The organism is Streptomyces sp. NPDC002467 (genome assembly GCF_042889825.1).
GTDB lineage: Bacteria > Actinomycetota > Actinomycetes > Streptomycetales > Streptomycetaceae > Streptomyces.
Genome location: NZ_JBIARJ010000006.1, coordinates 1 through 56,365, shown reverse-complemented (window position 1 = coordinate 56,365; position 56,365 = coordinate 1). Strand labels below are relative to the sequence as shown.

Annotated in this window: 47 protein-coding genes, 1 pseudogene and 1 riboswitch (1 of these 49 cut by a window edge); of the genes and pseudogenes, 26 read left to right on the top strand and 22 right to left on the bottom strand. The window is 72.9% G+C overall.

The features are described from left to right. The 3 genes in view from ACFYYJ_RS14640 to ACFYYJ_RS14630 are tightly spaced (at most 52 nt apart) and all read left to right on the top strand, a layout consistent with a single transcriptional unit that may run on beyond the window. A protein-coding gene (locus ACFYYJ_RS14640; protein ID WP_389132212.1) for a DEAD/DEAH box helicase crosses the window boundary here: on the top strand, nt 1–1,116 show its 3' portion. The gene continues 1,407 nt to the left of window position 1, outside the view; 1,116 of the gene's 2,523 nt are visible here — the last part of the coding sequence; its start codon lies off the left edge, out of view; its stop codon occupies nt 1,114–1,116. Nucleotides 1,117–1,168: 52 nt separating this feature from the next. Further along, a complete protein-coding gene (locus ACFYYJ_RS14635; RefSeq protein WP_384584231.1) occupies nt 1,169–2,059 on the top strand; it encodes an acyl-CoA thioesterase in 891 nt (296 codons plus the stop codon). Nucleotides 2,060–2,068: 9 nt separating this feature from the next. Further along, nucleotides 2,069–2,470, top strand: a complete 402-nt coding sequence (locus ACFYYJ_RS14630) for a YchJ family protein (protein WP_389132209.1) — start codon at nt 2,069–2,071, stop codon at nt 2,468–2,470. Here ACFYYJ_RS14630 and ACFYYJ_RS14625 read toward each other — a convergent pair. Next, nucleotides 2,434–3,240 (bottom strand): DUF6397 family protein, encoded by an 807-nt coding sequence (locus ACFYYJ_RS14625; protein ID WP_389132207.1) that lies wholly within the window; start codon nt 3,238–3,240, stop codon nt 2,434–2,436. The two genes, ACFYYJ_RS14630 and ACFYYJ_RS14625, sit on opposite strands and share 37 nt — an antisense overlap. Before the next feature lie 125 nt (nt 3,241–3,365). Then, on the bottom strand, nt 3,366–3,764 hold the full coding sequence (locus ACFYYJ_RS14620) for a roadblock/LC7 domain-containing protein (protein WP_384584221.1): 399 nt from the start codon (nt 3,762–3,764) through the stop codon (nt 3,366–3,368). Nucleotides 3,765–3,870: 106 nt separating this feature from the next. Between ACFYYJ_RS14620 and ACFYYJ_RS14615 the strand changes: the two genes are divergently transcribed. Then, nucleotides 3,871–4,308, top strand: a complete 438-nt coding sequence (locus ACFYYJ_RS14615; RefSeq protein ID WP_385133374.1) for a PPOX class F420-dependent oxidoreductase — start codon at nt 3,871–3,873, stop codon at nt 4,306–4,308. 32 nt (nt 4,309–4,340) lie between these two features. On the opposite strand, the gene ACFYYJ_RS14610 is transcribed toward ACFYYJ_RS14615, so the two are convergent. The 5 genes from ACFYYJ_RS14610 to ACFYYJ_RS14590 form a co-directional block, all read right to left on the bottom strand. Continuing rightward, a complete protein-coding gene (locus tag ACFYYJ_RS14610) occupies nt 4,341–5,000 on the bottom strand; it encodes an ATP/GTP-binding protein (protein ID WP_389132204.1) in 660 nt (219 codons plus the stop codon). Beyond that, the gene (locus ACFYYJ_RS14605; RefSeq protein WP_385357347.1) at nt 5,000–5,389 is read right to left on the bottom strand and encodes a DUF742 domain-containing protein; all 390 of its coding nucleotides are present in this window, start codon (nt 5,387–5,389) and stop codon (nt 5,000–5,002) included. Before ACFYYJ_RS14605 ends, ACFYYJ_RS14610 begins: the two co-directional genes overlap by 1 nt. A gap of 17 nt (nt 5,390–5,406) precedes the next feature. Beyond that, nucleotides 5,407–5,850, bottom strand: coding sequence for a roadblock/LC7 domain-containing protein (locus ACFYYJ_RS14600; protein ID WP_385357344.1), 444 nt, complete (start codon nt 5,848–5,850; stop codon nt 5,407–5,409). Next, a complete protein-coding gene (locus ACFYYJ_RS14595; protein ID WP_389132199.1) occupies nt 5,850–8,444 on the bottom strand; it encodes a nitrate- and nitrite sensing domain-containing protein in 2,595 nt (864 codons plus the stop codon). The genes ACFYYJ_RS14600 and ACFYYJ_RS14595 overlap by 1 nt, the downstream gene beginning before the upstream one ends. Nucleotides 8,445–8,526: 82 nt before the next feature. After that, complete coding sequence (locus tag ACFYYJ_RS14590) at nt 8,527–9,312, bottom strand: MHYT domain-containing protein (protein ID WP_389132196.1); 786 nt, start codon at nt 9,310–9,312, stop codon at nt 8,527–8,529. A 159-nt stretch (nt 9,313–9,471) separates the two neighbouring features. On the opposite strand from ACFYYJ_RS14590, the gene ACFYYJ_RS14585 reads away from it, so the two are divergent. Then, nucleotides 9,472–10,080: a class I SAM-dependent methyltransferase gene (locus ACFYYJ_RS14585; protein ID WP_389132193.1), complete on the top strand. Its 609-nt coding sequence runs from the start codon at nt 9,472–9,474 to the stop codon at nt 10,078–10,080. Here the strand turns inward: ACFYYJ_RS14585 and ACFYYJ_RS14580 are convergent. Beyond that, entirely contained in the window at nt 10,065–10,979 is a 915-nt protein-coding gene (locus ACFYYJ_RS14580; RefSeq protein ID WP_389132191.1) for an oxygenase MpaB family protein, read from the bottom strand. The genes ACFYYJ_RS14585 and ACFYYJ_RS14580 overlap by 16 nt on opposite strands. Before the next feature lie 135 nt (nt 10,980–11,114). On the opposite strand from ACFYYJ_RS14580, the gene ACFYYJ_RS14575 reads away from it, so the two are divergent. The 3 genes from ACFYYJ_RS14575 (at nt 11,115) to ACFYYJ_RS14565 (ending at nt 13,731) form a co-directional block, all read left to right on the top strand. After that, complete coding sequence (locus tag ACFYYJ_RS14575) at nt 11,115–11,909, top strand: hypothetical protein (protein ID WP_389132188.1); 795 nt, start codon at nt 11,115–11,117, stop codon at nt 11,907–11,909. Between the two features lie 60 nt (nt 11,910–11,969). After that, entirely contained in the window at nt 11,970–12,428 is a 459-nt protein-coding gene (locus ACFYYJ_RS14570) for an SAM-dependent methyltransferase (protein WP_389132186.1), read from the top strand. A 67-nt stretch (nt 12,429–12,495) separates the two neighbouring features. After that, the gene (locus ACFYYJ_RS14565) at nt 12,496–13,731 is read left to right on the top strand and encodes a polyprenyl synthetase family protein (RefSeq protein WP_389132183.1); all 1,236 of its coding nucleotides are present in this window, start codon (nt 12,496–12,498) and stop codon (nt 13,729–13,731) included. A 129-nt stretch (nt 13,732–13,860) separates the two neighbouring features. On the opposite strand, the gene ACFYYJ_RS14560 is transcribed toward ACFYYJ_RS14565, so the two are convergent. Continuing rightward, entirely contained in the window at nt 13,861–14,043 is a 183-nt protein-coding gene (locus tag ACFYYJ_RS14560) for a hypothetical protein (protein ID WP_384583151.1), read from the bottom strand. Between the two features lie 169 nt (nt 14,044–14,212). Between ACFYYJ_RS14560 and ACFYYJ_RS14555 the strand changes: the two genes are divergently transcribed. The 4 genes from ACFYYJ_RS14555 to ACFYYJ_RS14540 all read left to right on the top strand — a co-directional run bounded on the left by ACFYYJ_RS14555 (nt 14,213) and on the right by ACFYYJ_RS14540 (nt 21,593). Beyond that, nucleotides 14,213–17,176 (top strand): DEAD/DEAH box helicase, encoded by a 2,964-nt coding sequence (locus ACFYYJ_RS14555; RefSeq protein ID WP_389132181.1) that lies wholly within the window; start codon nt 14,213–14,215, stop codon nt 17,174–17,176. Further along, entirely contained in the window at nt 17,173–18,504 is a 1,332-nt protein-coding gene (locus ACFYYJ_RS14550; RefSeq protein WP_389132178.1) for an SWF or SNF family helicase, read from the top strand. Before ACFYYJ_RS14555 ends, ACFYYJ_RS14550 begins: the two co-directional genes overlap by 4 nt. Nucleotides 18,505–18,693: 189 nt before the next feature. After that, nucleotides 18,694–20,016 (top strand): GAF domain-containing protein, encoded by a 1,323-nt coding sequence (locus tag ACFYYJ_RS14545; RefSeq protein ID WP_389132175.1) that lies wholly within the window; start codon nt 18,694–18,696, stop codon nt 20,014–20,016. A 53-nt stretch (nt 20,017–20,069) separates the two neighbouring features. Continuing rightward, complete coding sequence (locus ACFYYJ_RS14540; protein ID WP_389132172.1) at nt 20,070–21,593, top strand: aldehyde dehydrogenase family protein; 1,524 nt, start codon at nt 20,070–20,072, stop codon at nt 21,591–21,593. Between the two features lie 308 nt (nt 21,594–21,901). Here the strand turns inward: ACFYYJ_RS14540 and ACFYYJ_RS14535 are convergent, their stop codons facing one another. Further along, entirely contained in the window at nt 21,902–22,120 is a 219-nt protein-coding gene (locus ACFYYJ_RS14535; protein ID WP_385357364.1) for a hypothetical protein, read from the bottom strand. On the opposite strand from ACFYYJ_RS14535, the gene ACFYYJ_RS14530 reads away from it, so the two are divergent. From ACFYYJ_RS14530 to lanKC, 3 genes are all read left to right on the top strand, one after another. Continuing rightward, on the top strand, nt 22,017–23,138 hold the full coding sequence (locus tag ACFYYJ_RS14530) for an MFS transporter (protein WP_389132758.1): 1,122 nt from the start codon (nt 22,017–22,019) through the stop codon (nt 23,136–23,138). The two genes, ACFYYJ_RS14535 and ACFYYJ_RS14530, sit on opposite strands and share 104 nt — an antisense overlap. Nucleotides 23,139–23,548: 410 nt before the next feature. Further along, entirely contained in the window at nt 23,549–25,048 is a 1,500-nt protein-coding gene (locus ACFYYJ_RS14525) for a DUF4246 domain-containing protein (protein ID WP_385120752.1), read from the top strand. A 110-nt stretch (nt 25,049–25,158) separates the two neighbouring features. Beyond that, nucleotides 25,159–27,756 carry a class III lanthionine synthetase LanKC gene (gene lanKC, locus ACFYYJ_RS14520; protein ID WP_389132168.1) on the top strand — a complete coding sequence of 866 codons (2,598 nt, stop codon included), beginning with the start codon at nt 25,159–25,161 and terminating at the stop codon, nt 27,754–27,756. 263 nt (nt 27,757–28,019) lie between these two features. Here lanKC and ACFYYJ_RS14515 read toward each other — a convergent pair whose 3' ends face one another. Then, the gene (locus ACFYYJ_RS14515; RefSeq protein WP_389132166.1) at nt 28,020–28,430 is read right to left on the bottom strand and encodes a sulfatase-like hydrolase/transferase; all 411 of its coding nucleotides are present in this window, start codon (nt 28,428–28,430) and stop codon (nt 28,020–28,022) included. Nucleotides 28,431–28,482: 52 nt separating this feature from the next. On the opposite strand from ACFYYJ_RS14515, the gene ACFYYJ_RS14510 reads away from it, so the two are divergent. Further along, a complete protein-coding gene (locus ACFYYJ_RS14510; RefSeq protein WP_389132164.1) occupies nt 28,483–29,097 on the top strand; it encodes an LLM class flavin-dependent oxidoreductase in 615 nt (204 codons plus the stop codon). On the opposite strand, the gene ACFYYJ_RS14505 is transcribed toward ACFYYJ_RS14510, so the two are convergent. From ACFYYJ_RS14505 to ACFYYJ_RS14490, 4 genes are all read right to left on the bottom strand, one after another. Further along, nucleotides 29,033–31,471 (bottom strand): SpoIIE family protein phosphatase, encoded by a 2,439-nt coding sequence (locus ACFYYJ_RS14505; RefSeq protein ID WP_389132161.1) that lies wholly within the window; start codon nt 31,469–31,471, stop codon nt 29,033–29,035. The genes ACFYYJ_RS14510 and ACFYYJ_RS14505 overlap by 65 nt on opposite strands. A gap of 97 nt (nt 31,472–31,568) precedes the next feature. Beyond that, entirely contained in the window at nt 31,569–32,054 is a 486-nt protein-coding gene (locus ACFYYJ_RS14500) for a DUF6328 family protein (protein WP_385120725.1), read from the bottom strand. Between the two features lie 24 nt (nt 32,055–32,078). Continuing rightward, nucleotides 32,079–33,167 carry a tRNA (adenosine(37)-N6)-threonylcarbamoyltransferase complex transferase subunit TsaD gene (gene tsaD / locus ACFYYJ_RS14495; RefSeq protein ID WP_389132755.1) on the bottom strand — a complete coding sequence of 363 codons (1,089 nt, stop codon included), beginning with the start codon at nt 33,165–33,167 and terminating at the stop codon, nt 32,079–32,081. Nucleotides 33,168–33,254: 87 nt separating this feature from the next. Continuing rightward, a complete protein-coding gene (locus tag ACFYYJ_RS14490; RefSeq protein ID WP_385357177.1) occupies nt 33,255–35,087 on the bottom strand; it encodes a glycoside hydrolase family 15 protein in 1,833 nt (610 codons plus the stop codon). 152 nt (nt 35,088–35,239) lie between these two features. On the opposite strand from ACFYYJ_RS14490, the gene ACFYYJ_RS14485 reads away from it, so the two are divergent. From ACFYYJ_RS14485 to ACFYYJ_RS14470, 4 genes are all read left to right on the top strand, one after another. Further along, nucleotides 35,240–35,632 carry a three-helix bundle dimerization domain-containing protein gene (locus tag ACFYYJ_RS14485; protein WP_389132752.1) on the top strand — a complete coding sequence of 131 codons (393 nt, stop codon included), beginning with the start codon at nt 35,240–35,242 and terminating at the stop codon, nt 35,630–35,632. Further along, nucleotides 35,632–36,615 (top strand): polyphosphate kinase 2 family protein, encoded by a 984-nt coding sequence (locus tag ACFYYJ_RS14480; RefSeq protein WP_385357172.1) that lies wholly within the window; start codon nt 35,632–35,634, stop codon nt 36,613–36,615. The genes ACFYYJ_RS14485 and ACFYYJ_RS14480 overlap by 1 nt, the downstream gene beginning before the upstream one ends. Nucleotides 36,616–36,680: 65 nt before the next feature. Continuing rightward, nucleotides 36,681–39,401: a cation-translocating P-type ATPase gene (locus ACFYYJ_RS14475; RefSeq protein WP_389132158.1), complete on the top strand. Its 2,721-nt coding sequence runs from the start codon at nt 36,681–36,683 to the stop codon at nt 39,399–39,401. Nucleotides 39,402–39,418: 17 nt separating this feature from the next. Then, nucleotides 39,419–41,203: a SulP family inorganic anion transporter gene (locus tag ACFYYJ_RS14470; RefSeq protein ID WP_389132155.1), complete on the top strand. Its 1,785-nt coding sequence runs from the start codon at nt 39,419–39,421 to the stop codon at nt 41,201–41,203. A gap of 21 nt (nt 41,204–41,224) precedes the next feature. Here ACFYYJ_RS14470 and ACFYYJ_RS14465 read toward each other — a convergent pair whose 3' ends face one another. Beyond that, nucleotides 41,225–42,568 (bottom strand): diacylglycerol/lipid kinase family protein, encoded by a 1,344-nt coding sequence (locus ACFYYJ_RS14465; RefSeq protein WP_385120712.1) that lies wholly within the window; start codon nt 42,566–42,568, stop codon nt 41,225–41,227. A 159-nt stretch (nt 42,569–42,727) separates the two neighbouring features. On the opposite strand from ACFYYJ_RS14465, the gene ACFYYJ_RS14460 reads away from it, so the two are divergent. Continuing rightward, entirely contained in the window at nt 42,728–44,506 is a 1,779-nt protein-coding gene (locus ACFYYJ_RS14460; protein WP_389132151.1) for an alpha/beta hydrolase, read from the top strand. A gap of 36 nt (nt 44,507–44,542) precedes the next feature. On the opposite strand, the gene ACFYYJ_RS14455 is transcribed toward ACFYYJ_RS14460, so the two are convergent. Together ACFYYJ_RS14455 and ACFYYJ_RS14450 are read right to left on the bottom strand one after the other, a co-directional pair. Beyond that, nucleotides 44,543–45,259, bottom strand: coding sequence for a CPBP family intramembrane glutamic endopeptidase (locus tag ACFYYJ_RS14455; RefSeq protein WP_389132148.1), 717 nt, complete (start codon nt 45,257–45,259; stop codon nt 44,543–44,545). A 129-nt stretch (nt 45,260–45,388) separates the two neighbouring features. After that, a complete protein-coding gene (locus ACFYYJ_RS14450; RefSeq protein ID WP_385357162.1) occupies nt 45,389–45,751 on the bottom strand; it encodes a transglycosylase family protein in 363 nt (120 codons plus the stop codon). 246 nt (nt 45,752–45,997) lie between these two features. Here ACFYYJ_RS14450 and ACFYYJ_RS14445 point away from each other — a divergent pair, with 246 nt between their 5' ends. Beyond that, nucleotides 45,998–46,981 carry a MerR family transcriptional regulator gene (locus ACFYYJ_RS14445; RefSeq protein WP_389132146.1) on the top strand — a complete coding sequence of 328 codons (984 nt, stop codon included), beginning with the start codon at nt 45,998–46,000 and terminating at the stop codon, nt 46,979–46,981. Here ACFYYJ_RS14445 and ACFYYJ_RS14440 read toward each other — a convergent pair. The 4 genes from ACFYYJ_RS14440 to metE all read right to left on the bottom strand — a co-directional run bounded on the left by ACFYYJ_RS14440 (nt 46,953) and on the right by metE (nt 53,233). Next, a complete protein-coding gene (locus ACFYYJ_RS14440) occupies nt 46,953–47,612 on the bottom strand; it encodes a sigma-70 family RNA polymerase sigma factor (protein WP_389132143.1) in 660 nt (219 codons plus the stop codon). The two genes, ACFYYJ_RS14445 and ACFYYJ_RS14440, sit on opposite strands and share 29 nt — an antisense overlap. A 111-nt stretch (nt 47,613–47,723) precedes the next feature. After that, nucleotides 47,724–49,097, bottom strand: coding sequence for a cryptochrome/photolyase family protein (locus tag ACFYYJ_RS14435; RefSeq protein ID WP_389132140.1), 1,374 nt, complete (start codon nt 49,095–49,097; stop codon nt 47,724–47,726). A gap of 123 nt (nt 49,098–49,220) precedes the next feature. Further along, nucleotides 49,221–50,765: an SDR family oxidoreductase gene (locus ACFYYJ_RS14430; RefSeq protein ID WP_389132137.1), complete on the bottom strand. Its 1,545-nt coding sequence runs from the start codon at nt 50,763–50,765 to the stop codon at nt 49,221–49,223. A 143-nt stretch (nt 50,766–50,908) separates the two neighbouring features. Continuing rightward, nucleotides 50,909–53,233 (bottom strand): 5-methyltetrahydropteroyltriglutamate--homocysteine S-methyltransferase, encoded by a 2,325-nt coding sequence (metE, locus tag ACFYYJ_RS14425; protein ID WP_389132134.1) that lies wholly within the window; start codon nt 53,231–53,233, stop codon nt 50,909–50,911. A gap of 192 nt (nt 53,234–53,425) precedes the next feature. Then, nucleotides 53,426–53,580: riboswitch (cobalamin riboswitch) on the bottom strand. Nucleotides 53,581–53,865: 285 nt separating this feature from the next. On the opposite strand from metE, the gene ACFYYJ_RS14420 reads away from it, so the two are divergent. The 4 genes and pseudogenes from ACFYYJ_RS14420 to ACFYYJ_RS14405 form a co-directional block, all read left to right on the top strand. After that, nucleotides 53,866–55,053, top strand: coding sequence for an acyl-CoA dehydrogenase (locus ACFYYJ_RS14420; protein WP_389132131.1), 1,188 nt, complete (start codon nt 53,866–53,868; stop codon nt 55,051–55,053). Between the two features lie 68 nt (nt 55,054–55,121). Further along, nucleotides 55,122–55,580: an RrF2 family transcriptional regulator gene (locus tag ACFYYJ_RS14415; protein ID WP_385120686.1), complete on the top strand. Its 459-nt coding sequence runs from the start codon at nt 55,122–55,124 to the stop codon at nt 55,578–55,580. A 153-nt stretch (nt 55,581–55,733) separates the two neighbouring features. Next, entirely contained in the window at nt 55,734–55,826 is a 93-nt protein-coding gene (locus ACFYYJ_RS14410; protein WP_384583264.1) for a putative leader peptide, read from the top strand. Nucleotides 55,827–56,133: 307 nt separating this feature from the next. Next, nucleotides 56,134–56,365: pseudogene (locus ACFYYJ_RS14405) on the top strand (sulfate ABC transporter substrate-binding protein); the annotation flags it as partial.

The following is a 56,365-nucleotide window of genomic DNA, read 5'->3' as shown; positions in this document are numbered from 1 at the left end:
CGTCGGGCCATCGCGATCTACCGCTCGCTGCTGGACGGCGGTGTGGTCGAGAAGCTCGACACCCCGGACGCGGAGGGCCGCACGATCCGGCTGACCGTCGACCTCCAGCAGGACTTCGCGCTGAACCAGCCGCTGTCCACCTTCGCGCTGGCCGCCTTCGACCTGCTGGACCAGGAGTCCCCCTCCTACGCCCTGGACATGGTGTCGGTCGTGGAGTCCACGCTGGACGACCCGCGCCAGATCCTGGCCGCCCAGCAGAACAAGGAACGCGGCATGGCCGTGGGCGCGATGAAGGCCGACGGGATCGAGTACGAGGAGCGGATGGAGCGCCTCCAGGAGGTCACCTATCCCAAGCCGCTCGAAGAGCTGCTGGTCCACGCCTACGACGTGTACTCCAAGAGCCACCCGTGGGTGCGCGACCACCCGGTCTCCCCGAAGTCGATCATCCGCGACATGTACGAACGCGCGATGACCTTCACGGAGTTCACCTCCTACTACGAGCTGGCCCGCACCGAGGGCATCGTGCTGCGCTACCTGGCGAGCGCCTTCAAGGCGCTCGACCACACCATCCCGGACGACCTCAAGTCCGAGGACCTCCAGGACCTGATCGAGTGGCTCGGCGAGCTGGTGCGCCAGGTCGACTCCAGCCTGCTGGACGAGTGGGAGCAGCTGGCGAACCCGGAGGTGGAGACGGCGGAGGAGGCCCAGGAGAGGGCCGACCAGGTCAAGCCGGTCACCTCCAACGCGCGCGCCTTCCGCGTCCTGGTCCGCAACGCCATGTTCCGCCGGGTGGAGCTGGCCGCCCTGGACCACGTCAACGTGCTGGGCGAACTGGACTCCGACTCCGGTTGGGACGCCGACGCCTGGGCCGACGCCATGGACGGGTACTGGGACGAGTACGACGACCTGAGCACCGGTCCCGACGCGCGCGGCCCGAAGCTGCTGCAGATCGAGGAGGACCCGGCGCACGGCCTGTGGCGCGTCCGGCAGACCTTCGCCGACCCCAACGGCGACCATGGCTGGGGCATCAGCGCCGAGGTCGACCTCGCGGCTTCCGACGAGGAGGGCCGGGCCGTCATCCGGGTCACCTCGGTGGGCGAGCTCGGCGCACTCTGACCACCGCCCGCGTCCCCCAGTAGTCCCCGCCGACGACCGTGGAGATCCCCTGATGACGAACCCCGCCGAGAGACTGGTCGACCTGCTCGATCTGGAGCAGATCGAGGTCAACATCTTCCGCGGCGCCAGCCCCCAGGAGTCGCTCCAGCGCGTCTTCGGCGGGCAGGTCGCCGGCCAGGCTCTGGTGGCCGCGGGCCGCACCGTCGAAAGCGGACGGCCCGTCCACTCGCTGCACTCGTACTTCCTGCGCCCGGGCATCCCCGGGGTGCCGATCGTGTACCAGGTGGAGCGGGTGCGCGACGGGCGGTCCTTCACCACGCGCCGGGTCACCGCGGTCCAACAGGGCAAGACGATCTTCAATCTCACCGCCTCCTTCCATCACCCGGAGGAGGGCGGCATCGAGCACCAGCTCCCTCCTCACCACTACCCCCACCCGGACACGCTCCCCAAGGTCGCGGACGAGATCCGCGAGCACCTCGGGGAGCTGCCGGAGGCGCTGGAGCGGATGGCCCGCCGCCAGCCCTTCGACATCCGCTACGTCAACCGGCTCCGCTGGACCCCCGAGGAGCTCAAGGGAGCCGACCCGCGCAGCGCGGTGTGGATGCGCGCGGTCGGCCCGCTGGGCGACGACCCGCTCGTACACACCTGCGCCCTCACCTACGCCAGCGACATGACCCTCCTCGACGCCGTGCGCATCCCGGTGGAACCGCTGTGGGGGATGCGCGGGTTCGACATGGCGAGCCTCGACCACGCCATGTGGTTCCACCGGCCGTTCCGTACGGACGAGTGGTTCCTGTACGACCAGGAGTCGCCCATCGCGCACGGCGGCCGGGGCCTGGCCCGCGGCCGCATCTACGACCTGGAGGGCAGGCTGCTGGTCTCCGTGGTCCAGGAAGGCCTCTTCCGCCCCTATCCCGCCCCGAGTCCCTCCCCGAAGAACTGAGCACACCCCATGCCCACCCCGGCCCTCCCCTGCCCCTGCGGGCTGCCCGCCGCCTACCCGGACTGCTGTGGCCGCTTCCATTCCGGAGCGCAGCAGGCCCCCACCGCCGAGCGGCTGATGCGTTCCCGCTTCAGCGCCTTCGCGGTCGGTGACACCGCCTACCTGCTGCGCTCCTGGCACAGCACGACCCGCCCGTCCGACCTCGATCTGGATCCCGGGCAGCGCTGGGAGCGGCTGGAGATCCTGGGGACCGAGCGCGGCGGGATGTTCGAGACGGAGGGCTCGGTGGAGTTCCGCGCCCACTACCGCGAGGGCCGGCACACCGGCTCACTGCACGAGCACAGTGCCTTCACCCGCGAGGAGGGGGCCTGGGTCTACGTCGGCCCCCTCTCCCCCGTCGCGTTCGACTGATCGCGCGCCCCGGTGAGGGCGAAGTCCAGGCTGGTCCGGTACCAGTGGATCTCCTCCGGCTGATCCGCCTTCAGCAGCGCCGACGCCACCGTCGCGGCCTCCGGGACCTGCGGGTGCCCGTAGGGCGCCGGCGGGGCGAGGGCGGCCAGGACGAGCCGCTCCGCCTTCTCGGGCACGGCCGCCCTCAGCTCGCCCTCCGGGAGGACGGCCGCCAGGACCGCGGCGCGCGCCCACGGGTCGGCCGTCCGTCTCAGCAGCAGCCCGACGTGCCGCCCGCGCCACTTCCGCGGGCGCAGGTCCGCCTTGGCCGCCATCAGCTCCCGGTCCCCCGGCGGTGCGCTCCCGCGCAGCATGACCGGCTCCCGGGCCGCGAACTCCCTCAGCTCCGCCGCCAGATAGAGCCACACGACGGCCCGGTAGCGGTTGACCCGGTAGCCGACGGGCGTGAGGTGCCCACAGCGCGCGAGCCGGGTGAACCGGCTCGGCCCGACGCCCAGCGCCCGCGCCGCGGACGCCGCTCCGGCCACGGTCTCGACGCGCTCCCGCAACGCATCCGCCCCGCCGGCGCCCGGCGGGCACTCCGCGGACCTGACGCGGTCCAGTTCGGCCCGCGCGAAGCGCGCGGCGCCGCTGCGCGCCGGCGGCCCGGCGCGCACGATCCCCAATTGCACGGCCCTGGCGAACTCGGTGCGGCTCAGCCCCAGTTCACCGGCGGCCCGCGCACTCCCCACCAGTACGTCCCTGGCCGCCACGGTCTCCATCTGCATCATCACGGTCTCCCCCACGAGCAGCGATCACTCTGTGTGAAGACCGTAACTCAGCGCGACGACAACGTGCCGGGCCTGTGGACAACCCGGCGGGACGACGCGGACCGAGACGGCGCGACGCGGCGGGCTCAGCCGCCCGTGATGCGCCGCTCCGCGACCCCCAGGTGCTCTCCCACCCGGTTGACCAGCAGCGTCATCTCGTAGGCGACCTGGCCGATGTCGGCCTCGGCCGCGCTCAGCACGCACAGGCAGCTGCCCGCTCCGGCCGCCATCACGAACAGGACGCCCTCGTCGTACTCGACCATCGTCTGACGGACCTCACCGGCCCGGAAGTGCCGTCCGGATCCCTTCGCCAGGCTCTGCAGCCCGGCCGCCACGGCGGCGAGGTGTTCCCCGTCCTCCCGTGCCAGCCCGGCGCTCGCGCCCGTGACCAGGCCGTCGTTGGACAGCACCACCGCATGCCGTACCTGCTGAACCCGGCGCGTCAGGTCGTCCAACAGCCAGTCGAGCTGCTTGTCCAGTGCCATTCCCAACCCCTCCCCGTCGACGCGGCCGACATGGCCGCGCCCCACCCCGCATGGTCGTCCCGCAAGCCTTCCCCACCAGCGCCTTTCCGGCAAGGAGGATGTGCTCATGGCGAAGAAGATGACTCAAGAGGAATGGCGTGCGTTCGTCAGCCACTCCACTCGCACCGGCAAGCTCTCCACCGTCCGCGAAGACGGAAGTCCGCACGTCGCTCCCATCTGGTTCGTACTCGACGGCGACTCCTTCGTCTTCAACACCGGCAGGGACACCGTCAAGGGGCGCAACCTCGCCCGTGACGGCCGGGTCGCGCTCTGCGTGGACGACGACCGGCCTCCGTTCTCCTACGTCGTGCTCCAGGGCCGCGCGGAGATCAGCGAGTACGACGACGACGCGGACTCCATGCTCACCTGGGCGACCAGGATCGGCGCACGCTACATGGGCGAGGAACGCGCCGCCGACTTCGGGCGCCGCAACGCCGTCCCGAGCGAGCTCCTCGTCCGCGTCCCGATCGACAAGGTGATCGCCACGGCCGGCGTCGCCGACTGAGAGGTCCCCCGCGGGCCCGCGGGCCGACCGGTTCACACCGGACCGGCCTGCGGTTCCACCGAGTCCAACAGCCGGGCGGTGTGCACCCGCCCGGCGTACTCGACCAGCCTGATCAGCACTTCCTTCCCCGAGTCCTTGTCCCGCGCGTCGCAGAGCACCACCGGGGTGCCCTGCTCCAGATCGAGCGCCCGCGACACCTCGTGCGCCCCGTAACGCCGGGCGTCGGTGAAGCAGTTGACCGCGACCACGAACGGGATGCGCCGGTGCTCGAAGTAGTCCACCGCCGGAAAGCAGTCCTCCAACCTCCGCGTGTCGGCGAGCACCACCGCGCCGAGCGCGCCCTGCGACAGCTCGTCCCACAGGAACCAGAACCGGTCCTGGCCCGGCGTGCCGAACAGGTACAGGGACAGCCCCGAGCGGATGGTGATCCGGCCGAAGTCCATGGCCACGGTCGTGGTCGTCTTCTGGGCCACTCCGCCCGTGTCGTCGACCAGTTCACCGGCCTCGCTCAGCACTTCCTCCGTCCGCAGCGGCCGGATCTCGCTCACCGCGCCCACCAGCGTGGTCTTGCCGACTCCGAAACCGCCCGCGACGAGGATCTTCAACGCGAGCGCGGCCAGTTCGGGGTCCTCCTCCGGATCCACGTCGGCGGCCGAGCCCGCTCCCGGCAGCCCGTTGTCGTGTTGTCCCATCACAGCGCTCGCAATCCCTCGATGACTTCACGCAGAATCCGCTCGTCCGGCAGTTGCGCGGGCGGTACCGGCCTGCTGACCTTGACGTGCCCGCCCTCCAACAGGTCTCCCAACAGCACTCGCACCACGCCCACGGGCAGGTCGGCGTCCGCCGCGAGTTCCGCCACCGACTGGGTCTCGGACCGGCAGAGCCCGAGGAGCGCCCGGTGTTCGGGACCGAGCAGCGACTCGGCCGCCCCGTCGGTGCCCGCACCGCCCTCGGGGTCCATGACGACCAGGGCGATCAGGTCGAAGCGGACCCCGTGGGGTCCCGGCTTCGTACGCCCACCGGTCATGGCGTACGGGCGGACGAGCGGGCCGGCGTCGGCGTCGTACCACTGGTCGTTCATGTACCGGACCGCCGCCCTCAGCCGGCGGCCGGCGGGCGCGCCGCGAACCGGGGCGGGGTGTACAGGTGCTCGCCGACCCGCTTGACCAGGCGGGCCATCTCGTACGCGATGAGCCCGATGTCGGCGCCGGCGCCGCTGAGCACCGCCAGGCAGGAGCCGTCGCCCGCCGCCGCCACGAAGAGGAACCCCTCGTCCATCTCGACCATCGTCTGGCGCACGCCCCCGGCGTGGAAGTGCCGCCCCGCGCCCTTGGCGAGGCTGTGGAAGCCGGAGGCGACGGCGGCCAGGTGCTCCGCGTCCTCCCGGCTCAGTGCGCTGGAGGCGCCCACGGCCAGCCCGTCGTTGGAGAGGACCACGGCGTGCCGGACCTCACGGACCCGGACCACCAGGTCGTCCAGCAGCCAGTCCAGTTCACCGGACCTGCGGCCGCCGTCGAAGCCGATCCGCTGATGTTCGATCATCACACTTCTCCTTCGCTGCCTGCGTGGGGGGAGTCGTCCTGGACGCCGCGGACCCAGCCGGCCCGGTAGGCCGCCATCCGGTCCCGGGCCTGCTCCGGGCTGCGGCCCGGCGCGTCCTCGGGGAGGCGCGCTCCGGCCGGGCTCTTGGGGGCGGCCTCGCGCAGCTGCGGGACGAGGCTGGCCTGGCGCACGCGGCGCGGCAGTTCCGTGACCGAAGCCGGAGCCGATGCCGGAGCCGAAGCCGGTGCAGGTGCCGGTGCCGGTGCAGGTGCGGCGGACGGGGTACGGGTGACGGCGCCCCCGCCGGCGCGCGGCCTCAGCGGGGCCACCGCGGCCGGCGCCGGCCCCGGCTCACGCCGTTCGGGGGTCCGCTCCGGGGCCGGGATGCCGCGCGCCTCCTCCCGTACGACGGTCATGGCGGGCGGCTGCTCCGCACCGGCGACCGCCTTCGGCCGGGGGGCCGGTGCCGCGGCGGGGGTTTCGTTCGAGGACCGGCTCCGGGTCCGGTCCGGGGGCTCCGGGGCGGGGGCCGGTTCGGACTCGGGGGCACCGGCCGTGATCGCGCCTTGGAGCATCGAGTTCGGCAGGAGGACCACGGCGGTGGTGCCGCCGTACGGTGACGTGCGCAGGTGCACCTTCACGCCGTGACGGGCCGAGAGGCGGCTGACCACGAACAGGCCGAGCCGGTCGCTGTCGAAGAGGTCGAGTGCCTCGGACTGCTCGATCCGCCGGTTGGCCTCGCTCAGGGATTCGCGTCCCATGCCGAGCCCGCGGTCCTCGACCTCCAGGACGTACCCGGCCCCGACGGGCTCGCCGCTGACCCGGACCTTGGTGTGGGGAGGGGAGAACTGGGCCGCGTTCTCGATGAGTTCGGCGAGCAGGTGGGTGAGGTCGGCGACGGCGCCGCCGACGACGGCGGCCTCGGCGAACTGGCGGACCTCGATGCGCGGGTAGTCCTCGATCTCGGAGACGGCGGCCCGGACGACGTTCGTGAGGGGGACCGGCAGCCGCCAGGCCCGGCCCGGGGCGGCGCCCGACAGGATGATCAGGCTCTCCGCGTGGCGCCGCATCCGGGTGGTGAGGTGGTCGAGCCGGAAGAGGTCGCCCAGTTCGTTCGGGTCGTCGGCGCGGCGTTCCATGGAGTCGAGCAGGGTGAGCTGCTTGTGCACGAGGACCTGGCTGCGGCGGGCGAGGTTGACGAAGACCCCGGAGACGCTGCCGGCGAGCTCCGCGCGCTCGACGGCGGCGCTGAGCGCGGCCCGGTGGACGGTCGCGAGGGCCTCGCCGACCTGGGTGATCTCGTCGTCGGCCGGGGGTCCGGCCGGGGTCTCCGCCATGACGTCGATCTCCTCGCCGGCGCGCAGCCGCTCCATCGCCTCGGGGAGCTTGCGGCGGGCGATCTCCAGGGCGGTGTTGCGCAGCGAGACGAGTTCCACGACCAGGGCGCGGCCGATGCGTACGGAGATGACGAGGGAGGCCGCGACGGCGCCCAGGCCCAGGAGCACCGCGGCTCCGGCCGGGCCGAGCGCGCCCTCGGTGAACGGGTCGGCGCGGTCGGCGGCGGCGGTGTGCGCGGCCTCTTCGATCTCCCTCATCGAGCCGCCGACGCCGGCCTGGGCGGCCTCCCAGCCGGCGGGCACGGTGCGGCTGTCACGGGTGGTGCCGGCGGCCAGGGCCCGGTCCTCGGCGGCGGTGAGGTCGGCGTAGACGGCGCTCTTGGTGACGGACTGCCAGGCGGCCCGCTGGTCCCCGGGGAGGTCCCCGGCCGCGGCGGCGGTGAGGGTGCGGCGGGATTCGACGGCGCCGGTCAGACGGCGAAGCGTTTCGGCGGTCCGCGGGCCCGGCAGGGCGAGCAGCGCGTCCTCGCGGGCGAGCAGTTCCCCGGCGCGGGTGAATTCGAGCAGGACGCGGGCGTCGGCCCCCAGTTCGGCGTCCGGCCCGCCGGTCAGGGCGCCGCCGACGGCGAGGGCGGCGTCGACCACGCCGGTGTACGTCTCGTAGGCCCCTTCGGGGGTGGCCCTCCGGGCGGCGATGTCCTTGCGGGCCGCTCCCAGCGCCTCGGCGGCGGCCACGAACGTACCCAGCCGGTCCGCGATGTCGGCGCGGTAGCCGCCGGAGTCGGCGACGGTGTGCCCGTCGCCGAGGCGCAGCCGCCGGACGGCGGCCTCGGTGCGCCGGACCTGCGGGTCCAGGGCGGAGCCCGGGTCGGCGGCGGGGTCTGCGAGGAGCCTGACCGCGGCGCGCCGTTCGGCCTGGAGTTCGGTGACGGCGGCCGCGACGGGGGTGCGTATCTCGGTGTCGACCCGGTGGGCGAAGCTCAGCCGGGCCATGTCCTGGGCGGTGCTGACGGTGGCGAAGCCCCAGAGCGCGAGGAGCGAGACGACGGGGACCATCAGCAGCGAGACGATCTTCGCGCGGACGGTGGCGGGACGCAGCCCGGAACGGGCCGCGCGCGGGGCGGCGGGGAGGAGTTGGCGGGTCTCCCGCTCCGCCGGTTCCTCGGCGGGCGGCCCGGCGTGGGCCCGGCGGCCGCGGGCCGGGGGCGCGGGCGGGCGCTGCGCCGCTGCTTCCGGATGTCTGCGGGGTCTGCGCATGGGCTCCTCGTTCCGGGGCGGTGCCTACAGGTGCGGACTTACGGGCGTGCGGGGGGTGGGGGGGTGCGTGCGCGTCGGCGGCTCAGCGGGCGGTCGACACGGGGTGCGGGACGTGCCGCGCGGCGGCGGAGGCGGAGGCGGCCCGTTCGTCCGCGGTCGGGGACAGGGCGACGAAGGCGGCGGTGATGAACAGGTAGGAGCCGAGTCCGACGGCGAGGGGGAAGATGAACTGCATGGCCGTGGCGCCGGGCAGGGCCGCGTCCGAGGGGGTGACGGCGACGCGGACCGCCATCATCCCGGTGTAGTGCATGCTGCTGACCGCGGCGCCCATGACGAGCGAGGCACCCGCGACGGCGAGCGGCGACTTGATGTTGAGCGCGGCCCACAGGGCGGCGGTGGCCGCGACGACGGCGATGGCGACGGAGAGGCCGACGGTGACCGGCTTGTACGAGACGTGTCCGTGCAGGCGCAGGGCCGCCATGCCCAGGTAGTGCATGCTGGCGACGCCGAGGCCGGTGGTGAGGCCGCCGAGGACGAGGGAGCGGCCGCGTTGCCTTCCGTAGCCGACGGCGAAGACCCCGGCGCCGACGACGAGTACGGCGACGAGCAGGCTGAGGATGGTGAGCGGCACGTTGTAGTGGATCTCGGTGCCGGTGACGTCGAATCCGAGCATCGCGACGAAGTGCATCGTCCAGATGCCGGTGCCGATGGCGGAGGCCGCGGTGAGGAGCCAGTTGCGGCGGGATGGTCCGGTGGCGGCGAGCGCGCGGACGGTGCAGCGCAGCCCGAGGGCGGCGCCGATCGAGGCCATCACGTATGACAGCACGGGTGTCAGCCAGCCATAGGCTGCGTGGTCCAGGTGTCCCATGGCCACCGGACGCTAGTCCGGGTGAGCCCACGAACAAGGGGCGCATTTCGAAAGCAGCTGGAACTGCTGGAATATGACAGAGATACGTTCGTCTCCGATCACGCCGCGTACCACCTTGCGCACGCACCGCAGGGGTGCCGGGTGGGGGATCATGGGCGCATGAGCGAAGACCACACGCACGTCCGGGAATTCTTCGGGTCCCGCGCGTCCGGCTGGGACGGCAAGTTCCCCGGGGACGGCCCCGCGTTCCGGGCCGCCGTCGCCGATTTCGGACTGCGGCCCGGGGACCGCGTGCTCGACGCCGGCTGCGGCACCGGCCGGGCCCTGACCGCGCTACGGGCCGCCGTGGGACCCACCGGGACGGTGCTGGGCGCGGACCTCACCCCGCAGATGCTGGCCGAGGCGCGGCGGGCGGGACGGGCCTCCGAGGGCACCCTCCTGCTCGCCGACGTGGCCCGGCTGCCGCTGCGCGACGAGGTGCTCGACGCGGTGTTCGCCGCCGGGCTGATCGCCCACCTGCCCGAGCCGGCCGCGAACCTGCGGGAACTGGCCCGGGTGGTCCGACCCGGCGGCCGGCTCGCGCTCTTCCATCCGATCGGGCGGGCGGCCCTCGCCGCGCGCCACGGCCGCGAACTCACCCCGGGCGACCTGCGGGCCGAGCACAACCTGCGCCCGCTGCTGGCCGGTTCCGGCTGGGACGTGACCTCGTACGCCGACGAGGACGCCCGCTTCCTGGTCGTGGCCGTCCGCCGTCACGAGGGCGGCTGAGCCTCCGCCCCCGCGGGCCGGCGGGGATGCGGCACCGGGCAGCCGCTCGCGCCGGGCACCGGGAACGTGCCGAGCTCGCCGACGTCGTAGCCGTGCGGGTAGCCCTTGATCTCCGGGTTCTGCCGGGCGTAGTGCGGGGCCTTGCGCGGGGGCAGCAGCCGGACGGCTCGGCCGCGCAGCTTCAGGGCGCCCCGGATCAGCCGCTTGACCCGCGGGCGGGGGCTCTCGTAGCGGAAGGCGGCCAGCAGCGGCTCGTCGAGGAGCGAGAGGCTCAGTGCGCGCACGGCGGGGGCGAGCGGCGCCGGGTACCAGGAGGCCATCAGGCCGATGGTGGAGTCGGCGACCTTGCGGCCGCCCTCGTCCCAGCCGAAGTGGGCGTCCTCGTAGGCGTTCAGGGTCTCCTCGAACTCCTCGTAGGAGCCCGGGATGTCCGTGATGCCCAGGTGTCGACCGAGTTCGGCGTAGTAGTTCGCGGTCGCGCGGCGCTCGTGGTGCGTCATCGGGCGCCAGGCGTAGGCGTCCATCCAACGCGCCGGAATCACCACGAAAGTGCACAGCACGTAGCGCATGTCCTCGTTGGTGATGTCGTAGGCGCGGTGCATCTGGTTGACGCGGCGGATCGCCGTGCGCGCGGTCTCGCTCTGGAATCCGTGCTCGACGACGGCGTCGAGGAGCAACGCCGTGTCGTCGTAGCGCTTCTGCGGGCGGTCGGTGAACTCTGCCGTCTCGGCCAGCAGGCGGCCGATGGCGGGAACCGCGTAGGTGCGGAAGAGCGCGAGCTCCAGGGCGCGGGTGAAGTCCCAGGGGAACTCGTAGGTGGCGGTGAGCCGGTAGATGGCGAGGAAGTCCTTGTCGGGATCGAGCCGGAGGATCTCCCTCAGCCGGTCGTAACGCTGCACCGGGTATCCCTTTCTGTGGCGGGCTGCCAACTCTACGTGCAGGTGGCGGGCTTGGAAATCGTCACCCGCAGGCTCTCGACGGGTGGGTTACCGGCTGGTTAAGGTGCGGCCGACGAGAGAGCTCCGGGAGGCCAGGTGTCCGACGACGAGGGTGGCGGTTCGCTGTACGTGCTGACCGCCGTACTGCTGACCCCCGCACAGTTCCCCACCATCCTGGGCGACGACTTCGCGGAGGCCTGCTCCCTGCTGGGCGTGGCCCCGGCCGGGGAGGGTTACGGGCTGGTCCTGGGCCAGGACGAGGAGGGCGCGCGCTGGACGGTCGTCGTGGACGACGTCTCACTGGTGGCCGCGGCGATCGCCTCCTGGGACTGCGGCATGGAGTACGACCTGTCCCCCGACGAGCGGAGCATCGTGATCTCGCTGGCGGGCTGGCCGCTGGAGCTTTCGGTGGCGGCGACGGGGATACCGGAGCCGCACGATCCGGAGCAGGGCGCGGACGGCACCGGACGCGTGCCGCTGGCGCCGCCGTCGGCCGAGGCGTGGGGGCCGGTCCAGCGGCGGATGGGCGCGGACCAGATCGCGCGGGAGTGGGCCGACTGGCGCGAGCGGGTGGCGACGGACGGCGGGGCGGCCGCAGCCGCGCACCCCGGGCTCGCGCGGGCACTGGAGGATGCCGCGGGGTACACGCGGACCCCACCGCCGCCCGGCCGGGTCCGGTCCTCCTTCGCAGGCGAGGGCGCCCGGACGCTGCGGGTGGACGGGCCGGGCTGGTCGCTGGTGGCCCGCACGGGAGGAACCGAGGGCGAGGACGCCGCCTTCGTCCTGCTGGACGAGGAGCCGAGCGAGGTCCTCACCGTCCCCCAAGAGGGCGATCACGATCTTCCGCAACTGCTGGCGGCGCTGGACCGCGTCGCGGTGCGCCCGGCCTGAGTCCCTGCCAGGGGGCGGGCACCGGGCGCGGGCGGGAGCGGTGACACGAGGGGAGAGACGATGGTGGAATCGGAGCCGGTGGGCGTGGTCGTGGGCGGCCGCGCGGAGGTGCTCGACGACGACTGGGGGCGCGAGACGGCGGTGATCCGCCTGGACTCCCTGCGGTTCGGCCCGGAGGCACTGTTCGGCCTGGAGGACTTCTCGCACGTCGAGGTGGTGTACCACTTCGACCGGGTGCCCGTGGGGAAGATCGAGACGGGCGCCCGCCATCCGCGCGGCAACACGGACTGGCCGCTGGTCGGGATCTTCGCGCAGCGCGGCAAGAACCGGCCGAACCGCCTGGGGCTCTCGCGCTGCCGGCTGGTGAAGGTGGACGGCCTGGACGTGCACGTGGAGGGCCTCGACGCGGTGGACGGCACTCCTGTACTCGATCTCAAGCCGTACATGGCCGAGTTCGGGCCCCGCGGCGAGCTGCGGCAGCCGGAATGGGCGACGGCCCTGATGCGCGGCTACTACTAGGGCCGGATCCCAAGACAGGCCCCAGGCCGGCGGCCCGCGTCCGTGCGCGGGCGCCAGACCGGCGGCCGTGCGGCGCCGGCTCGGTCGGTGTTCGGCGATCGGCGATCGGCGATCGGCGATCGGCGATCGGCGATCACCGACAAACGGCTCGCCGCTGGAATCCGGCCGTCCGGGCCGGAAATCGCTCTGGATCCCCTCCCTGCGTAATGATCGAATCAGCCACGTCACTGACCCGACCGACTCGAAGGGAAATCACCTCCCCCTTTGGGTCTTCTCCTTGACGGAGGCCGATCTCATGAATTGCACGTCGTACCTGGACCTGCACCGGCAATTCTCTCGGGAAATCGATGCGGAGATCGAAACCGCTCTGGAGCGACTCGAACCGCATGCGAGCAGCACACGGAACTCTGTGGCCAAGCTCCTGGAACACCGCAAACTCAGGCATCCCCTTTCAGTGCTGCCGCTGCTCACGCACGGCATCGAGACGGGCGATCCCCGGCCGGCCATGCCGCTGTCCGCCGTCCACCTGCTGTGCTGGACTTCGGCCTGCTACCTGGACGATCTCGCCGACGCGAACGGCGCGCGGATCTGGGGCGAGCTCACCGAGAACGAGGCCCTGCTCGCCTCCGTCGTCACCGGAAACGCCCTTCCCATTCGGATCGTTCTGGATCAAAAGGTCCCGGAATCGGCGCGCAGCGCACTGGTGACGGAGATCTTGAACGGCTGGACCATCGGTGTCGACGGGCAGATAGGCGACATGCGCGGAGAAGTCGGAAAAGCGTCGCGCGCCTCGGTGATCCAGACGTACCGCGGAAAATCCGGAGCACCTTTCGCGATGATCACGGCCATGGCCGCGATCCTGTCGGGAACGACTGCGAAGAGGGTGGAGCTCTGGCGGGAATTCGGCTACACATTCGGAATTCTGTGGCAGCTATTCAACGACCAGGAGGACATCCGCTCCGGTCGTGACGAGGATCTGCTCAACGGCACCGTGACGTACCTCCTCGCTTCCGTCCTCGAGGACGCGCCCATCGGAACCAGGGAGCGCATCCTCGGCCTGAGCGCCGTCGCGGGCCGCTCGGCCGCGGCCAGGGTGGAACTCGCGTCCCTCCTACGGACGCCCGTCACCCTCGGCCGGTACCAGGCGGAGATCGACGGTTTCCGCGCCGAGGCACACCGCATCCTGGACGAACTGGGCGGCGACCAGGCCTACTCGGCGGTGCTCCGCCACCTCGTGGACCACGCGTCCCAGATGCTCCTCGAAGCCGACTTCCTCCCCGTCGCCGCACGCAACGCAGCCTGACCCGGCAAGCCGTGCCGGACTCCGCGTGAGGCGAGCGGAGTCCGGGTGGGGTGAGCGGAGTCCGGGTCGTACCCGTCGGCAGCGGGTTCAGGGGCGAGCACGGTCAGCGGCTCAGAGGCGTCAGCCAGGTCAACGGCCTATCTGCTTCCGGGACACTCCCCGGAGACGACGGCGCTGCGAAGGGTCGAGCAGGAGGTAGGCGGCGGTCGGCACACCGATCAGGACCAGCAGTCCCGCCCAGAACCCGACGCTCCAGAACAACACGATGGCTGCCACGACACCGGCAACCGCGACCTTTCCGCGATTGGACATATGCGGACACCTCCTCCTGTGGTCGACCACTACCCCCTCAACGCCCGGCCCCGCCCGCGCGTTCCCGGACTCCGGGAAGGGGGTACGACAGCCCGGTGTCCCGTCCCGGAGGCCGCCGGTCGGGTACTCTCGACGGCCCTGTGCCCCGGTAGTCAAGTTTGAGGGATGCGTGCTGCCCAAGACCCCCGACCTCGTCCACTGCTCCTTCGTCTTCCTGCCCGGCGCGCCCGGTGAGCCGGGTCGCAGCGGCCGGATGGGCCTCTGGCGGCCCGACGGCGAGTCCCTCCGGGCCGTCGCCGACGCCGTCGCCGTCACCGACACCGGTTCCGGAGCGGGCGGGTTCGAGGAGCTCACCGTCGTCACCGCCGACTTGCGCCGGACCGCCGTGACCGCGCTCGTGCTCCCCGTCGACGTGGCCCTGCCCCTGCTCACCCGCGCCCGGGCCGCCGTCTCGCCGCCCGCCGCGACCCCTGCCCCGGCTGCCGCGTTCTGGGGCGCCGCCGCGCTGCTGGCCCTGCACCTCGCGGCCCGTGGCCGACTGCTGCCCGGCCTGAGCCCCGCCGGCCACGACGCCTGGCGGATGGGGCCGCTGGAGGCCGCGGACCTCGCCGCGGTCCGGGAGCTGGCCGCCGCCATGCCGCCGGCCGCCCACTGCGTACCCCTGAACGCGGACGGACCGCCCCTGCTGCCCACCCCGGAGCCGCTGCTGCGCGCGTTCCTCGACGCCGTCGCCGACACCCTGCCCCGTTCTCCCGCCGCGCCCGCGGCCGCCGGCGGTCCCGCCTACGCCGACCGCCCGCCGAGGCTGTACCCCGCCCTGCGCGGGTGGGCCTCCGAAGTGGCCGCGGGCCACGACGCGGGGGTGCGCATCTCCCTGCGGATCGAGCTCGTCGGACCCCTGGACGCTCCGGACCGGGCTCCCGCGTTCCGTGCCGTCCTGCAGATGCACGGCGCGGCCGATTCCGCGCTGGTCGCCGACGCCGCCGACGTCTGGGGAGGCTCGGGTGCCGCCGCGGCCGCGTTCCCGCCCGGTGCCCGGATGGACGCGCTGCGGGCCCTGCGCCGTGCCGCCCGGCTGTGGCCCCCGCTGACCCCGCTGCTGAGCGCCGCCGTGCCGGACGCCGTGGAGCTCGCCGACGAGGAGGTCACGGAGCTGCTCGGCGAAGCCGCCGCCGAGCTCGCCGCCGACGGCGTGCGGGTGCACTGGCCACGCGGGCTCGCCCGGGAACTCGGCGCCCGCGCCGTCGTCGCCTCCCCCGAACACGCGGGGGCCTCCCTCCCCACCGGTCTGCTCTCCCCCGGCGCGTTGCTCTCCTTCACCTGGCGCCACGCCCTCGGCGGCCTCGGCGACCTGACGCCCGCCGAACTCGACCGGCTCGCCGAGTCGAAGCGCCCCCTGGTCCGGCTCCGCGACCAGTGGGTCCTGGTCGACCCCGCCGCCGCCCGCCGGGCCCGCGCCAGGCAGGGCCGAGAGCTCGCGGCGCCGGACGCGCTGGCAGCCGTACTCACCGGGTCGGCCGAACTCGACGGCAAGCCGGTCGAGGTGGAGGCCACCGGCCCCCTGGAGCGGCTGCGGGCACGGCTCGCCGCCGAACCGCACGGGCCCGGGGGACGCGAGGACCACGAGGGCGCAGAGGACGCCGAGAACCACGAGTACGGAGAGGACGCAGAGGACTTCGACGCGCCCCCGGAGCTCAAGGCCACCCTCCGCGACTACCAGCTGCGGGGCCTGCGCTGGCTCGCCCGGATGACCTCGCTCGGCCTCGGTGCCTGCCTCGCCGACGACATGGGCCTCGGCAAGACCGTCACCCTCATCGCGCTCCACCTGCACCGGGGCCGCCAGGACCCCGGCACCGGGCCGACCCTCGTGGTCTGCCCGGCCTCGCTGCTCGGCAACTGGCAGCGGGAAATCGAGAAGTTCGCGCCCGGCACCCCGGTGCGCCGCTTCCACGGCACCGGCCGCGAACTGTCGGGGCTCACCTCCGGCTTCGTCCTCACCACCTACGGCACGATGCGCGTGGACGCACCCGTACTCGCCGCCGTCCGCTGGGGCATGGTCGTCGCCGACGAGGCCCAGCACGTCAAGAACCCGCACTCCTCGACCGCCAAGGCCCTGCGCACCATCCCCGCCCCGGCCAGGGTGGCCCTCACCGGCACGCCCGTCGAGAACGACCTCTCCGAGCTCTGGGCCGTCCTCGACTGGACCACCCCCGGGCTCCTCGGCCGCCTCGGCACCTTCCGCACCCGCTACGCCGAGCCCGTCGAGAGCGGCCGCGACCCCCGTGCGGCGGCCCGACTCGGCGCGCTCGTACGGCCGTTCCTGCTGCGCCGCAAGAAGACCGATCCGGGCATCGCGCCCGAGCTCCCGCCGAAGACCGAGACGGACCACACCGTTTCGCTGAGCCGTGAGCAGACCGCGCTCTACGAGGCCGTCGTACGCGAGACCCTCGCCGCGATCTCCGAAGCGGACGGAATGGAGCGGCGCGGGCTGGTGGTCAAGCTGATGACCTCCCTCAAGCAGATCTGCAACCATCCAGCGCACTACGCGAGGGAGCACGGCCCCGGGGACCGGGGATCCGAGGACGGCGCCTCGCGTTCCGGCAAGCTGGAGCTCTTCGACGAACTCCTCGACACGATCCTCACCGAGGGCGGATCGGTCCTCGTCTTCACGCAGTACGTGGCGATGGCCAGGATCCTGGAGCGGCACCTGGCGGGCCGCGGGATCGCGACGCGACTCCTGCACGGCGGGACGCCGGTGGCGCGCCGCGAGGAGCTCGTGGACGAGTTCCAAGCGGGCGAGGTCCCCGTCTTCCTCCTGTCCCTCAAGGCGGCCGGCACCGGGTTGAACCTCACGCGTGCCGGGCACGTCATCCACTTCGACCGCTGGTGGAACCCGGCCGTGGAGGAGCAGGCCACCGACCGCGCCTACCGGATCGGCCAGACCCAGCCCGTCCAGGTCCACCGCATCACCGCCGAAGGAACCGTCGAGGAGCGGATCGCGCGGCTCCTGGAGCGCAAGCGGGAACTCGCCGATGCCGTTCTCGCGGGCGGCGAGGCCGCGTTGACCGAACTGACCGACGCCGAACTGGCCGAACTCGTGGCGCTGCGGCCGACCTTGGGGAGTGAGCGGTGACCGGGAACGAAGAGAAGACCTTCCCCGCGCTGCCGCCCTCCCCCGGCCGCGGCTTCGCGCACACCTGGTGGGGACGGTCCTGGCTGAGCGCCCTGGAGGACGGCGCGCTCGACGGGGAGCAGATCAAGGCGGGCCGCCGGTACGCGCGTTCGGGTGCGGTGGGTGCCGTGTCGGTGCGCCCGGGCGGGCTCACGGCCGTGGTGCGCGACCGTGACGGGACGGCGTACCGGACGGACGTGCTGGTGCAGGAGTTCACCGCGGCGCAATGGGACCGGCTGCTGGGATCGGCGGCCGCGGAGTCGGGGTACATCGCGGCGCTGCTGGACCGGGAGGTGCCGCCTGAGCTGGCGGAGGACGCGGCGGCCGCCGGGGTCGAGCTCCTGCCGGGCATGGGGGACCTCGACCCGCGCTGCGACTGCGGCGAGTGGGACCACTGCCCGCACTCGGCGGCGCTCTGCTACCAGGTGGCGCGACTGCTGGACCAGGACCCCTTCGTACTGCTGCTCCTGCGCGGGCGCGGCGAACGGGAGCTGGTGGCGCAGTTGGAGACCCGCAGCACGGCGGGGGCCGGGGATCGCGGCGGCGCCCGGCCGGTGCCCGTCGACGCCGGTCTCCCCGCGGCGGACGCGTTCGCGGTGGCGGGGAGCCTGCCGCCCCTGCCCCCGCCGCCGGGGCTGCCGGGGGCACCGGGCCAGCCGCCGACGCTGGACACCGGTACCGAGCCGGATTCCGGGCCTGGCTCCGAGCCGGAACTCGACGTGGACGCGGTGGAGTTCCTCGCCCAGGCGGCCGCGAACGAGGCGTACCGGTTGCTCGCCCTGGCCCTGGCTCCGGGTCACGCCGATCGCGCGCCGACGGCCCCGCTGACCGCGGCCGAAGACGCCGTACGCCTCACGGCCGAGGCCTCGGATCTCCGGGTCCGCTCCCGTCTGGCGGCGGCCACGGGACGCGACCGGGCCGCCATGGACCTGGCCGTCCGGGCCTGGGGCTTCGGCGGGCCGCCCGCGCTGGCGGCACTGGAGGACGACTGGGCGCCGGACCGGGCGACCCTGGCGCGGGCGCGCGCCACGCTGGGAGCGGCCTGGGCGGACGAGCGGGCTCCGGTGCTGCGCCGGATCCGCGCCCGCTGGACCGAGGTGGTCGAGGCGTCGGGGGCGTCGGGGGCGTCCGAGGCGTCCCGGGCGTCCGGGTCGGTCGCCGACCGTCAGCTGCGGCTGGGCCGCGAGGGCCGCTGGTGGCCGTACCGCCGCGAGGCGGGCCGGTGGTGCCCGGCGGGCCCGTCGGCCCCGGATCCGGCTTCGGCGTGGGCGACCCTGGACACCGGGTGACGCCCGGCGGCCCCTTGGCCGCCCTCGCCTCCCTGGCCTCCCTCGCCGCCCTCGCCGCCCTGCCGCCCTCGGCACCGGCTGTTTCGGCCCGGCCCCGCCGACGTACTGGCCGACGCACCGCTTGCCGGGTCCCGGCACCGGGACGACGATGGGGGCGCTCCGGGTACCGCGGCACCACGGGAGGGTGACATGGACGATCCGTCGCCGGCGCTGCCGGGCGGGGCCGATCCCGCCGAGCGCACGCGCGAACTGCGGCGCGCCCACGCCGTGTTCACCCGGGACGGACGGGTCGAGGCGCCGGTGCGGGCGGTCATCGCGAGGTCCTGGCGGCGGTGTGCGCGGGCCCGGGTCAGCCCGGAGTGCGCGCCCCGGATGGAGCTGGCGGAGCGGGAGCTGAGCTCCTACCGTGCGGAGCATCCACTGGCCCGGGTGATGCCCCTGTTCCGGGAACTCGTCGGGGAGGTCGCGGCGCACGGGGCGCACCTGCTCGCCGTGTGCGACGCGCGGGGCAGCCTGCTGTGGGTGGAGGGGGAGCCGGCCACGCTGCGGCGCGCGGAGCGGCTCGGCTTCGTCCCGGGCGCCCGCTGGGCGGAGACGGCGATGGGAACCAACGCTCCCGGGACGGCGGTGGCGCTCGGCGAGCCCGTGCAGGTCTTCGGGGCCGAGCACTTCAGCAGGCGGGTGCACCCGTGGACCTGTGCGGCGGCCCCGGTGCGGGATCCGCGGACGGGAGGGCTGCTGGGCGCGGTGGACATCACCGGCGGCGACGGACTGGCCCACCCCCATTCGCTGGCCCTGGTACGGGCGGTGGCGCGGGCGGCGGAGGCCCAGTTGGCCCTGCTGGAACCGGGCCCGCCGGCCGCCGCGGACACCCTGACCGCCCTGGGTCTGGACGAGGCACTATTGATCACGGGCGGGCGCCGGGTGCGGCTCGGCCGGCGGCACAGCGAGATCATGGCCCTGCTGGCGCACCATCCCGGGGGCCTGTCGGGCGAGGAGCTGGCGATCGCCCTGTACGAGGACGAGTCGGTGTCCCCCGTCACCCTGCGCGCCGAGATGTCCCGGCTGCGTGCCGTGCTGGGGCCCTCGGCGCCGCTGTCCCGCCCGTACCGCACGGCCGTCCCGCTCGCCGCCGATTTCATCACGCTGACCCGGCAGTTGGCGGCGGGCGCGGTCTCGGCCGCCCTCCACCACTACCCCGGGCCCCTGCTGCCCGCTTCCACGGCTCCCGGCATCGTCCGGCTGCGCCGCAGGATCGAGGAGCAGGCGCGGGCCGCCCTGATCGCCCGGGCCGACGCGGGGCTGCTGACCGACTGGGTGTGCAGTGCGTGGGGCGCGGACGATCGGGAGGCGTGGCGGGCCCTCGCCTCGGCGCTGCCGCCGGAGGACCGGTCGGCCGCGCTGGCCCGCGTACGCGCCTTGGACCGTGAACTGGGCGCGCGCGTGGACGCCGTACGCGCGCACCGGCACCCGCCGAGGCGTGCAACGTATCCGCAACCTGTCCGCTCCTAGCCTCCCCCGGAGCGCTGTCCGAGGGCGGCCGGCGCCCGGCAAGGGGAGGACACATGGCCCGTTACGCTGCGCCCGGTACCGAGGGGTCGCTCATGTCGTACGCGTCCCGCTACGACCACTTCATCGGCGGCGAGTACGTCGGGCCCGCCGGCGGCCGGTACTTCGAAAACCCCTCCCCCGTGACCGGGCAGCCCTTCACGGAGGTCGCGCGCGGCAGCGCGGAGGACGTGGAGCGGGCCCTGGACGCGGCGCACGCGGCCGCGCCCGCCTGGGGCCGTACCTCGGTCGCCGAACGCTCGACCCTCCTGCTGCGCATCGCGGACCGCATGGAGCAGAACCTGGAGGCCCTCGCCGTCGCGGAGACGTGGGAGAACGGCAAGCCGATCCGCGAGACGCTGGCGGCCGATCTCCCTCTGGCCATCGACCAGTTCCGCTACTTCGCGGGTGCGCTGCGCGCGCAGGAGGGGGCGCTCAGCCAGCTCGACGACGACACGGTGGCCTACCACTTCCACGAGCCGCTCGGCGTGGTCGGGCAGATCATCCCGTGGAACTTCCCGATCCTGATGGCGGTCTGGAAGCTGGCCCCGGCCCTGGCGGCCGGAAACACGGTGGTCCTCAAGCCGGCCGAGCAGACCCCGGCTTCCGTCCACTACTGGCTGAGCCTGGTGGCGGACCTGCTGCCGCCGGGCGTGGTGAACATCGTGAACGGCTTCGGGGAGGAGGCGGGCAAGCCGCTGGCGTCCAGCCCGCGCGTCGCGAAGATCGCCTTCACCGGGGAGACCTCGACGGGCCGTCTGATCATGCAGTACGCGGCGGAGCACCTGAAGCCGGTCACCCTCGAACTCGGCGGCAAGAGCCCGAACCTCTTCTTCGACGACATCTGGACGACGGACGACGACCTGCGCGACAAGGCCCTGGAGGGCTTCACGATGTTCGCCCTCAACCAGGGCGAGGTGTGCACGAGCCCGTCGCGCGCCCTCATCGAGCGCGGCCGGTACGGGGACTTCCTCGACGCGGCCGTCGCCCGCACCGAACTGATCGTGCCGGGGCACCCGTTGGACACGGACACGATGATCGGGGCGCAGGCCTCGGAGGAGCAGCTGAAGAAGATCCTCTCGTACGTGGAGATAGGCCGCCAGGAGGGCGCGAAGATCCTGACCGGCGGCGCCCGGATCGACCACGGCGGGGACCTGGCCGGCGGCTTCTACGTCGAGCCGACGGTCTTCGAGGGCGACAACCGCATGCGGATCTTCCAGGAGGAGATCTTCGGCCCGGTGGTGTCGGTGACCTCCTTCCAGGACTTCGACGACGCCGTGCGGATCGCGAACGACACGTCGTACGGCCTGGGCGCGGGCGTCTGGACCCGCGACATCAACACGGCGTACCGCGCCGGCCGCGCGATCCAGGCGGGCCGCGTCTGGACCAACTGCTACCACGCGTACCCGGCGCATGCCGCCTTCGGAGGCTACAAGCAGTCGGGCATCGGCCGTGAGACGCACAAGATGATGCTGGAGCACTACCAGCAGACGAAGAACGTTTTGGTTTCGTACAGCCCGAAGAAGCTTGGATTGTTCTAGAGCCTCAGCGGTCCGGACAACGTTCGGTGTAACTCCCGATCATGAAGGATGCGCCGAGGCCAAGACTGCCGAGACAGCTGAGCCGCGGCCGGGCGGTCGTCTCCTCAATTCAACGGACGGCCTCGTCGGACCGACGCGGGAGAACACAGGACACCATCGAAAACGGCGGAAACGCTGGAACAGGTGACTCCGCGTGCGCACCCCCGGCCGCTCTTGGCATCTCGTGGGGTCGGTTGTCGGCGTCGGTAATCCGCCAGAATATGGTGCCCGGTCCTGCTGGACTAGAGGTCACGCTCTCCATGTGATGCTCAACTCAGGACGGGATCCATGTCCACGGCAACCACCTCTTCTGCCCAATCCCTCTCATCGCCGGACCGCTCGCCTTTCACCTCCTGGCCGGCCGTCATTTCGATAATGTTGGGAATCTTCTCCATCGTCACGACCGAAATCCTTCCGATCGGCCTCCTCACGTCGATCGGATCGAGTTTCACCGTTTCGGACGGAATGGCCGGTCTCATGATGACCATGCCAGGATTCCTCGCCGCGGTCTCGGCCCCTGTGGTCACGGTGGCCACAGGACGTATCGACCGGCGGGTCATGCTGGGCGTGTTCATCCTTCTGCTGTCGCTGGCCAACTTCCTTGCCTCCGCCGCGCCGAGCTACTGGCTGGTCCTGATCTCCCGCGTCATGGTGGGCGTCACCATCGGCGGCTTCTGGTCCATCGGGGCCGGACTCGCCGCTCAGCTGGTTCCGGCCGAGTCCGTGGGGCGCGCGACCTCGGTGATCTTCTCCGCCGTTCCGCTCGGCTCCGTACTCGGAGTACCGCTGGGCACGTTCATCGGCGACATCGCGGGCTGGCGGACGGCGTTCCTCGTCATGGGCGGCTTCACGCTGGCCGTCCTCGTGCTGCTTCTCGCAGTCGTCCCGCCGCTCCCTTCGGACCAGGCGACGCGCCTCGATGTCCTCGGCAGCGTGCTGCGGAGGGTCAACACCCGCTTCGCCCTGGTCATGACCTTCCTCGTCGTGCTCGCCCACTTCGGCACGTACACGTACATCACCCCGTTCCTGGAGCAGACGACCCACGCCGGTTCGGGTCTCATCACGGTCTACCTGCTCATCTACGGAGCGGCCGGCATCGCCGGCAACTTCCTCGGCGGATCCACGGTGGGACGTCATCCGCGATCCACCTTCGCCACGGCGGCCGCCATGATCGCGGCCGCGACCCTGCTCCTGCCCGTCCTGGGGCGGTCGGACGCCGGCGCGGTGGCGCTGCTCGTCGTTTGGGGCGTCGCCTACGGCGCCGTCCCGGTCTGCTCCCAGACGTGGTTCTCGAAGGCCGCCCCCGACTCCCCCGAGGCGTCCTCCGTCCTCTTCACCGCCTCCTTCCAGGCAACCATCTCCTTCGGGGCCTTGGCCGGAGGAGCCGTCCTCGACCGTTCCTCGCCCTCCACCGTCATGGTGCTGGGCGGGGTGGCAGCCGTCTTCACGGGCCTCGTGGCCTGGGCCCACCGGGCGGGAAGGTTCACGTGGCCGAAGGCGTCCTAGCCGCTGCGTGACCGGGGCGGCCGTCCGCCTCGGCGACCGCTCCACCGCATTCCCCGCTCGCCCGGCCGGGCCCGCGCCCGCGGGCCGACCCGGCGAGCGGTGCCTCCACCTCCCTTTCTCGGACCACCTCACCCACTCCCATCCCCTCCGCGCCGGGACGCTCGGACCGGGATCCGGGCCATTCCCGGCCCAAGCCAGGCCGAAGAGGCAGACCAACTGTCGTTGCCACTGGTCAGCCCAGGTGCGGCCGCCGTACCACCAGGAGACGGAGAACAACCCGACCAGTTGCTCCCCCGAGAAGCTCGGCTACTTCCAGGGGCGGCCGCGGAGTGCGGGTGTGGTGTCGGTGGGCTGGAGTAGCCTTCCCAACCACCGCACACCGACTCGGAGGGTCAAGAGAATTGTCCGGCATGTCTCCCTTCCCGCTGCCCTTTCATTCGTCCCGTTCCATACCGTTCGCAACGCCCCGAACGCTGCGGGAAGTTCAGATGATGGAGTGCAGCTCGCACATTCGGGCGAAGGCCGGGTGGTTCGACAAGGTCAACGATGCCGCCATCGTCTCGAAGTGGACGCGGGAGGCGGTCGCCCAGGGGCTCAGCGAAGCGCAGGTGCGTTACGTGCTGGACGAACTCGTGCACTACGCGGCGTTGCGGGACGGGCGAACCGGAGTCGAGGTGTCCGCCGTCGACGGGGTGTGGCAGTCGGACACTCTGGTCGACGACGGGCTCCGGTCCCGACTGCGGGAGGCGGTTCGGGTTCTGGAAGAGGTTCCCGAAGCGGAGCGGGACTGGCATCCCGGATCCGACGGCCAGGTGCTGGACCTGGTTCACCCCTCGCTGTTCTGCCTGGTCCGGGAGGTGAGCGGCGCGCCCGAGCGGGCTTGGCGGAACCCGACGAACCACTACTCGAAGTACGAGTTCTCCGAGAAGTTCCAGTGGCTGCCCACGGACGTCGACGTGAGCGCCGACGGCGAGGTGGCGTTCCTTTCGTACGTCAACAACGTCCATCCCGAGATCCACAGCGAACTGGCCGCCGTCCTGCCGGTCTTGTTCGGACGGATGCTTCCGCTGCTGGAGAACGTGCTCACCGACCTGCGCCATCCGCGACCCCCGAGGATCGACGTCGATCCCTACGGGTGGTACGACTCGGAGCCGGAGCATCCGGACAGGGACTCCTACGCCGATGCCGAGGAGTACGCGGCAGCGGTCCGTGCGTACGAGACGGCCCAGGACGATTGGTGGGAGAACCGCCGGCCGGTCATCCCGGACGCCCCGACCTTCACCCCGCCGGAGTCGCCGGACGCGTCCGCCCGGGTCGACCTGCGCGGCCGCGGGCTCCAGGTCATCGTCAAGCTCGCCACGATCCACCTCACGCCGGAGAAGCCCGAGTACGCCGGCGGTTCCTGGCACGTCGAGGGGATGTTGAACGAGCGGATCGTCTCGACCGGCCTCTACTACTGGGACAACGAGAACATCACCGAGAGCCGGCTGAGCTTCCGGGCGGCGCTCGACGACCCGGACTACGAACAGAGCGACGACAACGGTGTGCGCGAGGTCTACGGCCTGGAGGACGAAGACGCGCTGAATCAGGTGCTGGGATCGGCATCGACTCCGGCGGGCCGCTGCCTGGCGTTCCCGAACGTCCTCCAGCACCGCGTCGGATCGTTCCGCCTCGCGGACGCCACCCGCCCGGGGCATCGCAAGATCCTCGCGTTCTTCCTGGTCGACCCGGACCAGAAGATCGTCTCGACGTCCGACGTGCCACCACAGCAGCCGTGGTCCGACACCTCCACCATGACGCTCGAACAGGCCGAGGAGTACCGCGAACAGCTCATGCGGGAACGGAAGTTCTTCGTCGACGAGCACAACGAGCAGCTCTACGAACGGGAATTCTCGCTCTGCGAGCACTGAACCCCGTACGAACGCGATGACGGTGGTCCGCCGGTGAGCCCGGCGCACCACCATCGCTCGACCGCCCACGGCGAAGCTGGCCTCCCACCACCACCCGGCGAGGAGATGCCGTGCTCGAAGGCTTCGGCGAGGCGCTCGCGGACCGGGAGTACTACCTGCCGCTGACCTCGGTGGCCGACCCCGGGCCGCGCTTCGCTCCCGGCGAGGTGCCGCCGGGCGTGCGCGGGGCCTCCCAGGGCATCTGGACCGTGTGGGGAAGTCCGCGGACCGGGCTCGCCGAGCAGGGCTGGAAGATCCACGTGTCGGCGCGGCTGGACCGGGCGCAGCACGTGCTCGACACGGTCGCCGGGATCTGCTTCTCCGAAGGCGTGCCGTTCAAGCACCTGAGCGCCCGGTTCTTCTTCCTGTTCCTCCATCACAAACACGCCGCGCGGGCCCAGTCGGGCAAGTTCTGCGCCGTCTACCCGCCGGACACGGAGACCGCCCGCCACCTGCTGGAACGCCTGCGCGACGCGCTCGACGGAGAGGAGGGTCCGTACGTCCTCACCGACCGGCGGTTCCGCGACTCGCGGACGGTCCACTACCGCTACGGCTCCTTCGGTGACCGCAGCCGGCTGCGCGCCGACGGCACCCGGGAGGGGCTGGTCACCGACGGCTCCGGTCGTGCGGTCGTGGACCCGCGGCTGCCCGCCTTCCAGCTGCCCGCGGGCATCGTGGACCCCTTCGTCGAGCAGGAGGAACCGCCGCACGCGGGCCCGATCCTGATCCGCGACTACGAGGTGACGCGCGCGGTGCGCCTGAGCAACGCCGGCGGCGCCTACCAGGCCCGGGACCGGCGGACCGGCCGCACCGTCTTCCTCAAGGAGGCCCGCGCCCACAACGGCCTGGTCTTCGACGGGACCGACGCGCAGCAGCGGCTGCGGCACGAGTACGACGTGCTGTGCGAGCTGCACGCGGCCGCCCCCGGGGTGGGCCCGGAGCCGCTGGACCACTTCACGGAGTGGGAGCACGACTTCCTCGTCACCGAGTACGTCGCGGGGCAGCCGCTGGTGGGCTGGCTGAGCCGGTCCTCCCCGCTGGCCCGCGCCGACCGCACGGCCGAGTCCGTCGCCGCGTACCACCAGGCGTGCCGGCGCCTGCTGGCCGCGCTGGACGCCTCGCTGGAGCGGCTGCACGCCGCCGGCTACCGGTTCGGTGACCTCAGCCTGGGCAATGTCCTGGTCACCCCGTCGGGCGGGGTGCGGCTGGTGGACTTCGAGGCGGCCTCGGCGCTGTCCGCGGCGCCCTCCGGGATGGGCACCCCGGGGTTCACCCCGCCGCCCGGCCTGCTCCGGGCGGACACCGATCCGCTGCTGCAGGACCGGTACGGCATGTCGGCGGTCGCGTTCGCCTTCCTGGCGCCGTTCCACGAGACCGCCGAACACGCGCCCGGCAACCTCGCGCTGCTGCGCCGCGACCTGGCGGACGTGGCTCCGCCACCGGACCTGTGGCAGCGGGCCACCGCCTTTCACCCGGCGGAGGGCCGGGCGCAGGATCAACGGCAGGAAGGTCCCGGTCTGCTGCCCTCGCCCGCCGAGTTGGACGCCGATCCGCGTGGCTGCCTCACCCGGCTGGCCGGGCAGGTGGCCGCGGGGCTGCTGGAGACGGCCGACGCCTACCGGCCGGAGTGGGCCTTCCCGCCCTCCCCCGAGGCCTTTCGGACCAACAACGTGTGCCTGGCCTACGGAACGGCCGGGGTGGTACACGCCCTGCGCCGCGCCGGGACCGAAGTGCCGGAGGAGATCCGCGAGCGGCTGCGCCGGGACGCGCTGGCGCAGCGCGCCGCGCTGCCCCCCGGACTGCTCGTGGGCTCGGCCGGCATCGCCCGGGTACTGGCCGAACTGGGCCTGCCGGACGAGGCCGTCGACCTGCTCCGAGACGCCGACGAGCACCCGCTCACCGCCTCCTGCGCCACCCTGGCCGGCGGGCGGGCCGGGGTCGGCCTGGGCTGGCTCGCGCTGCACCGGCTGACCGGGGAGAGCGGCCACCTGGAGCGGGCCGCCGCCGCGGGTGAGGCCCTGCTGCGCACCCCCGACCGGCGGGCCGGCCTCGGCGAACACGACGCGCGCGGCCTGCTGCACGGACGCTCGGGGCTCGCCCTCTTCCTCCACCGCCTGGCCCGCGACACCGGCGAGACCCGTTGGCTGGAGGCGGGCCGCCGGCTGCTCCACCAGGAGCTGGACCGTACCTTCCGACTGGACGACGGAGCCCTGTCCATCTCCGACGACGCGCGACTCACCCGTGCCATGCCGTACCTGGCCACGGGCGCGGCCGGGGTCGCGGCCGTGCTCACCCGCTACGTGGCCACCGCGCCGGACGAACGCTGCGCCGAGGCGCTGCCGGGGCTGGTCGCCGGCATCCGGGTCTCCCGCACCACGAAGGAAGCCGGCCTGTACCGGGGGCTGGCCGGACTCGGCTGGTTCCTGACCGGGCACGCCGAGCTCACCGGCACGGAGGCCGCCCGCGAGGACGCCGTACGCGCCGCGACCGGCCTGGCGAAGTACGCCGTCCCGTACCGGAGCGGCGTCCGCTTCCTCGGCGCGGGTTCGCAGCGGTTCACCGCCGACCTGTCCAGTGGCGGGGCCGGTGTCCTGCTGGCCCTGCACCGCCTGTTGGCCGGCCCGCTCCTCGCGACCCGGCCGCCCCACCACCCGGCGGGCGCCCCATGAGCACCTGGGCACGGTAGCGAGCGACTCCGTGCCGAGGTATGCATGACCGACCGACACGACCCCGAGAAGAAAGAGGAGGAACATCCATGAGCCAGATCCTCGCGCTACAGGCACTGGAGACCGAGCCGGAGACCGACTTCTTCCCGCCCTGCTTCAGTGTCGCCTGGAGCATCAGCGACATCTTCCCCGAGCCGATGTAACGAGCCGGCACCCGAGGAGGGCCCGGGCCGGTGGTCCCGCCACCGGCCCCGGCTCCGTCGTCCTCATTCGAAGGCGGCGGCGGCCTCGCCCAGTGCCCGGGCCACCACCTCGGGGGCGTACGGGGCCCGTTCGCCCGGCGTGTAGGTGGTGCCGCCGTTGTCGGAGGTGAACACCACGATGGTGTCGTCGAGTTCGCCGAGCGCCCGCAGGGTGTCGGTGAGCCGCCCGAGGTTGTGGTCGAGGTTCTCGACCATCGCCGCGCACGCCTCCATGTAGCGGGCGTAGCGGGCCTGTTGGGCGGGGGGCAGCCGGCCCCAGGGGCCGACGTCGAAGCCCGGTTCGGAGTTGCGTTCCGGGAGCACGGTGCCCTCGGGGAACAGGCCGTCGGCGATCTGGCGGGCGATGCGGGTGGTGCGCAACGCGTCCCAGCCCCCGCCGTGGCGGCCGCGCTGCCGCTCACGTGTCACCTCCATCGGTGGTGACCCGTGCCGCACTGCCGCTTCGACGGGGTCCCCTCATGCCCGAATGCCCTCCACTGCTCCACTGGTTCCTGCCCACCGGCGGGACGGCCGAGATCCCGGCGGCGTCACCGCCGTCCAGGGCCGAACCGGATCCGCCACCCGGTGGCCCGCGGACATCCCGTACCTGTCCCAGGTGGCCCGGGCCGCCGAGCAGGCCGGATTCCTCGTGGCGTTCCGCGCCGGGTTCGCCAGTCCGACCCTGCTCGCCCAACAGGCCGACGCCTTCCGCAGGTTCGCCGGAGGCCGGCTCGCGCTCAACGTGGTGACGGGCGGCGATCCCGTCGAACAGCGCGCCTACGGGGACCGGTTGGAGCACGACGCCCGCTACGCCCGGACGGAGGAGGTGATGAAGGTCCTGCGCACCCTGCTGGACGGCAAGACCGTCGACCACCACGGCGCCCATCTGCGGATCGAGGGAGCCCGGCTCGCCGAGTACCACGCTCTGGGAACCGCTCCAGATGCGGGGGACGGCCGCCCCGGACGGCACCCTCTACCAGGGCACCGAGACCGGAGTGGTCCGCATCTCCAAGCGCTGACCGGGCCGGCTCGGACGCCTACGCGTCCCGCGGCAGGTGGATGTCCAGGACGCACACGTCGTCCCGCCGGGCCGGGTGGATGACGGGCAGGAGCGCCGCCAGCGCGTCCGGCGCGCCTCCGCCCATGGCCTCGGCGGCCGCCCGCCCGAGGCGGTCCATGCCCTTCGCCACGTCCTCCCCCGGGACCTCGACGAGTCCGTCGGTGTACAGGAGCAGGTGGTCACCGGGTTCGAGGTCGAGCGTCTCCTCCACGTACACGGAGTCGCGGGACGCCCCGAGGAGGGTGCCTTCGGGCAGGGGGAGGAAGCGCGCCTCGCCCCCGCGGACCAGCAGGGGCGGCAGGTGTCCGGCCCGCACCCAGGAAAGGCTCCGCGCGGCCGGACGGTAGCGCATCATGATCATGGTGGCCGTGGTGGCGGACGAGCCGACGGACGTGTGCATGAGGAGCGCGTTGAGCCGGCTCATGGCGTCGGGGAGGGCCGAACCCGTGATGATCATGCCTTTGGTGGCGAACCGCAACTGGGCCATGGTCCCGACGGCCTCCAGCCCGTGGCCGGCCACGTCCCCGACGACGAAGAGGGCGTTCCCGTCGGGGAGTTCGATGGCGCTGTACCAGTCGCCGCCCACGTTCACTCCGCTGTCGGAGGGCACGTACGCGATGTCGACGCACAGCCCCACCAGCTCGATCGACTGCTCCGGTACGGGCAGCAGCGCCTGCCGCAGACCCGCCGCGATGGCCCGCTCCGCCCGCAGCATGCCCCTCTGGACCAGTACGGACCGCTCGCTCTCCAGCAGGGCGAGCTCGACGTCGCGCAACGGGCTGAGGTCCTGGAAGAACCCGTGCACCTTCACGGGTGTGCCGTCGGCGTCCGTCTCCGCCTCCGCGACGATCCTCAGGTGCCGGACGCCGGCCGCGGTGGTGATGCGGAACGGCTGGTCGATGGGGGCCCCTTCGCCCAACAGCTGCTGGACGGCCCCGGCCAGCGCCGGGAGGTCGTCCGGGACGACGTACCGAGGGAGCTCCTCCAGCATCGCGGGCCCCTGCCCGGGGGCTCGGCCGAAGATCTCGTAGACCTGCCCGGACCAGTCGATCGTGTCCGTGATCAGATTCCATTCGGCCCAGCCGAGGTTCCCCAGACGCTCCATGGTGGTCACGCGACGGTTCTCGAGTTCGTCGGTGTCGTGGCGGATCCACGAGACGATCAGCCGGTCCCCCAGCCGCGCCGCCTGGACGGAGAAGACGGACGTCCCGGGGACGCCGCCGATCACCTCCTGGTACTCGAACGGCGCGCCGTCGTACGTGGCCCCCGTGTCCAGGGCGTCGACGTAGCCCTGCCACAAGGGGGTTCCGGCCACGGTGGGGTAGGTCTCCAGGATCCGGCGGCCCACGAGCTCCTTCCCCCGGCGGCCGGCCACGTCCACCGAGCCCGGTGCGGCCGCGTCGATCCGGTAGTCCTCGACCTCACCGGACGGCGAGCGCACGGGCGACAGGAGGATCACCGCCCCGGGGAGGACGTCGAGGATCCCCTGGACGGCGGCCACCTCCTCGTCCACCGGCTCGGCCCCCGCGTGTTCGAAGGCGCGCAGGGCGCCTGCGCACAGCCGCACCGCCCGCTGGAGCAGGGACTTGTCGGCGTCACCGAAGGGGGCGGGGACCGTCCGGAGGAATCCGACGGCGCCGGTGGTCGGGCCCGCCCCGGGCAGGGGGATCCACGCGCGCGTACGCCACCGCTCCGGTGAGCCGATGAGCTGGTACGCCTCGGCATCGCGCTCCGGGTCCTCCAGCCAGCGCGGCCGTCCGGAGGCGATCGCCTGGAGGGCGGCGACGCCGGTGAACGGCGGGATGTCCTGCCACTGCGCGGCCAGTGACGCGTCGATCCCCGCATGGCCGACGAGCTCCAGCCGCCCGGACTCGGCCACGTAGATCATCACCCCGTCCACCCCGAGCGGCCCGCGCAGCGCCTCGTGCAGGACCTCGGCGGCGTCGCCCGGGCTCCGGGCTCCGGCGAGCGCGGCGGCCAGGCCGGACAGGAGCACGCGCGAGCCGGAGGCGGGGCGGGCACCCGTGCGGTAGCGGGCGGAGCTGAAGACCGACCCCTGCGCGTCCGGGACCGGGACCGGGGCCTGGGGGACGTCCTCGGCCGAGGGGGACGGTGTCGGCTCCGGGGACGGGCGCACCGCGGCGGGCCGTGGACGGATCCCGCCGAGGGTGATCCAGCACTGCTCCATCAGCGACCGGGACCGCAGTCCGGCCTCCTGGGCCAGCGCCTCGTACGCCGCGTCGGCCGAGAACCCCTCGCGCGCCATCAGCACGCCCTTGGCCCGCTCCAGCACCGCCGTGGTGGACGCGAGGCCCTCGAGGTCCGCCACCTCGGCCCGGAGCCTGGCCACGACCTTGGCGAGGGCGAGCACCTCGGGCGACGCACCGTCGCCGGTGGCCGCCGGATCCGTCTGCACACTTCGAGCATGGCACGGCCACCGGTACCGGGACCTGACCAGTGCGTCCGTACGGCTGCCGGCGACCGTCACGCGACCGCGCGCTCAGCTCCCGTGCTCAGCGTCGGGCGGTGTGGCGGATCCGCGCCCACAGGGGCAGTGCGAACCAGCACACCAGGTACCAGGTGAGCACGCCGACCGTGAGCCACAGGGCGAGGGCGTCGTCGGTCGCGACCCGCAGCACCAGGAGGAGGGCGGCGGTGCAGGTGGCGACGAGCAGGACGAGACCCGCGAACGTCAGCCGTGCGGCCCAGGCGACCGCCTCCGGCTTGATGCGGCGGCCCGCGACGATGCGGTGGAAGGCGACCGGCCCGATCAGCGCCCCCGTTGCCGTCGCTCCGAGCACCACCGTGACGATGTAGATCGTCTTCTCGGTCTGCGCCAGGCCGGCGAACACGGGGGTGAAGGCCACGGTGAGGAGGAATCCGAAGAGGATCTGGACTCCCGTCTGGGCGACGCGGACCTCCTGGATGAGTTCTTGCCACTGCCGGTCCGCGCGCTCCTCCACGGTTTCGTCACGGCCGCCGTCGGAGTCGGTCGACATCAGGTGCCTCCCCGAAGTCTCACATCATGCCGCGCCTGCCCCGCGACCAGCGCCCCATGCACCGGAAGCCGACGGCCGGCGACCGGGGTGCAGGGCGGCGTATTCCAGGGGCGCCGACGGGTCGACGGACAGGTCCAGTCGGGCCGGCTCGGAGCCCGCCCGTACCAGGAGGTCACCGACGGCCGCGATCATCGCCCCGTTGTCCGTGCACAGCGTCATCGACGGCACCCGGAGTTCGACCCCGGCGGCCGCGCAGCGCTCCTCGGCCAGGGCCCGCACACGGGAGTTGGCCGCGACCCCGCCCACCACGACCAGCGTCCGTACGCCGTACTCCCGGCAGGCGGCCAGCGCCTTGCGGGTCAGCACGTCAGCGACCGCCTCCTGGAGCGACGCCGCGCCGTCGGGCAGCGGGATCTCCGCGCCGGTCTGCCGGTGCCGCTCGGCCCACCGCGCGGCGGCGGTCTTCAGCCCGGAGAAGGAGAAGGCGTACGGGGCGTCGCGCGGGCCCGTCAGCGGGCGCGGGAAGGCCACCGCGCGCGGGTCGCCCCCGCGGGAGGCCCGGTCGATCGCGGGCCCGCCCGGGTACGGCAGCCCGAAGACCCGGGCCACCTTGTCGAAGCACTCCCCCGCCGCGTCGTCGACGGTGTCGCCGAGGTGCAGGATCGGGTCGCGCACCAGGTCCCGCACCAGCAGGAGCGAGGTGTGCCCGCCGGACACGATCAGCACCACGCAGGGATCGGGGAGCGGTCCGTGCTCCAGGGTGTCGGCTGCCACGTGCCCGGCGAGGTGGTGCACCCCGTACAGCGGCACCCCCGCCGCGTACGCGAGCGTCTTCGCCCCGGCCAGCCCCACCTGGAGCGCGCCCGAAAGACCCGGGCCGGTCGTGACGGCGACGGCGTCGATGTCGCGGAGCCGCAGTCCCGCCCGGTCGAGCGCCTCGCGGACCACGGGGTCGAACGCGTGCAGGTGCGCACGGGCCGCGATCTCAGGCACGACCCCGCCGAAGCGTGCGTGTTCGTCCATGCTCGACGCCACGACGTGGGCGAGCAGCCGCCCGCCGGAGACGATCCCGGCTCCGGTCTCGTCGCACGACGACTCGATGCCCAGTACCACCGGAGCGCCCACACCAGCCTCTTTCGCACATGGATCGTTGTTGCAAATACCGTGCAATAACATACCCGGTCGCTGCCCGGGCGGGGCTCAGCCGAGGGCGCGGTCGAGGTTGAAGGCCGCACTGATCAGTGCGAGGTGGGTGAACGCCTGGGGGAAGTTGCCGAGTTGTTCCCCGCTGCGGCCGATCTCCTCGGCGTACAGGCCGAGGTGGTTGCCGTAGGTGAGCATCTTCTCGAAGGCCAGCCGGGCTTCCTCCAGGCGTCCGGCGCGGGTCAGCGCCTCGACGTACCAGAACGAGCAGATCGAGAACGTGCCCTCGGAACCGCGCAGGCCGTCCGGGCTGGCCTCCGGGTCGTAGCGGTAGACCAGCGAGTCGGAGACGAGATCCGCGGTCAACGCGTCCAGGGTCGCGAGCCACTTGGGGTCGGTGGGCGCGATGAACTTGGCCATCGGCATCATCAGTACGGACGCGTCGAGCACGTCGTCGCCGAGGCCCTGGGTGAACGCCCCGCGCTCGGCGGACCAGCCCTGCCGCATGATCTGCCGGTAGATCGCGTCGCGGCTCCGCTGCCAGCGGGCGAGGTCCGCCGGCAGGCCGCGCCGATTGGCCATCCGCACGGCCCGTTCGATCGCCACCCAGCACATCAGCCGCGAATAGACGAAGTTCCTGCGCCCGCCGCGGGTCTCCCAGACGCCCTCGTCGGGCTGGTCCCAGTGGTCGCAGAGCCAGTCGACCACGGTGCCGACCTCGTCCCAGTGTTCGCTGCTGATGGGCTTCCCCCACTTGTCGTACAGGTAGACGGAGTCGATCATCGCCCCGTAGATGTCCAGTTGGAGCTGACCGGTGGCGGCGTTCCCCACCCGCACCGGGGTGGATCCCAGGTGCCCTTCGAGGTGGGACAGCTCGGATTCGGGCAGGTCGGTGCGGCCGTCGATGCCGTACATGATCTGCAGCGGGCCGGTCGGGCCGGCTCCCGGTTCGATGCACCGCTCGGACAGGAAGCCCATGAACGCCTCGGCCTCCGAGGTGAAGCCCAGGCGGAGCATCGCGTAGACGCAGAACGCGGCGTCGCGGACCCACACGTACCGATAGTCCCAGTTGCGCTCACCGCCGACCCGCTCGGGCAGGCTCGTCGTCGGCGCGGCGACGATCGCACCCGTCGGCACGTAGGTGAGCAGCTTCAGCGTCAGGGCGGACCGGTTGACCATCTCCCGCCAGCGGCCGCGGTAGCGCGAGCGGCTCAGCCAGTGGCTCCAGAACCGGACCGTCGCCTCGAACTGCTCCTGCGCCTCGGCGCGAGGGCAGCCCTGTGGACGGACCCCGTCGCCGATCTTGTCGAGGGCGAAGACCACGGATTCGCCCTCGAGGAGCTTGAAGTGCGACCACACGTCCGTGCCGTCGCTTTCGAGCTGCGCGGTGGAGGTCAGCGCCAGTGAGATCGACGGGCACGCGAAGACGGCCTCGTGGGCCTGGGCGCGAACGGTGTGCTGCTCGGCGCCGTAGCCGAAGCGGGGAGCGATCCGGGCCCTGAAGGGAAGGGTGCCCCGTACGCAGATCACCCGCCGGATCAGCCGGTGCCGGACCGCTTCCCGCGATTCGTCCACGACCGGCATGAAGTCCTGGATCTCGGCCACGCCGTCGGCGGCGTAGAACCGGGTGATCAGCACGTTGGTGTCGGGGAAGTAGAACTGTCGCGTCCGCGCGGGCACGTCGGCGGCCAGCTCCCACGATCCGCCCCGGTCGGCGTCGAGGATGGAGGCGAACACGCTCGGTGCGTCGAAGCGCGGGCAGCAGTACCAGTCGATCGTGCCGTTGGTCCCGACGAGCGCGGCGGTGCGGAGATCACCGATCAGGCCGTGCTCGGAGATCGGCAGATAGCGCGTGCCGTCCACGCCCCCGGATCCGTTCCCGAACTCCATGCCGGCCTCCCTACCGTCTCACTGCGGGCAGGTGCGGGGGTCGAGAAGACCTCGTCCTTCATGTTAGGTCGCCCCGGGGCGACCCGGCCCCTCCCGGAGGGCGATCTTGTCCCGGTCGGACCACAATGAGCGGCAAGGACCTTCTCGTGGCGATGCGAGATGGGCAGTTCTGCGGTCTGGAGGTCGTGGAACATGGGATCGGTACCGCCATGACGATCGAGGATCAGACCCATCGGGCCGACGTACGCCCTCCCGCCGAAGGCTTGATCGACCTTCCCGGGCCCGTGGAGCGGGCTGATCCCGCGGCGCTGCCGAGCCCTTCCCGGCCCGGTTCGACCGAGGAGTCGGCGAGCATCCGGGACATGGTGGCGCGTCTGGGCGCCGCCTTCCCGTCGGTCGACGCGGCGACCGTCGAGGCGACCGTCAGGGCCGAGTACGACTCGTTCCGCGAGGCCAGGATCAGGGCCTTCATCCCGATCCTGGTCGAACGGCGTTCCCGCAGGGCGCTCGGCGCCGCCTCGGAGCAGACAAGGACTGATCGGTGATGTCCGACGAGAGAGCCGAACGCATCGCGGATTTCATCCGGCCGCTGCGCGTGGACCCGGGCTCGAAGGTGCGCCTTTCCCGGGACTTCGATCCGCGTTACAAGGCCGGTCTGAAGAAACGGGAGGGGATCGAGCTGCTGCGGACCGGCGTGTCCCTGCTGGCCGAGTACCAGGAGCGGCTGGCCGCCCAGGACACGTACGGGGTGGTCCTCTGTCTCCAGGCGCTCGACGCGGGGGGCAAGGACGGGACGATCCGCCACGTCATGAGCGGCGTCAACCCCCAGGGCGTACGGGTCAGCAGCTTCAAGGTGCCCTCCGCGGAGGAACTCGACCACGACTACCTGTGGCGTTACGCCCAGCGGCTGCCCTCGCGGGGCGAGATCGCCATCTTCAACCGCTCGCACTACGAGGAGGTCCTGGTCGTACGGGTCCACCCCGAGGTCCTCGTGCGGCAGAACCTGCCGGAGGACTCCGTCGGGCCGGACCTGTGGGACCGGCGTTTCCGGGAGATCAACCGCTGGGAGCACTACCTCACGGACAACGGGTTCAAAGTGGTGAAGATCTTCCTGAACCTGTCCAAGGAGGAGCAGCGCATCCGCTTCCTGAAGCGGATCGACCTGCCGGAGAAGAACTGGAAGTTCTCCGCGGCCGACGTCCTTGAGCGGCGCCGCTGGGACGACTACCAGGAGGCGTTCTCCGCGATGCTGTCGGCCACGAGCACGAAGTGGGCGCCCTGGTACGTCGTGCCTGCGGACCGGAAGTGGTTCGCGCGGATCTGCGCGGCGGCGGTCCTCGCGCACACCCTCATGGACATCGATCCCCGGTTCCCCGACGTGGGCGAAGAGGCGCGCAAGGACCTGCTCGTGACCCGGCGGGCGCTGGAGAAGGAGGCGCCCGCCGGGGCCGAGGCCGACCCGTACGCGGCCGCGCACCCGAAGAAGAAGGGCGGGAAGAAGGGGAAGAAGGGCCGGAAGCACGGCTAGCGGCAAGGACAGGAACTGTCGTACCGGCCCGGACCCGTCCGCGGCCACGGATCGGAGGCAGAACGATGACCGTGCGGTCGGTTTCCCCGGGGGAGCAGCCGCGGGCTGTTGAAGACGCCTGGTACACGCGTGATCCCGAAGAGGTCTCGGCGGCCTTCGGCGTGGATCCCACGGTCGGTCTCTCCACCTCCCGGGCCGCGGAGCTCCTGGCCGCGCACGGCCCGAACGCGCTGCCGGAGGAGAAGCGGACGCCGACCTGGCAGCGGTTCCTGCGGCAGTACCGCAGTTACATGCAGCTGGTCCTGCTCGCCGCAGCGGCCGTCTCGCTGCTGATCCAGGAGTGGACCACGGCGATCCTGCTGATCGTCCTGACCCTGCTGAACGCGGTCATCGGCCTGCGCCAGGAGGGCAAGGCGGAGAGCGCGATGAACGCGCTCCAGTCGATGATGAAGGCCTCGGCGCGGGTGCGCAGGGACGGGAGGGAGGCGGAGATCCCCGCCGAACAGCTCGTCGTCGGCGACATCGTGCTCATCACCGCCGGGGACCAGGTGGCGGCGGACGGACGCATCGTCGAGGCCAGTGCCCTGCAGATCGACGAGTCGGCGCTCACCGGCGAGAGCGTTCCGGCCGCGAAGGACGCGGCCGCGCTGCCCGGCCCCCTGCCGGCGCCGGGCGACCAGACCTGCATGGCGTTCATGAACACCCCGGTCACCCACGGCAGCGGGGTCATGGTCGTCACCGCGACGGGCGCCGGCACCGAGGTCGGCAAGATCTCCGGGATGCTGTCGGCCACGGAGAAGGAGGTGCCGCCGCTCACCAAGGAGCTCGACACCCTGACGCTGTGGATCACGGGAGCCGCGGGCCTGACCATGATCGTGATGTTCGCCCTCGGGCGGCAGCGCGACCAGGCCTGGGACGTCCTGTTCGTCAGCGCGGTCTCCCTGGCCATCGCCGCCATCCCCGAGGCCCTGCCGACGGTGACCCAGGCGATCCTGTCCGTCGGCAGCCTGAACCTGGCCGAACGGAACGCGATCGTCAAGGAGCTTCCCTCGGTCGAGACCCTCGCCTTCACGTCGGCGATCAACTCGGACAAGACCGGCACGCTGACGATGAACGAGGTCACCGTCGTCGAAGTGCTGAGTCCCGCCGACCGGTACACCGTCTCGGGCACGGGCTACGGGCTGGACGGCAAGGTCCACCACGCCGCGGGCTCCTCGGCGGGCATCGAGGACGCGATCCTGCCCTACGTGGTGGCCAGCGACGCGAAGCTGGTGGACGGCAAGGTGGTGGGCGATCCCACCGAGGGCGCGCTGCTGGTGCTCGCGCACAAGGCCGGGCTGGACATCGACGGCACGAGGGAGGCCTTCCCCCGGCTCGCGACGCTGCCGTTCGACCCGACGTACAAGCTGATGGCCACCTTCCACTCCGCGGTCGACGCCTCCGGCCGGCAGGTCGTGCGCTGCTTCGTCAAGGGCGCGGCCCCGGCGGTGACGGCGCGGGCCACCACCGCGCTCGCGGCGGGCGAGAGCGTCCCGTGGGACGCGGAACTGGCCGAGCGTGCCGACGCCCAGACCCTGCGGATGGGCGGGGAGGGGCTCCGGGTGATGGCCGCGGCCACCCGTGAACTGGACGCGGACGGCTTCGATCCGGACGGCGACCTGCTCGCGTACGTCACAGAGCTGCGGATGAGCAGCCTCGTCGGCATGGTCGACCCGCCCCGCGAGGAGGCGAAGGCCGCCGTGGCCGGCGCCCAGGAGGGCCACATCCGGGTCCGCATGGTGACCGGCGACGACGTCGTCACCGGTGCGGCGATCGCCCGGCAGCTCGGCATCCCCGGCGAGGCGGTCCTCGGTGCCGACTTCGCCGCGATGAGCGAGGAGGAGCAGCTCGCCCGCATCGACGACATCGGCGTGGTGGGGCGCGTCGCGCCGGAGCACAAGGTGCTGCTCGCCAACACGCTCAAGAAGAAGGGCGACGTGGTGGCGATGACCGGGGACGGCGTCAACGACGCGCCCGCCATCAAGGCCGCCGACATCGGGATCGCCATGGGCAGCGGCACGGACGTCGCGAAGAACGCCGGACGCATGATCCTGTCCGACGACAACTTCGCCACCATCGTCTACGCCGTCGAGCAGGGCCGGCGGATCTACGACAACCTCACCAAGTACATCCGGTTCGTCCTGCTCCTGCTGGTCACCTTCGTGCTGACCTTCCTCGGCGCCACCGTCTTCAACATCGCGGCCGGTGAGCCCTTCACCCCGCCGCAGGTGCTGTGGATCCACTTCGTGGTCAACGCCTCCTTCGGCTTCGCACTCGGCTTCGACCGGGAGAGCCCGGGGCTCATGCGCCGCAAGCCCCGTCCGCGCGGGGAATCGGTGCTCACCCGGCCCGTACTGGTCACGGTCGGGCTGGGCGGGCTGGCGATCACCATCATCCTGCTCGGGCTGATCAAGCTGGGTGAGGCCCACTACGACAGCACGGCGACCGGCCAGTCGATCGCGTTCACCGCGTTCGCGCTCTGCCTGATCGTGGCGGCGTTCGAGTGCCGCAGCGAGACGGATTCCGTGCTGACGCCCACCACCTTCGACAGCAAGCAGATGAACTGGGTGGCACTGGCCCAGTTCGTCCTCGCGGTGCTGGTGACCCAGATGGACGGCTTCCGCCGCCTCCTCGGGACGACCGAGATCGACGCGCGGCAGTTCGGCTGGGCGTTGCTGTCCGCCGTCGTGCTCCTCCTCGTGTGGGAGCTGGGCAAACTCGTGGCCCGTCGGTCGCGACGCACCTGATGGGGGAAGGAGGGCCGGTGACCACCCGGCACGAGGGCCGCGGGAGACCGCTCCCCCGCCTGCGGGCCGTTCCCGGGGTCCGCGCGGCGTCGTCCTACCGGCGGGAGTGGCTGGTCAAGGACCTGGTGGCGGGCGTCGTCCTGACCACTCTGCTGGTGCCGCAGGGCATGGCGTACGCCGAATTGGCGGGCCTGCCGGCCATCACCGGCCTGTACACGACGATCCTCTGCCTGCTCGCCTACGCCGTGTTCGGGCCCTCCCGGATCCTGGTGCTGGGCCCCGACTCCTCGCTGGGGCCGATGATCGCCGCCACCGTGCTGCCGCTGGTGGCGGCCGGCGGGGACCCCGGGCGGGCCGTCGCGCTGGGGTCCATGCTCGCGATCATGGTGGCGGCCATCATGATCCTGGCCTCGGTCGCGAAGCTCGGCTTCATCGCCGACCTGATCTCCAAACCGACCATGATCGGTTACATGAACGGCCTGGCGCTGACCATCCTCATCGGTCAACTGCCCAAGTTGCTCGGCTTCAAGGTCGACGCGGACAGCCTGATCGGCGAAGCCGTCGGATTCGTGGAGGGGCTCGCCCAGGGGGAGGCGGTACCGGCCGCCGCGGCCGTCGGCTGCGGCGGCATCCTCCTGATCCTGCTCCTGCAGCGCTTCCTGCCGAAGGTCCCCGCGGTGCTCGTGATGGTGGTGCTGGCGATCGGCGTGACCACGGCCCTCGACCTGGGCGAGCACGGCGTCGGATTGGTCGGGGTACTGCCGGAGGGCTTCCCGCCGTTCACCGTCCCCGACATACGGCTGTCCGACCTCGCGCCGCTGCTCGGCGGCGCCCTGGGCATCGCCCTGGTCTCACTGGCCGACACCATCTCCAACGCGTCGGCCTTCGCGGCCCGCACGGGGCAGGAGGTCCGCGGCAACCAGGAGATGGCGGGGGTCGGCGCGGCCAACCTGGCGGCCGGTCTCTTCCAGGGCTTCCCGGTCAGCACGAGCGGATCCCGTACGGCGGTCGCGGAGCGCGCGGGAGCCAAGACCCAGCTCACCGGGGTCGTCGGAGCACTGCTCATCATCCTCATGCTCGTGCTGGCGCCGGGCCTGTTCCGCAACCTTCCGCAGCCCGCCCTCGCCGCCGTGGTCATCACCGCCTCGCTGTCCCTGGCGGACGTACCGGGCACGGTCCGGCTGTGGCGGCAGCGCCGGGCGGACTTCCTGCTGTGCGTCGCGGCCTTCGTCGGCGTCGCCCTGCTCGGTGTGCTGCCCGGGATCGCCGTCGCGGTGAGCCTGTCCGTCCTCGACGTCTTCCGGCGCGTCTGGTGGCCGTACAACACCGTGCTGGGGCGGGTGCGGGGCCTGGAGGGCTACCACGACCTCCGCTCCTACCCGCAGGCCGGTCGGCTGCCGGGCCTGGTGATCTACCGGTTCGACGCGCCGCTCGTCTTCGCCAACGCCAAGACCTTCCGCGACGAGGTCAGACGCCTGGCGGCCGCGGACCCGCGACCGAGTTGGATCGTGATCGCGGCGGAGCCCATGACCGACGTGGACACCACCGCCGCCGACGTGTTGGAGGAGCTCGACGAAGCGCTCAACGCGGACGACGTGCACCTCGTGTTCGCCGAGCTGAAGGACCCCGTGCGGCGCAAGATCGAGCGGTACGAACTCACCCGCACCATCAACCCCGATCACTTCTTCCCCACGGTGGAGGCCGCCGTCGCGGCCTTCCGCCGGCGCACCCGGGCCGAATGGATCCCGGGCGACCCGCCCGGACCGCCTGCACCGCCCGCACCGCCCGCCGACGAGCGGTGAGCGGTGACGTGTGACCGCCGGTCAGGCGGCCGCCTCGTGCCCCGTCGCGGCGCGTCCCATCGTCAGCGCCAGACGCCGCACCCGGCGCCAGTTCATCGGGGGCGCGGCGCGCGGCACGCCGGGCCGGTTCCGGGGCACCCACACGCGCAGGGCTCGGGGCTCCACACGACAGAGCACCGGAGTGGGCAGTGACAGGGCCTCGCCGTCGACACCGACCGGGATGACGTCGGCGTCGGCGTCCACGACGACCTCGCGGGCAGTGGCCTCGGTCAGCCCGCGGCCCTGCCCGTTCTGCAGCAGGAGTTCGGTCGCCTCGGCGGCGCCACCGACGTGGACGCACAGCACCCCCAGCGTGCCGGAGTCCAGCCTCTCCCGACGCCCCAGGCCCGCCGAGTCGCCCCGCTGATAGGGGTTGTTGCTCACCAGGACGGCCTGGGGGCCCTCCATGGCCAGCGAACCGGCGCGGACGCCCAGCCGGGCGCCGGTGTTGTGGGCCAGCAGGTCCGGCAGCATCTCCAGGATGGTGCGGGCCTTGTCGTCGCGGTAGGCGGGGCTCTGGACGACTTCCGCGTACACGCCGAACGAGGCGTTGTTGATGAAGACGCGCCCCGGGCTCCCCTCCCCCGCCCCTCCCGTGTGGAGGTAGCCGATGTCGATGCGCTGCTCGACCCCGTCGGTCAGCGCGTCCAGACAGGTCGACGGGTCCTGCCGGTCCAGCCCCAGGTCCATGGCGAAGTGGTTGCGGGTGCCGGCGCTGATCACCATGAAGGGGATGTCGTGTTCGGCGGCCACTCCGGCGACCAGGGCCTGCGTACCGTCACCGCCCGCGACGCCGAGCAGGTCGGCTCCGCGCCGGACGGCCTGCCGGGCGAGCTCTTCCACGTCCTCGTGGCTCTCCGGATCCAGGACGTGGACCTCGGCTCCCAGGGCCCTGGCCCGCTCCGCCAGACCGAACTTCTCGACCTTTCCGCCGCCCGACCGCGGGTTCATGATCAGGAACGGGTGTCCGGCCCGCCCCGCGGGGCGTTCCGGCATGCCCGTCGGACGGTCCTCCACCAGCGCGGACCGGCCCGCGTACACGGCCAGCATCCACAGCGCGAGGGAGACCAGTACGACCCACAACAGCCCGGCCGCGGCGTACAGGATCAGGACGGCGATCGGCGCGGCCACCACGAGCAGCGCGGCCGCCGCCCTGATCCAGCCGGTGTGGGTGAGCATCCACCAGGCACCCGCCACCGTGAGGAGGAGCCCGGCCCACCCCACGCCCATGAGCAGGAGGCTCCGCAGCCCGCCGAAGAGCACCAGGACCACGATCGCCGCCGCGCCCGCCGCCAGGGCCAGGCGCGCGGCCCACCGCGTACTCATGGGGCAACCTCCCACCGTTTCGGCGCCGGCGTTCACTTCAGGGTACGAGCGGCCCCTGTGCGCGGCACGTCCTTCGTGGACGCCGGTCCGGGCCGAATGGCAGGACCGGCCGAGGCTTGGGACCATCTCTTTGGAGGTCAGCCGCCCTGGAGGTCAGCCATGACCAATGACCCGCCGGAATCCCCGTCGTCCCCATCACCTCCTGCGGACGACCTTCCGTCCGCGTCGGACGGCCCGTCGTCGCGCGAGGGCGGCGGGCGTGCGGAGGCCGGGCTCGTCGAGCCCTCCCCCTCCCCCGGTTCCGGCAAGCGGGGTTGGTCACCCCGGCTTTCGCTGCCGGGTTGCTGGGGCGCGCTCGTGCTGGCGTGTCTGTCCTTCACCCCGTCGCTGCTGCCCCGCGGCGGCGTGCTCCAAGGGCTGATCTGCGGAATCAGCGCCGCCATCGGGGCCGGGCTCGGTGTACTCGCGGCCTATGTGTGGCGCGCTTTCGCCGACCGGGACCCGCGGCCCGCCTCGCGCGGGTCGTGGCGCGTGCTGCTGATCAGCGCGATCATTCTGTTCGGCCTCTCCTTCGGGTTCGGGCAGTACTGGCAGCATCAGATCCGCGGGCTGATGGGGGTCACCGACTACAACGTCCTCACCGCCGTCGCCTGCCCGTTCATCGCCGCTCTCGTCCTCTGGCTCCTGCTGGTGGCCGGGCGGGGGCTGCGGCGCCTGTACCACTGGGCCGCCAGGCTGCTCGGGCGCTGGATCGGCCCGCGGGCGGCGCGGGTGGTCGGCTGGGTCGTGGTGGTGGGTCTGGCGTGGTCCTTGGTCAGCGGGGTGCTGCTCGGCGGCTTCGTGAACGCGGCCAACGAGGCGTTCTCCGTACGCGACACGGAGACGCCGGAGGGCGTGCACCAGCCGACGACCGCCCTGCGCTCGGGCGGGCCCGGCTCCCTGGTTCCGTGGGACTCGCTGGGCCGGCAGGGCCGGGCCTTCGCCGGCAGCGGGCCGACGGCCGCGCAGATCGGCGCGTTCACGCACCGCCCGGCTCAGGAGCCCGTCCGGGCCTACGCCGGGCTGGAGACCGCCGACAGCACCGAGGCCCGGGCGGAGCGGGCCGTCGCGGACCTCGAACGGGCGGGCGGCTTCGCGCGCAAGAACCTGCTCGTGATGACGACCACCGGGAGCGGCTGGGTCGATCCCGCCGCCGTGGACTCGTTCGAGTACCTCGGCGACGGCGACTCCGCCACGGTGGCGATGCAGTACTCGTACCTGCCGTCATGGCTGTCCTACCTCGTCGACCAGTCCAAGGCGCGCGCGGCGGGCCGGGACCTCTTCGACGCGGTGTACGACGTCTGGTCCAAGCTGCCCCACGACCGGCGGCCACGGCTGTTCGTGGCCGGTGAGAGCCTGGGGTCGTTCGGCGGCGAGACCGCCTTCAGCGGGGAGGCCGACCTGCGCAACCGCACCGCCGGTACCCTGTTCGCCGGTCCGCCGAACTTCAACACCCTGTTCCGCGAGTTCAGCGATGACCGCGAGGCGGGGAGTCCCGAGATCGAGCCGGTCTACAGGGACGGGCGGACCGTGCGGTTCACCGACGACCCCACCACCGGGATCCCGCCGGCGGACCGACCGTGGGACGGGACGCGCGTGCTGTACCTGATGCACCCGTCCGACCCGATCGTCTGGTGGAGCCCGAGCCTGGCCCTCTCCGAACCCGACTGGATCCGCGAGAAGCCCGGCACGGACGTGCTCGGCTCCATGGTCTGGATGCCCTTCGTGACCTTCTGGCAGGTCACCGCCGACCTGCCGTTCTCCACCGGCGTACCGGACGGCCACGGCCACACCTACAAGGCCGCGTACGTCGACGGCTGGAACGCGGTCATGCGGCCCACCGGGTTCACGGCGCAGGACCTGGACCGGCTGAGGGAGATCATCCAGCCGCAGGGCTGACCCGGACCGCCCCTCCGGCGCTTCGACACCGGGCGGTCAGCGCAGCAGGAACCCGGCGACGTAGCCGAACGCGTTGACCGCCCAGTGCAGCCCCATGGGGGCCAGCAGGCTGCCGCTGCGCCGGCGCAGTTCGCAGAAGAGGACCCCGGCCGCCGCGGTGAACAGCACGGCCCCCGCGACCGCCAGGCCGGCGCCGACCGCGGAGTCGCCGAAGACCGCGGTCAGGGCCGGTTTCGCCGTCGCCAGGTGCAGGGACGGCAGGACGTGCCAGAGGCCGAACAGCAGGCTCGACACGGTGGTCGCCCAGACCGCTCCGCGGGCCCGGTCCACCAGGCCGTAGAGCACCCCGCGGAAGGCCACCTCCTCCACCAGGACCGTGCCGACGGGGACCGTCACGAGCACGCGCAGCAGCAGCCCGCCCGCGCTCATCCCTTCGTACCGCCGGTCCTCGAACAGCGTCCTGGTGGGCGGCAGCAGGGCCCCGGCCAGGTAGACGACGGCGACGACGCCGGCCAGGGCCAGCGCCCAGCGGGCACCGCGGGCCAGTGTGCCGGGGGCCAGACCCGCGTCCGCGCGGGTACCGCCGGCCCAGCGGAGCACCCCGAGCAGCAGGGCGCTGACCACGACGGCCGTCAGCACGCCGATCGGGCCGCTCCAGCGGTGCATGACGAGGTTGGCGACGACGAGAACGGCCACCGTGAGCCCCACGGCCGGCCAGGTGCCGATCCGCCTCGGGAACCGGCTCTGCGGCATCCGGGCTTGTCCTTCGGTCGATGACGGGCGGAAGGTCGGACGTGGTGGGCAACCCCGGCCCGTCGTGGGCGCGTCCGGCCGGAACCGCTCCGACAGGGCGGCCCGGACGCCCTGTCGGAGCGGTCTCCGTCAGCGGCGTCGTGCGCAGGTCCAGGCGCCCATGCCCTGGATCCGGGCGAGTCTCCTCGCGGTCGCGATCTGTTGCCCCTTCGTGGCGAGGTCGGCGCGGGGTGCGTACTTGCGGCCTCCCGCCGCGTTCCAGCTCGACTGGGTGAACTGCAGGCCGCCGTAATGGCCGTTGCCGGTGTTCGCCCGCCAGTTCCCGCTCGATTCACAGCGGGCGATGGCGTCCCAGTCGGTGTCGGGTTTGGAGTGGACGGCTGCGGCGTGGGCACCGGAGACGTCCAACAAGGACACGGTCAACAAGACGACAGAGGCCAGCAGTTGGCCGATCACGCTGCGACTTCTCCAGTCCTTCCCATGGCGCGACATCAGTCCTCCTTCGCTGTTGGGGCGGGCCTGCCACGACAGCGGGCGGGCCCGCGTTCGACCCCCGTTCGGGTCGAGGCCACAGCACAGCACGGACCGACGTGCTTCCAGCGGCACTTGCCGTCGGCGAACGGATGACGCCACCCGAACGGACGCTCCAAGGCCTTCCCGGGGCCGTCGTGCGTTCGGCCCGACCCGCGCGCACCCCGTGGCCTCGCCCGCATCGATCGTGCGTCGTAAGCTGGCCCCATGTCCGATACGGCACACGGCCTCACGACCGGGGCGGTGGCCCGGCACCTCGGGGTGTCGCCGACCACGCTGCGCTCGTGGGACCAGCGGTACGGCATCGGCCCCGCGGCCCGGGAGGGCGGGCGGCACCGGCGCTGGACGGCCGGGGACGTGGCCGTGCTGGACGAGATGTGCCGGCTCACCGCCTCCGGCGTGCCCCCCGCCGAGGCCGCGCGGGCCGCCCGGGCAGGCCGCGGGCACCCGATCCCCGTACCGGCCGCCGCCCGCCCCCCTCGGCAGGAACCGGACGTCGGGCTGCCGACGGGGGACGTGCGCCGGGGGCTCGCCCGCGCCGCCGTCCGGCTCGACGGACCCACCCTCGACTCCCTCCTCCGTGACGCCGTGGCGAGCCACGGCCTCGTCACGGCCTGGGAGGACGTGATGGTCCCGACCCTGCACGCGGTGGGCCGCAAGTGGGAGTCCTCCGGAGACCAGTACGTCGAGGTGGAACACCTGCTGTCCTGGCACGTGTCGACGGCGCTGCGGCAGGTCACCCCCGCCGGACACGGATCCGTGCCCGCCGCTCCCCCGGTGCTCCTCGCGTGCGTACCCGCCGAGCAGCACACCCTTCCCCTGGAGGCGTTGGCCGCCGGGCTCGCCGAACGCGGGCTGCCCACCCGGATGTTGGGCGCGGCCGTGCCCGCCGAGGCGCTCGACGCCGCCGTGCGGCGGCTGGGCCCCGCCGCCGTCGTCCTCTGGTCCCAGGCCCGGTCCACCGCGAACCACGCCCTCGCCCGCCATGTCGCCGGGCGCTCCTTCGGGGTCAAGGGGGCGCGGACGCAGACCCGGGTGCTCCTCGCGGGGCCGGGCTGGGCGGGCCGCGCCGTGGAGGCGGGCATGCTCCGCCCGGGGAGTCTGAGGGAGGCGCTGGACGTCCTCGCCCGCAGTTACGCGGAGCCGCCGGCCGGCCGTGACCTCAGCAGTGCGAGGGCTGTCCCCCGCTGATCAGGGTGGCCGGTCCTGCCCCGGCCACGAGGCTGTGGCGCATCCGGATGAGGCCCCGGCGGGCATGGCTCTTGACCGTGCCCAGGGGCAAGCCCGTGCGGTGCGCGATCTGCGCCTGTGTCAGGTCCCCGAAGTACGCGAGGGTCAGCACGTCGCGCTGGACGCGCGGCAGGCGCGCGAGTTCCCGGGTGACCACGACCCGGTCGAGGACGTGCTCGGGGCCCTCCCCCGTGCCGTCGGACGGCGGCAGCGCCGCGCCCGCGGCGGCCACGAGGTCCAGCCGGCGCGACCGGTCGGTGAGGGCGTCGGCGGTCTTGCGCCGGGTGATGCCGACCAGCCAGGCGGGCACGGGCCCGCGCTCGGGACGGTATCCGGCGCGGCCCCGCCAGGCCGCGAGGAAGACCTGCTGGGTGACGTCCTCGGCCTCGCGCGGGTCGCCCAGGGCCCGGGCCGCGAGGGTGTGCACGAGCCGCCCCCAGCGGCGGTGCGCGAGGGCCAGGCAGCGCTCGTCGCCCGCGGCGAGCCCCCGACCGATCTCCTCGTCCGAAACCGCCTCGGGCACCGTCTCGGGCGCCGCATCGGACACCGTCTCGGACACCGCGTCGGGCGCTTCGAGGTCTGCCGTGGTCATGTGCGCGTCCTCCTGCCGGTGCCGGGTGGTCCCCGCGTCACCAGCCTCCGACCAACGGAGGAGGCGGCTCAACACGCATCGATCGTGCGTCGTATTCGACGTCCCCCGGTCTCAGTCCCTGCCACGGGCGTGCCGGAAGCGGGCGAGGCCGTCGGCGAGGTCCACGATCGGGTCGGGGTAGTCGTACGCGGCCCGGTCCAGGCCCTTCAGCTTCCAGGGTTCGTGGATCGAGGAGCCGGGGAGCTCCGCCAGCTCCGGGACCCAGCGGCGGACGTAGGCGCCGTAAGGGTCGTACCGCTTGGCCTGGAGGACGGGGTTGAGGACCCGGTGGGGTCGGGTGTCCGTCCCCGTTCCGGCCACCCACTGCCAGTTGAGCTGGTTGTTGGCGACGTCTCCGTCCACGAGGAGGTCGAGGAAGTGCCGGGCGCCCTCCCTCCAGTCGACGTAGAGCGTCTTGCTGAGGAAGGAGGCCGCGAGCAGCCGTCCCCGGTTGTGCATCCAGCCCTCGTGGGCGAGTTGACGCATGGCGGCGTCCACCACGGGGTACCCGGTCAGCCCCTCGCGCCACGCCTTCAGGTCCGCCTCGGCGTCCGCGCCCCGCCGCCAGTTGTCGTGCCGGGGCCGGTAGTCCTCGACCGCCGTCGCCGGGCGGGCCGCGAGCACCTGGCGGTGGAAGTCCCGCCAGCACAACTGCCGTACGAAGGCCTCGGCACCCGCGCCGCCGCGGGACCGCGCCCGGTGCACGGCCTCGGTCGGCGACACCGCGCCGAAGTGGAGGTACGGGGAGAGGCGCGAGGTCGCGTCGCCCGCGAGGTCGTCGTGGCGCTCCTCGTAGGCGTCGGCGTGCCGGGACATCCAGGCCCCGAGCCTCCGGCGGCCCTCGGTCTCCCCTCCCGTGGCCAGTCCTTCGGAGACGTCCGCCACGGAGGCGCTCGTCGGCAGTCGCTCGGAGCGCAGCCCGTGCGGAACCCGTACGGTCCTGGGCGCCGCGAGCGGGGTCCTGAGCGGTTCGGCGGACCAGCGCCTGAAGTACGGGGTGAAGACCGCGAAGTGGTCGGAGCCCTGTGGGGTGACGTCGCCCGGCGGCACCACGGTCGTGACGGCGTCGTGCACGTAGAGGCGGCGTCCCTCGGACTCCAGGGCCTGGCGCAGGCGTTCCTCCCGGGCACGGGCGAACGCCGAGTGATCGGCGGCCATGTGGACCTCGTCGGCCTCGGACTGCCGTACGACCGCGCACACTTCGGCGGCGGTGTCGCCGCCGCGCACGACGAGCCGCCCGCCCCGCTCCCGCAGTCCGGCGTCGAGGTCGGTCAGGCAGTCGGCGAGGAAGGCGAGGCGGTTGGGCGCCGCGAAGCCGGCCCGGTCCACGGCCGGGTCGCGGACGAACAGCGGGACGGTCTCGCGCGCCGCGTCCACGGCGGCGCGCAGCGGCGGGTGGTCGTGCAGGCGGAGGTCGGACGTGAAGAGGACGACGGAGACGGTCATGGCGCCACTCCCGGGGATCGGCCGCCGGGCGGGCCGCTGGGGGCTCGCCCGGCGGGCTGCTGTGCTGGTGCTGGTGTGCTGCACTCCCCTTCCGTGTGCGGGGGCGCCCCGGATGCGGGCACCTCACCCCGGCACGCCCTGCTTCGTCCGATCGGCGACGGCCCGCTCCGCCGTGCGCGCGATGTTCCTGGCCATGCCGCCGAAGACCACGGCGTGGAACGGTGCCACGCTCCACCAGTACACCTGGCCCACGAGTCCGCGCGGGTGGAAGAGGGCGCGCTGGCGGTAGCGGGTGCGGCCCGTGTCGTCCCGCTCGGCGCGCATCTCCAGCCACGCGAGCCCCGGCAGCCTCATTTCGGCGCGCAGCCGCAGCAGCGTGCCCCGCTCGATCTCCTCGACCCGCCAGAAGTCGAGGGCGTCGCCGACGCGCAGCCGCTGGGCGTCGCGCCGCCCGCGGCGCAGTCCGGCGCCGCCGGCGAGCCGGTCGAACCAGCCCCGTACGGCCCAGGCCAGCGGGAAGGAGTACCAGCCGTTCTCGCCGCCGATGCCCTCGATGACCTGCCACAGGGCGTGCGGATCGGCGTCGACGGTGCGTTCGCGCTCGTCGGTGTAGAGGCTGCCGCCCGCCCAGTCCGGGTCGGTGGGCAGGGGGTCGCTGGGGGCCCCGGGCAACAGGGCGGAGGACCAGCGGGTGGTGACGCGGGCCTCCTGGACGCGTTGGAGGGCGAGCGAGAGGGCGTGGTCGAAGGGGGCCGGGGTGTCGGGCCCGTCCGGCACGTACGCGGCGATGTCGTGCTCCGCGCAGACCACCTCGTACCGCAGGGACTCGGCGAGCGGCCGGGCGAGGGCGGCGGGCACGGGGGTGACCAGGCCGATCCAGTGGCTGGACAGGCCCGGGGTGAGCATCGGGACGGGCACGATCAGCCGCCTCGGGAGCCCGGCGACGGACGCGTACCGGACCATCATGTCGTGGTAGGTGAGGACGTCCGGGCCGCCGATGTCGAAGGCGCGGTTGACGTCGTCCGGCATGGCCGCGCTGCCGACGAGGTAGCGCAGTACGTCGCGTACGCCGATGGGCTGGACGCGGGTCCCGACCCAGCTCGGCGTGACCATCACGGGGAGCCGTTCGGTGAGGTAGCGGAGCATCTCGAAGGAGGCCGAGCCGGAGCCGATGACGACGGCGGCCCGCAGGACGGTGGTGGGGACGCCGGAGTCGAGAAGGATCCGGCCGACCTCGGCGCGCGAGCGCAGGTGCGGTGAGAGCTCGTGCTCGGGGACGTCCACCGGGGTGAGGCCGCCGAGGTAGACGATGCGGCGCACGCCCGCGGCGCGGGCCTCCTCGGCGAAGGTCCGGGCGGCCCTGCGGTCGGTCTCCTCGAAGTCCCGGCCGGCGCCCAGCGAGTGCACCAGGTAGTAGGCGACGTCCACGTCGCGGAAGGCGGGGCGCAGGCTCTCCGCGTCGGTGACGTCGCCCCTCGCCACCTCGACCCGGTCCGCCCAGGGGTGGTCCCGCAGGTGGGCCGGGGTACGGGCGAGGCAGCGCACGTGGTGGCCGGCGGTGAGCAGGTCGGGGACGAGCCGGCCGCCGATGTAGCCGCTGGCACCGGTCACCAGGCACAGCGTGCGGCCCGGCGCCGGTTCGGACGGGGTACGGGGGCTGGTCGCCATGGGCTGCTCCGTTCCTCGCGGGGGCGTCACACCGGTTCTTCCGCCCCTGCGGCCCGGACGGATGCGGGGCGTCGGCGAACAGCCGCACCGCGGGTCCGGGACGGGCGCAGGGCCCGCCCCGGACCCGAGCGGGATCAGGCGGATCAGGCGGAGGCGGGACCGGTCTCGGCACGGACCTCGCGGGCGGCCGCGACGAGGTTCTCCAGCGAGGCGCGGGTCTCGGCCCAGCCGCGGGTCTTCAGGCCGCAGTCGGGGTTGACCCAGAGCCGTTCGGCCGGGATGGCCCCGAGTCCCTTGCGCAGGAGGGCCGCGGCCTCGGCGGCGGAGGGGACGCGCGGCGAGTGGATGTCCCAGACTCCGGGGCCGACCTCGCGGGGATAGCCGGCGCCCGCGAGCTCGTCGGCGACCCGCATGTGGGAGCGGGCCGCTTCCAGGCTGATGACGTCGGCGTCGAGGTCGTCGATGGCCCGGAGGACGTCGCCGAACTCCGCGTAGCACATGTGCGTGTGGATCTGCGTGTCCGATCGGACACCGCTCGTGGTGAGGCGGAAGGACTCCGTGGCCCACGCCAGGTACGCGGCGTGGCCGTCGGCGCGCAGCGGCAGCGTTTCGCGCAGGGCGGGTTCGTCGACCTGGATCACCGGGGTTCCGGCCGCTTCCAGGTCGTCGACCTCGTCGCGCAGGGCGAGTCCGACCTGTCGCGCGGTCTCGGCGAGCGGCTGGTCGTCGCGCACGAAGGACCAGGCGAGCATGGTGACCGGGCCGGTGAGCATGCCCTTGACCGGCTTGCCGGTCCGCGACCGGGCGTACGTCGTCCAGCGCACCGTCATCGGCTCCGGGCGCGAGACGTCCCCGGCGAGGACCGGCGGCCGTACGTAGCGGGTGCCGTAGGACTGGACCCAGCCGTGCTGGGTGGCGAGGTAACCGGTGAGCTGCTCGGCGAAGTACTGGACCATGTCGTTGCGTTCGGGTTCGCCGTGCACGAGGACGTCGAGCCCGATCTTCTCCTGGAAGGAGAGGACCTCGCGGATCTCGTCCTCGATGCGCTGCTCGTAGGCGGCGGTGTCGATGCGGCCGGATCGCAGGTCCGCGCGGGCCCGGCGCAGTTCCCCGGTCTGCGGGAAGGAGCCGATGGTCGTGGTGGGCAGCAGCGGCAGGCCCAGGCGGGCGCGCTGGTCCGCGGCGCGCTCGGCGTAGGGGCGGGCGCGGCGGGCGTCCGCGTCGGTGACCGCTGCGGTGCGGGCCCGGACGGCGGGGTCGTGGGTGATCGGGGAGGCGGCGCGGGAGGCCAGGTCGGCCCGGTTGGCGGCGAGTTCGGCCGTGATGGCGTCGGTGCCCCGGGCGAGTCCGCGGGCCAGCGTGGCGATCTCGGTGGTCTTCTGGTGGGCGAAGGCGAGCCAGCGCCGGATCTGAGGGGCGATGTCACGCTCGGCGTCGGCGTCGAGCGGTACGTGCAGGAGCGAGCAGGATGCCGCCACGTCGACGCGGTCGGCGAGACCGAGGAGGGTGCCGAGGGTGGTCAGCGACTTCGCGTAGTCGTTGATCCAGACGTTGCGGCCGTTGACCACGCCCGCGACCAGGCGCTTGCCGGGCAGGCCACCGGCCTTGGCGAGGTCGCGGAGGTTCGCCTCGGCGGCTTCGGTGAAGTCGAGGGCGAGGCCCTCCACGGGCGCCTTGGCCAGGACGGGCAGGGCCTCGCCGAGCCGGTCGAAGTAGGAGGCGACGAGGAGCCTGGGCCGCTCCGTGAGGCCGCCGAGTTCCCGGTAGGCGCGGGCGACGGCGTTCAGTTCGGCCGGGGTGCGGTCCTGGACCAGGGCCGGTTCGTCGAGCTGGACCCATTCGGCGCCCGCGGCGCGCAGTTCGGCGAGGACCTCGGCGTAGACGGGCAGCAGCCGGTCGAGCAGGGTCAGCGGCGGGAAGCCGGCGTCGACGCCGGGTGCGGGCTTGGCGAGGAGCAGGTACGTCACGGGCCCGACCAGGACCGGGCGGGCGGTGTGACCGAGGGCCAGTGCCTCCTTCAACTCGGCCACCTGCTTGGCGGGATCGGCGGTGAACACGGTGTCGGGGCCGAGTTCGGGGACCAGGTAGTGGTAGTTCGTGTCGAACCACTTGGTCATTTCGAGCGGCGCCACGTCCTGCGTGCCGCGTGCCATCGCGAAGTAGCCGTCCAGGGCGTCGGCTTCGACGGCGGCGCGGTGGCGGGCGGGGATCGCGCCGACCATGACGCTGGTGTCCAGGACGTGGTCGTAGTACGAGAAGTCGCCGGTCGGGACCTCGGTGATGCCGGCCCCGGTCAGCTGCGCCCAGTTGTCCCGGCGCAGGTCGCGGGCGGTCTCCCGGAGGGTTTCGGCGCTCGTGCGGCCCTTCCAGTAGCCCTCGACGGCCCTCTTCAGCCGGCGGTCCGGTCCTTGCCGGGGGTAGCCGTGGACGGTGGCCCGTACTGCCGCGGCTGCGGACTTGGTGGTCACGGAACTCTCCTTCGCGAGCGTGTCTCCATGGACCCGGTGGGGCCGAGGGCGCGAAGGGGTGCCGGAACGGGCGGACCGTCGTGGTCGCGTACGTCCGGGTACGCGACGGGAGGTCCCGTCCGAGGTGCACGCCGACCCGCCCACGAGGTCACCGGGAAACCGTGCGCGGTCGATCGCGCACGGGCAACGGGCAGGTCTTCGGACTCACGGGCACGCCTGCCGGTCTCCCGGCGGGCACCTACTGGCCGTCGCTTCCCAGGACCGGTTCCGGTCCCAGTGCGTATGACGGCGGTCGTTCCCGCTCACCGCTGCGGGGCAGTCCCGGATTCCCACCGGGTTCCCTCTTACGACGCGTCCCGCCTGGCGGACGGGGGCGAACCAGCTGCGTGGCCCACCCTAGGCCGACCGCGCCGGACGTGGGGACCGGTTGGCGCATGTCGGACCGTGAGCTGCGACACGGGCCCCGACCGTCTCCTCTTGCGGGACGGACGTGTCCACCATGCGGCCATGGTCTTGCCGAGCCAAGCCCCTTCGGAGAGTATTCCTATCAATCCGATAGGAAAAGTGGGATTCGGCCGCACGCCATCCGGCACCCGGCCGGGACCGCCCGACGACGCTCCGGAGTAGCCCACATGACCACCGCCGTCCGGCCTGCCGAAGAGCAGCGCCACGCGCTCCTGCGTACCGCTCGCGACGTGGCGGACGACCTCGCCGCGGACGCCGTCGCCCGCGACCGGGCGGGCAGGCCGCCGGTCGACGAGACGGCGCGGCTGCGCGAGGCCGGTCTGCCGGCTGCCCTCACCCCGCCCGGGCCGGAGCGCGGGGCGGACTGGCGCACCGGATGCGCCGTCGTACGGGAGATCTCCGCGGCGGACGGCTCCGTCGGCGAGGTGCTCGCCCGCCACTACGCGCACGCGTGGAGCGCGCGCTTCTACGCCGGCCTCCTCCAGGCCTCCGACCTGGAGGAGGCGTCGGTGCGCGGGCAGTGGCTGTGGACCGGCTCGGTGGGCAATCCGACGCCCGACGACGACGACGCCGGACCGGACCTCACATTGAGGCCCCGCGGGTCGGGCTACGTCCTGAACGGGCGCCGGTCCGTGCACACGGCTGCGGCCGTCGCCGACCGCATCGTGCTGGACGCCGTCTGTACCGGCACCGGTGACGTCCTGGTCGTGCGGATCACGCCCGGCGCGCAGGGCGTGACCGTGGAACCCGCCCACGACCGCCTCGGACAGCGCGTCGCCGGCGCGGGCGACCTCGTCCTGGAGCGGGTCGCCGTCACGCCCGAGCAGGTGCTCGGGCGCCGGCCGCACGACGAGGAGTCGACGGCGCCCTTCACCGCGCTCGCCGAGCCGGCGCTCCGGCTCGCCCTGTGTCACGTCGGCCTCGGGATCGCCGAGGGCGCCCTCACCGAAGCCCGCGACCTCAGCAGGCGCGGTCGCTCCTACCGGCTGCCCGGCGAGGACCCGGACCTCTTGCTGACGTACGGGGAACTCGCCTCCGCCGCCCAGACGGCCACCGCCGTGGTCGACCGGGCGACCGGGGCGATGGCGCGGGCCCTCGACACGGGGACGCACCTCGACGCCGACGAGCCCGCGGACGTCGCCGCGCTGGTCGCCACGGCCGAGACGGTGACCTCCAAGGCCACCCTGCACATCACCGCCCGGGTGCTGGAACTCGCCGACGCCCCCGGCCTGGACCGCTTCTGGCGCAACGCCCGCGTGCTGACGGCCCACCGACCGGTCGCGCACCGCCTGCGCGCCATCGGCGAGCACTACCTCAACGCCCCCCACCGCGTGCCGGCGGCCGTCTTCCGCTGACGCGCGGCCCCGCCCGGGCGGCCCCGCCCTCGGCGGACGCGGCCGGATCCGTACGGGATAATGAGCGCATGCGGATCTCAGCCAGGGCGGACTACGCGGTACGTGCCGCACTGCAGCTCGCGTCGTCGGAGGACGACGGGCCGGTGAAGGCCGAAGCCATCGCCGACGCCCAGGACATCCCGCACAAGTTCCTCGAAGGCATCCTGAACGACATGCGCCGCGGCGGGCTCGTGCTCAGCCAGCGCGGCGGCAACGGCGGATACCGGCTGGCCAAGCCCGCCTGGTCCATCACCATCGCGGACGTCATCCGCATCGTGGACGGCCCGCTCGTCTCGGTGCGCGGAGTCCGCCCGCCGGACCTCTCCTACACCGGGCCGGCCACATCGCTGCTGCCCCTCTGGATCGCCCTTCGCGCCAACGTTCGCGAGATCCTCGACGGCGTGACGCTCGCCGACGTCGCCGCGGCCGACCTGCCCGCCGACGTGTCCGCGCTGACGACCACTCCCGAGGCCTGGACCAATCCCTGAGCCGTCGGCACCTGCCCGACCTGCTCTTTCTCACACATCGAGATGAGTCCGTCCATCATTCGGACGCCCTCTTGGGGCGAGTCTCGACGTCTGCCAAGATGCCTACCAGCCCGGTAGGAAAACTAGGAATGAGGTGAGGTGGCCGTGCGAGCAATGCATGAATCAGCCATTCTTCTGCCCGTCCTCACCACCCGCCGGCACATCGACCTGGTGCGTACGTCCAGCGCCATCTGTCAGCCCGCCTGACCCGGGCCCCGGTTCCGCGCGCCGATCCTCGTAGCGCTCCCCGGCCCCGCCACCCCGCTCCGCGGGCCCGGGCTCGGCGGCCCCCTCCGCCGGCCCCGCACGCCCCGCGTCACCTCCGAGCGCGGCGTGCGACGTACGCGGCTCGGCACCCCGGCCACGCGGCACCCACGACACCCTGCCCCTGCTCCGCCTGCGACGACGGTCCCGTGACCGGCCGACGCCGGGCGTGGGTGTCGTGCGTGCCGAAGGCCCCGGCCGCGCGCCCCCATGACTTCCCCGACACCCCATCCCGTGAAAGGACACCTCCGTGTCTGCCGCAAGACCGCTCACCACCCTCCGCGCCATCGCCGTCACCGCCACCCTTCCGCTCCTGCTCACCGCGTGCGGCTACGGTTCCGAGGCGAAGAAGGACGAGGACAAGCCGGCCGCCGCGGCCTCGGCCGACGGCAAGAAGCTGTCGGCCTCGGAGGTCCGGATCGGGTACTTCCCGAACCTGACGCACGCGACCGCGCTGGTCGGTCTGCAGGAGGGCCTGATCC

Excerpts from the sequence above, each read along its gene's own strand:
- ACFYYJ_RS14635 (WP_384584231.1), top strand. The coding sequence starts at position 1,169 with ATGACGAACCCCGCCGAGAGACTGGTCGACCTGCTCGATCTGGAGCAG.
- ACFYYJ_RS14630 (WP_389132209.1), top strand. The coding sequence starts at position 2,069 with ATGCCCACCCCGGCCCTCCCCTGCCCCTGCGGGCTGCCCGCCGCCTAC.
- ACFYYJ_RS14625 (WP_389132207.1), bottom strand. The coding sequence starts at position 3,240 with ATGATGCAGATGGAGACCGTGGCGGCCAGGGACGTACTGGTGGGGAGT.
- ACFYYJ_RS14620 (WP_384584221.1), bottom strand. The coding sequence starts at position 3,764 with ATGGCACTGGACAAGCAGCTCGACTGGCTGTTGGACGACCTGACGCGC.
- ACFYYJ_RS14615 (WP_385133374.1), top strand. The coding sequence starts at position 3,871 with ATGGCGAAGAAGATGACTCAAGAGGAATGGCGTGCGTTCGTCAGCCAC.
- ACFYYJ_RS14610 (WP_389132204.1), bottom strand. The coding sequence starts at position 5,000 with ATGGGACAACACGACAACGGGCTGCCGGGAGCGGGCTCGGCCGCCGAC.
- ACFYYJ_RS14605 (WP_385357347.1), bottom strand. The coding sequence starts at position 5,389 with ATGAACGACCAGTGGTACGACGCCGACGCCGGCCCGCTCGTCCGCCCG.
- ACFYYJ_RS14600 (WP_385357344.1), bottom strand. The coding sequence starts at position 5,850 with ATGATCGAACATCAGCGGATCGGCTTCGACGGCGGCCGCAGGTCCGGT.
- ACFYYJ_RS14595 (WP_389132199.1), bottom strand. The coding sequence starts at position 8,444 with ATGCGCAGACCCCGCAGACATCCGGAAGCAGCGGCGCAGCGCCCGCCC.
- ACFYYJ_RS14590 (WP_389132196.1), bottom strand. The coding sequence starts at position 9,312 with ATGGGACACCTGGACCACGCAGCCTATGGCTGGCTGACACCCGTGCTG.
- ACFYYJ_RS14585 (WP_389132193.1), top strand. The coding sequence starts at position 9,472 with ATGAGCGAAGACCACACGCACGTCCGGGAATTCTTCGGGTCCCGCGCG.
- ACFYYJ_RS14570 (WP_389132186.1), top strand. The coding sequence starts at position 11,970 with ATGGTGGAATCGGAGCCGGTGGGCGTGGTCGTGGGCGGCCGCGCGGAG.
- ACFYYJ_RS14560 (WP_384583151.1), bottom strand. The coding sequence starts at position 14,043 with ATGTCCAATCGCGGAAAGGTCGCGGTTGCCGGTGTCGTGGCAGCCATC.
- ACFYYJ_RS14545 (WP_389132175.1), top strand. The coding sequence starts at position 18,694 with ATGGACGATCCGTCGCCGGCGCTGCCGGGCGGGGCCGATCCCGCCGAG.
- ACFYYJ_RS14540 (WP_389132172.1), top strand. The coding sequence starts at position 20,070 with ATGGCCCGTTACGCTGCGCCCGGTACCGAGGGGTCGCTCATGTCGTAC.
- ACFYYJ_RS14535 (WP_385357364.1), bottom strand. The coding sequence starts at position 22,120 with ATGGTCATCATGAGACCGGCCATTCCGTCCGAAACGGTGAAACTCGAT.
- ACFYYJ_RS14525 (WP_385120752.1), top strand. The coding sequence starts at position 23,549 with ATGTCTCCCTTCCCGCTGCCCTTTCATTCGTCCCGTTCCATACCGTTC.
- ACFYYJ_RS14515 (WP_389132166.1), bottom strand. The coding sequence starts at position 28,430 with ATGGAGGTGACACGTGAGCGGCAGCGCGGCCGCCACGGCGGGGGCTGG.
- ACFYYJ_RS14510 (WP_389132164.1), top strand. The coding sequence starts at position 28,483 with ATGCCCTCCACTGCTCCACTGGTTCCTGCCCACCGGCGGGACGGCCGA.
- ACFYYJ_RS14500 (WP_385120725.1), bottom strand. The coding sequence starts at position 32,054 with ATGTCGACCGACTCCGACGGCGGCCGTGACGAAACCGTGGAGGAGCGC.
- ACFYYJ_RS14490 (WP_385357177.1), bottom strand. The coding sequence starts at position 35,087 with ATGGAGTTCGGGAACGGATCCGGGGGCGTGGACGGCACGCGCTATCTG.
- ACFYYJ_RS14485 (WP_389132752.1), top strand. The coding sequence starts at position 35,240 with ATGCGAGATGGGCAGTTCTGCGGTCTGGAGGTCGTGGAACATGGGATC.
- ACFYYJ_RS14480 (WP_385357172.1), top strand. The coding sequence starts at position 35,632 with ATGTCCGACGAGAGAGCCGAACGCATCGCGGATTTCATCCGGCCGCTG.
- ACFYYJ_RS14475 (WP_389132158.1), top strand. The coding sequence starts at position 36,681 with ATGACCGTGCGGTCGGTTTCCCCGGGGGAGCAGCCGCGGGCTGTTGAA.
- ACFYYJ_RS14465 (WP_385120712.1), bottom strand. The coding sequence starts at position 42,568 with ATGAGTACGCGGTGGGCCGCGCGCCTGGCCCTGGCGGCGGGCGCGGCG.
- ACFYYJ_RS14460 (WP_389132151.1), top strand. The coding sequence starts at position 42,728 with ATGACCAATGACCCGCCGGAATCCCCGTCGTCCCCATCACCTCCTGCG.
- ACFYYJ_RS14455 (WP_389132148.1), bottom strand. The coding sequence starts at position 45,259 with ATGCCGCAGAGCCGGTTCCCGAGGCGGATCGGCACCTGGCCGGCCGTG.
- ACFYYJ_RS14450 (WP_385357162.1), bottom strand. The coding sequence starts at position 45,751 with ATGTCGCGCCATGGGAAGGACTGGAGAAGTCGCAGCGTGATCGGCCAA.
- ACFYYJ_RS14445 (WP_389132146.1), top strand. The coding sequence starts at position 45,998 with ATGTCCGATACGGCACACGGCCTCACGACCGGGGCGGTGGCCCGGCAC.
- ACFYYJ_RS14440 (WP_389132143.1), bottom strand. The coding sequence starts at position 47,612 with ATGACCACGGCAGACCTCGAAGCGCCCGACGCGGTGTCCGAGACGGTG.
- ACFYYJ_RS14435 (WP_389132140.1), bottom strand. The coding sequence starts at position 49,097 with ATGACCGTCTCCGTCGTCCTCTTCACGTCCGACCTCCGCCTGCACGAC.
- ACFYYJ_RS14430 (WP_389132137.1), bottom strand. The coding sequence starts at position 50,765 with ATGGCGACCAGCCCCCGTACCCCGTCCGAACCGGCGCCGGGCCGCACG.
- ACFYYJ_RS14420 (WP_389132131.1), top strand. The coding sequence starts at position 53,866 with ATGACCACCGCCGTCCGGCCTGCCGAAGAGCAGCGCCACGCGCTCCTG.
- ACFYYJ_RS14415 (WP_385120686.1), top strand. The coding sequence starts at position 55,122 with ATGCGGATCTCAGCCAGGGCGGACTACGCGGTACGTGCCGCACTGCAG.
- ACFYYJ_RS14410 (WP_384583264.1), top strand. The coding sequence starts at position 55,734 with ATGCATGAATCAGCCATTCTTCTGCCCGTCCTCACCACCCGCCGGCAC.